Genomic DNA, 57,671 nt, shown 5'->3' with positions numbered 1-57,671 from the left:
GCAACAACCTGCTCCCCGGACGGGAGACCTTTGGCGCGGCGGACCAGACGTTCCCACGCCTGACCAACCCCGTCTTCGGCGCCGCAGAGTCCGCTCCGGCCCTCGGGCAGCCAGCGGCCACCTCATACGCGCAGAAGACGGGGGACGTCTTCGATACCCGGCCACGCGAAATCAGCAACCTGATCGTGGATCAGACGTCCACCAACCCCGCTGCGGTCAACGCGGCGGGGTTCCCCGTGCGCACACAGGGAAACGTCGGCAAGTTCCCCTGCACCACCGATCCCGACCCGCTCGCCACTCCCGCGGTCGAGGGCGTGCCCGCCGGCTGCGTGCCGACCGGGGATACGCTGTTCATCCCGAACGTCACGACCGACGTCGGCCTGTCGCCACCTTACAACTCGATGTTCACGCTCTTCGGGCAGTTCTTCGACCATGGCGTCGACCAAACCGTCAAGGGCGGGGCAACCGTCTACGTTCCACTCAAGGCTGACGACCCGCTGCGAACGGTCGGTCCCGACGCCAAGCCCAACACCGGTGACGAGGTTCCGGCCAACCAGGCCTTCATGGTCCTGACCCGGGCGCAGAACCAGCCTGGCCCCGACGGCATCCTGGGAAATGCCGACGATATCCAGGACGCAGTCAACACCGACTCGCCATACGTCGACCAGTCACAGACCTACACCTCGCACGCGTCCCACCAGGTCTTCCTGCGCGAGTACGTCAACAACACCGCCGTACGGCCGGTCGCCACGGGGAAGCTACTTGGAGGACCCGCTGGACCAACCGCCGGAGGCATGGCGACCTGGGCGCGGGTCAAGTCGCAGGCCGCGACGCTCCTGGGCCTCTCCCTCACCGACAGGGACATCACCGACGTGCCGCAGCTGGCCGTCGACCCGTACGGAAAGTTCATCCCCGGCCCCGCGCGGGGCCTTCCGCAGTACGTGACTCCGACAGGTCTGGTGGAGGGAAACAAGACCACCCCGGTTCCCGTACCCGCGAACGCCGTCCACTTCAACACGCCGTTCATGACTGACATCGCACACAACGCAGACCCCAGCCCGCAGGACACCGACCACAACCCGGCAACTCCCGCCGTTGTGCCGGTCCCGGACACCGATACGACGGCCTCGGCCGACTTCGCGGCCCAGCCGGCCGGCACCTACGACAATGAGATGCTCGACGCGCACTTCGCCGCAGGCGACGGACGAGTCAACGAGAACATCGGCCTCACCACCATCCACCAGGTCTTCCACTCCGAGCACGACAGGCTTGTGGACGACATCAAGAACACGCTGACCACCGACACCACTGTCAAGGGCGTCGCGGCACTGGCCGAATGGAAGACGGCGGCCGGAGCGGCGGGATGGAACGGCGAACGCCTGTTCCAGGCCGCCCGCTTTGTCACCGAGATGGAGTACCAGCACCTGGTGTTCGAGGAGTTCGGCCGCAAGATCCAGCCGGCGATCCAACCCTTCCGCGTCTACCACTCCGACCTGAACGCAGCGGTGAAGGCCGAGTTTGCCCACGCCGTCTACCGGTTCGGGCACTCGATGCTGACGGAGACGATCTCCCGCACCAACCCGGACGGTTCCGACAACTCCATTTCGCTGCTCGACGGATTCCTCAACCCGCCCTCGTACACGGACGGTGGAACCGCCGGCCAGCTTACCTCTGAACAGGCAGCAGGAAGCCTCGTGATGGGCATGAGCGACCAGGCTGGCAACGAGCTGGACGAGTTCGTGACCGGCACGCTGCGCAACAACCTGCTCGGCCTGCCCTTGGACCTCGCAACGATCAACCTGACCAGGGCCCGCGAGGCCGGCGTGCCGCCGCTGAACGAGCTGCGCCGCCAGATCCACGACAGCACGGGCGATGGCCAACTGGCTCCCTACACGAGCTGGGCGGACTTCGGCCAGAACCTCAAGCACCCGGAGTCGCTGATCAACTTCGTGGCCGCCTACGGAACCTACCCGACGATCACCGAGGCCACCACATCTGCCGCCAAGCGTGCGGCAGCCAAGGCGCTCGTGGACCCGGGAGGCGGGGTTTCCCCGACGCCCGAGGCGTTGGACTTCATCAACAGCGCAGGCGCCTACGCCAACACCGAGACCGGCCTGAACAAGGTCGACCTCTGGGTCGGCGGCCTGGCTGAGAAAACCAACCTCTTCGGTGGCCTACTCGGTAGCACGTTCAACTACGTCTTCGAGAACCAGATGACGGATCTGCAGAACGGCGACCGCTTCTACTACCTGGCCCGCACGCCCGGCATGAACCTGCGCGCAGCACTCGAGAGCAACAGCTTCGCCGAGATGATCATGCGCAACACCGATGGGACGCACACGCTGAAGGCGGACGTGTTCGCCACTTCGGATTGCAAGTTCCAGCTGTCAAACCTGGCGGGCACCCCGGAGGGCTACCTGGCCTCCGGTGGACCCGTGGTCGCCGACGACCCGGCATCGGAGTGCAACGAAAACTTGCTGCTGCTCCGCAAGCCTGACGGCACCATCCAGTACAAGGAAAAGAACACCGTTGATCCCTCGGGCATCAACGGCCAGGCGGTCTACAACGGCACCGCCGCTGTAGACCGGATCACCGGCGGCAACGACAACGACACGTTCTGGGGTGGCGACGGCAACGACGTCATCGAGGGCCAGGGCGGCGACGACGTGGCGCTCGGCGGTGACGGCGACGACCGCATGACCGATCTCGCCGGCGACGACGTGACCAAGGGCGGCCCGGGCGACGACTACATCAACGCGGGCATCGGCCTCGACATCGTGATGTCCGGCGACGGGCAGGACTTCACCAACGGTGGAGCAAACGACAACGAGACGTTCGCCGGAGAGGGCAACGACTTCGTCCAGGCCGGCGAGGGCACTGACGCCGTATTCGGAGGCGGCGGCGACGACTGGATCCAGGGCGGCGCCGGCGCAGACCTCCTGATCGGAGACCACGGGGCACCGTTCTTCGATGATCCTGCACAAACCAAGCCCGGCAACGACGTCTTCATCGGCCAGGTCGGCGAAAACGACTACGACGCCGAGGGCGGGGACGACATCATGTCTTCCAACTCCGCCGTGGACCGCTACGCCTCGGCGGGCGGGTTCGACTGGGCAAACCACCAGTACGACACCGTCGGCGCGGACGACGACATGAACATCAACCGCAACCTGATAGGACTGAACCTTCCGGCCGTCGTGAACCGCGACCGCTGGCAGGAGACGGAGGCGAACTCGGGTTCGGCCTTCAACGACATCATCCGCGGCGACGACGTTGTCCCCAGCGCCCAGGGCGGTGGCGGCTTCACCGGCTGCGACGCACTGGACCAGGCAGGCATCGACAGGATCGCGGGACTGGGCGACATCCTTCCGGCACCCACCACGCCACTCTCCACGGTCGAGGCTGCCTCGGCGCCCGGCGCCTGCCCTCTCGAGGGGCCGGTATGGGGAGATGGCAACATCCTGCTTGGCGGGCTCGGCAACGACGTACTTGAGGGCCGCGGAGCGGACGACGTCCTGGACGGCGACCGCTACCTGAAGGTCCGCATCAGCGTCCGCGACGGCGCCGGCACGGAGGTCGGAACCACCGACCTCATGGAGCGCACCTACCAGGCGGGCAACACCAAGACGCTCGCCGCGGACGTCGCGGCCGGCATCGTGGATCCCGGCAACCTGGTCATTGTCAGGGAACTGGTGACACCCACCGCCGCGGACGCCGCGGGGACCACCGACACCGCCGTCTTCTCCGATGTGAGTGCCAACTACACTGTCACCACAACGGGCGGCAACGGTATGCCCGGCTCGCCGGGATCCGTCACCACCGTGAACCACAACGGCGGCGCCGACGGCATCGACACGCTCCGCAACATCGAGAGCATCGTCTTCGCCGACACCGTGGCACCTAGCGCCCCGGCCATCGGGGCGGCAGTTGGCGGCAACGCCAGCGCCACGGTCAACTGGATCGCACCGGCCACGGGGATTGCAACGTCCTACGCCGTCAAGGTGGTCAACGCTGCAGGCGTCCAGGTCGGCGCACTGCGGCCGGCCGCCGCAGGGGCGACCAGCCTGGTCGTCACGGGGCTGACCAACGGAACCACCTACAGGTTCCAGGTCTCCGCCACCAACGCGGTGGGAACCAGCCCGTTCTCGGCCTTGTCCAACGCGGTGACTCCGGCCGTGCCCCTGGTACTCCAGGGAGCGGCCCGCATCGGCACCGTCACGGCGGCGAACGCCTCGGCGACCGTCAACTGGCTGGCCCCGTTGCCGGTGACCAACGCCGCTCCGGTGACCAGCTACCGGGTGCGTGCCTTCGCGGGCACCACGCTGGTGCGGACCCAGGTGGCGCCAGCCACGGCGACGTCGCTACTGGTGACGGGTCTGACCAACGGGACGGCGTACACGTTCGACGTCGCGGCGGTCAACTCCGTGGGAACGGGACCGGTCTCGGCGCGTAGCGCCGCAACCACCCCGCGGACGGAGTTCGTTGCCCCCACGGTAACGGCACGCACCCCGGCCTCCGCCGCCGTCTCGGTCAGCACTGCGACCAACGTCCTGGCGACCTTCAGCGAGCCGGTCACCGGGGTCTCGGGAACCACGTTTGTCCTTCGGTCGGGAACGACGGTGGTGGCGGCGACTGTCACCTACGACGCCACCACTCGGGTTGCCACCCTGAACCCGACCGCTACCCTGGCGGCGGACAGGACCTATGCGGTCTCGCTCACCGCGGGAATCCGCGACACTGCCGGCAACCCGCTGGTGGCGAACACCTGGTCCTTCACCACGGGCCCGGCTCCAACGGTAACCGCGTTCACTCCGGCCTCCGGGGCACGCTCGGTCAGCCAAACGGGCAACGTACTGGCGACCTTCAGCGAGCCGGTCACCGGGGTCTCGGGAACCACGTTTGTCCTTCGGTCGGGAACGACGGTGGTGGCGGCGACGGTCACGTACGACGCCACCACTCGGGTTGCCACCCTGAACCCGACCGCCACCCTGGCGGCGGACAGGACCTATGCGGTCTCGCTGACCGCGGGCATCCGCGACACTGCCGGCAACCCGCTGGTGGCTAGCACCCGGACCTTCACCACGGGCCCGGCTCCAACGGTAACCGCATTCACTCCGGCCTCCGGCGCACGCTCGGTCAGCCAAACGGGCAACGTCCTGGCGACCTTTAGCGAGCCGGTCACCGGGGTCTCGGGAACCACGTTTGTCCTTCGGTCGGGAACGACGGTGGTGCCGGCGACGGTCACGTACGACGCCACCACTCGGGTTGCCACCCTGAACCCGACCGCCACCCTGGCGGCGGACAGGACCTATGCGGTCTCGCTGACCGCGGGCATCCGCGACACCGCCGGCAACCCGCTGGTGGCTAGCACCCGGACCTTCACCACGGGCCCGGCGCCGACGTTCACCATCACCTCGGGAACCACCGGGGTGCGCAGGACGGCTAACGCGACGGCGACGTTCAGCGAGCCGGTCACGGGTGTCTCCGGGACCACCGTGCGACTGAGCAACGTCGCCAGCGGTGCAACGATCAGCGCGGTGGTCAGCTACAACGCCACCACACGCGTCATGACCGTCAATCCGTCGGTGACGCTCGGGTCGCTGGCCCAATACCGGGTCACCGTGGGCAGTGTTGCGGGCATCCGCGACGCTGCCGGCAACCCGCTGGTCGCACGTTCGTGGATATTCAGAACGGGCTCGGTGCTCTAGCGCCGCACAGTTGCTAAATCCAAGGTCCGGTGCAGCCAGCACCGGCCACCGTCGTTCTGCTGGCGCCCCGGCGCTGGTCGTGGCACTGGGACTTGCCGCGCTGCAGAAAACAAGGCGCAGTACGACATCGTCGCCAACCTGGTCCAGGCCGCCAGGGACTCCGGCGCATCTGTGCTGCTCGGCGGGAACCCGAAGAGCGGCAGCCAGGCCGCTTCCACCCGACGCCCTAGGTCGCGGACATCGACAACGGCATCCCGTTGGTCGCCGAGGAGCGGTTCTGTCCGGCCCTGGCGATCATCAAGTACTCCAGCATCGACGAGGCCATGGTGCTTGACCGCCGTCCGGTCACCGATACCGGCACATTCGGGCACGGATCTTGGCTCTCGCCATCGACCAGGGAAGCGCCGCCTGCATCGGGCATGGACACCGTTCGGGCATGGCTGAAGTTTCAGGAGCGGGACACGGGCCATCACGACTTGCCCACAAGAAGACCGTGCCGCCGCACTGGAGCCTCTTGGACTACCGCACGGTGGTGTAGCGCGGACTGCGGGTCCCCTGGCGCTGCAGCGGGACAAAGAGCTTGTAGCGGTCGGAACGATAGAGGGAGATCGAATAGTCGACGAGCACCTCACCAACAAAGGCGTATCGGGTGATGCGCAGCAACGGGAAACCCACCTCGACCTTCAGGAGCCCGGCGTGCTCGCTTGTCGCCGCCGTGCTTTCGATCTGGTCCTCGCCCCACTCCAGTACCAGGCCGTAGCGTTCATTCAACGACTGGTAGAGGGAAATGGGCGGGGGGTCGTTGAGGAACCCGGGTACCAGCGCGCTGGGCATGAAGTTCTCATCGAGGCTCATCGGCTTGCCATCGGCCAGCAGGAGACGGCTGAAGCGGATCACGGGCTCGCCCTCGTCGATCTCCATGTGGCGCGACAGGCTGCTCGAAGCCGGCGACTCCTCGAAGCGCAGCACATGCGCATCGGGGACCATGCCGCGCCGGACCATTTCCTCGCTGTAGGAGTTCAGGCGGATCTGCAGGTCCAGCTTGGGGTGCGCCACGAACGTCCCGACGCCGACCACCCTCTTGAGCACCTGGTCCTCGACCAGCGAGTCGATGGCCTGCCGCAAGGTCTTGCGGGCCACTCCGAATTCCTCGGCCAGCTCGCGCTCTGGCGGCAGCCGGTATCCGGGCTGGCAGACCGTGGCTGCGTGGGTACGCAGGATCTCGCGAATCTGCCGGTACTTGCTCACGGGCGAATCGCCATCGATCAGGCCATGCACCTTGGGCTGCGGCGCGTAGGGTTTCACATTTGCTCCAGTGTCGGTGGACCTGCATCCGGCCCCTCAGGTTTCCATTCTCCCGCATTCCGGGGCCTGGCGCTTAAAAAGCCGAAGCGGTGCTCCTCTCCCCGCGAGGGGAAAGAAGCACCGCTTCCGCCGATGCACTTCGGGTCTCACATGCCCGGGTTAGTGGGCGTGGTCACCGCGGCTGTACTCGTAGACCCAGCCAACCAGGCCGACGATCGTGAGGCCAACACCGATGTACAGGACCCAGAAGCCCAGTGCCAAACCGGCAAAGCCGATCGCGGCACCCGTACCCAGTGCCAGCGGCCACCAGCTCCACGGGGAGAAGAGGCCAACGGTGCCGGCGTTCTCGTGGATCTCGCCGTCAAGACGGTCCTCGGGACGGGGGCCGACGCGACGGGACGTGTGCAGCAGGTACCAGCCGATCATGATGCACATGCCCGAGAGCATGAACAACGCGAGGTAGCCTACGTGTTCTTCCCAGTTGGTCATGATGCCGTACACGATCGCCACCGGGGTGAAGAAGAAGATGCCGCCCAGGAAGAGCCAAGTTTCAATTTTCATCTCTACAGGTCCTTCTGGTCTGCCGGGCCGAAGATCTTGGCCACCGCCGTCTCCGGGGTCGAGCGGGCGCTCAGTTCCGGGTGGTGGAGGTCAAGAGCCGGACGCTCGGAGCGGATACGCGGAATCGAGTGGAAGTTGTGGCGCGGCGGCGGGCAGGAAGTTGCCCATTCCAGCGATGCACCAAAGCCCCACGGATCATCCACGGTAACCTTCTTGGCGTTGCGGTGCGTGGTCCAGACGTTCCAGAAGAACGGGATCATCGACATGCCCAGGATGAAGGCGAACACGGTGGAGAACTGGTTCATGGTGGTGAACCCGTCTTCCGGCATGTAGTCGGCGTAACGTCGCGGCATGCCGATGACGCCCAGCCAGTGCTGGATCAGGAACGTGCCGTGGAAGCCCACGAACAGCATCCAGAAGTGGATCTTGCCAAGGCGCTCGTTGAGCATCTTGCCGGTCCATTTCGGCCACCAGAAGTAGAAGCCTGCGAACATCGCGAAGACCACGGTTCCGAAGACCACGTAGTGGAAGTGTGCTACCACGAAGTAGGTGTCCGAGACGTGGAAGTCCAGCGGCGGGGCCGCGAGGATGATGCCGGTCAGGCCACCGAAGAGGAACGTCACCATGAAGCCGATGCTCCAGAGCATCGGGGTCTCGAAGGTGATCGAGCCCCGCCACATGGTGCCGATCCAGTTGAAGAACTTCACGCCGGTCGGAACCGCGATCAGCATGGTCATGAAGCCGAAGAACGGAAGCATGACGGAGCCGGTGACGTACATGTGGTGGGCCCACACGGAGACGGACAGCGCAGCGATCGAGATCGTTGCGAAGACCAGGCCCTTGTAGCCGAAGATCGGCTTGCGGGAGAAGACCGGGAAGATCTCGGAGACGATGCCGAAGAACGGCAGCGCAATGATGTAGACCTCCGGGTGTCCGAAGAACCAGAAGAGGTGCTGCCAGAGGACGGCACCGCCCGCTTCCGGGTCAAAGACGTGCGCCCCGAACCGGCGGTCCGCGCCGAGCGCGAACAGTGCTGCTGCCAGCGGCGGGAATGCCATCAAGACCAGGATCGAGGTGATCAGCGCGTTCCAGGTGAAGATGGACATGCGCCACATGGTCATGCCCGGTGCACGCAGGCAGATGATGGTGGTGATGAAGTTGACGGCGCCAAGGATGGTGCCGAAGCCCGAGAGCGCGAGGCCGAAGACCCAGAGGTCGCCACCCACGCCGGGGCTGAAGGTGGTGTTCGACAGCGGCGCGTATGCGAACCAGCCGAAGGACGCCGCACCCTGCGGGGTCAGGTAACCTGCCAGCGCAATGGTGGAACCGAAGGAGAAGAACCAGAAGGCCAGCGCGTTCAGGCGCGGGAAGGCCACGTCGGGTGCGCCGATCTGCAGTGGCATCATGACGTTGGTGAACCCTGCAAAGAGCGGGGTTGCAAACATCAGCAACATGATGGTGCCGTGCATGGTGAACAGCTGGTTGTACTGTTCCTTGGTCTGCAGGATCTGCATGCCCGGTTCAAACAGCTCGGCACGGATGACCAGGGCCATCACGCCGCCGATGCAGAAGAAGACGAACGAGGTGATCAGGTACATGTACCCGATCGTCTTGTGGTCGGTGGAGGTGATCCAGTTGACGAAGATCCGTCCCTTGGAAATCGGCACGACGCGTGGTGCGAGGGTCTTGGCCTCATCGGTTGCGTATTCGTAAGTAGTCACGACGGATTACTCCCCTTCCGATGCGTGGGCCGAAACCTGGTTGACCTCGCCCGGCTTGCGGTCCTGTTCCTCACCGATGTGGCCGTCCTTCAAGGTGGCCAGGTGGTTCAGGAATTCGGCTTCGGACACTACCTGCACGTTGAAGAGCATCTCCGAGTGGTATTCACCGCAGAGCTCCGCGCACTTGCCGTCGAATCGTCCTTCGACCTGCGGCGTGAGGTAGATGTAGTTGGTCTTGCCAGGAATCATGTCGAGTTTCTGCAGGAATGCAGGAACCCAGAACGAGTGGATGACGTCGCGGCTGTTCAACTCGAGCGTGACGGATTTTCCAACAGGCAGGTACAGGGTGGGCAGAGTTTCCTCGACGCCCTCTTCACCGGTCAGGTGTGCCTGAACGGTGGCATCGTACTTTTCCTGGCCCTGGTAGGTGTAGTTGTAGTCCCATGCCCACTGCTTGGCACGGACATCGACCACGAGCTCGGAATCCACCTCGGTGTTGATTGCCTTCTCGGTGCTGTCGGAGAACGTGAAGAACGTCAGGACAAGCACGAGCGGCACGGCCGTGTAGAAAATTTCGATTGGCAAGTTATAGCTGAGCTGGCGCGGGAAGCCAGTGTCATTCTTGCGGCGGCGGTAGGCGATGATGCACCAAAGCATCAGGCCCCACGTCAAGATACCGATCAAAAGTACGGTAATCCACGAGTTGACCCAGAGATCCTGGATCATACCGGTGTGGTTGGTGGTGTCACGTTCGACGTTTGGGAGCCAACCTCGCTGGACTTCCGCTGAACATCCCGTCAACAACAACGCGCCGGCGCCAGCAATCGCCATGACTTTGGCTCTGCCTTTGCGGCGGCTGCTGGTTCGGTCTTGCGAACTCACAGACGGCCCTTCCTCTTTGTTGGTGCTGAATGAGTCTTCGACACCCAGCGGCCGGACTCAAGTGAATCAACGCTGATGAGGTCGAAGAAAACCATAGTTTTACTACTTATCGTAGAGCTTACCCTCTCGGGCATGCGAATGCCGACCAAAACACCGCCCAGGGACGAAGATGTCTCAACGTATGGGCGGTGCATTTGGTTCCGGCTTAGTGGAAGGAATCTCCACAGGCGCAAGAGCCCCCGGCGGACGGGTTGTCGATGGTGAAACCCTGCTTGGAGATGGTGTCTTCGAAGTCAATCGAAGCTCCGTCCAGGTAGGGAACGCTCATCTTGTCGACAATGACCTCGACGCCGTCGTAGTCCTTTACGGCGTCGCCCTCCAGCAGGCGCTCGTCGAAGTAGAGCTGGTAAATCAGGCCCGAACATCCCCCTGGCTGAACGGCGACGCGCAACCGAAGATCGGTGCGGCCTTCCTGTTCAAGCAGTGAACGGACCTTTTCTGCTGCGACCTCCGACAGCTTGACCTCGTGGCTCGGAAGCTCGGTCGGGTCTGCGGTGGTCTCATTGGCTGCAGTTGTCATGCGTGATCCTCCATATACTGCTCACTTGGGCTACGCCTCAAGCGCGGCCCCTCACCTTCAATGGTACGACGAGACCGCACGTGCTGGCGCAGCGACGCCGCCCGGACCTTATAGCCCGTGGTTGTTCAAGCGTGCCAAGAGCAGCGCCTCGGCCAAAATTGCGTGACGGAAATCGCCCAGGTGCAGCGACTCATTGGCCGAGTGCGCGCGGGAATCCGGGTCTTCGACGCCGGTCACGAGGATCTGCGCGGCGGGGAAGATCTCGAGCAGGTCGGAGATGAATGGAATGGATCCGCCGATGCCGGTTTCAACTGCCGGAACTCCCCACGCCTCCCCCAGCGCCCACAGGCTAGCTTGCGCGGCCGGGGCCGAGGTGTCGGTGGAAAAGGACTGCCCGGCCTCGTCGGCCTCGAAGGTCACCTGGGCCCCGCCCAGGTCCTGGCCCATGATGTGCGCGCGCAGCGCGGCAACCGCCGACTCCGGGTCCTGTCCGGGGGCGATGCGCAGGCTCAGCTTGAATCGCGTGGAAGGCAACAAGGTGTTTGAAGAAACCGCAACCGAGGGGATGTCCATCCCGATGATCGAAAGGGCCGGTTTGTTCCAGAGCCTGTCGGCGATGTTGCCGCTGCCCGCCAACTGGACCGAGTCCAGCACCGAGGAATCCGCCCGGAACGACCCCTCTGGGTAGTCGACGACCGCACGCTCGTGGGAGACCAGGCCCTCGATGGCCACGTTGCCCTCGGCGTCATGGAACGTGGAAATCAAGCGAGCTGCCAGGGTGGGGGCATCGAGCAGCGGCCCGCCAAACATGCCCGAGTGCACCGCATGGGCCAGGGCGCGGACCTCCACCACTCCCCCGACCATGCCGCGCAGGGAAGTGGTCAGCGCCGGGACCCCCACCTTCCAATTGCTGGAGTCGGCGACCACGATGACGTCCGCCTCCAGACGATCGCGGTGGGTCTCCAGGAACCGGCGGAAACTGGGCGAGCCGGCCTCTTCCTCGCCTTCGAGGAAGAAGGCGACACCCAGGCCGAAGTCCGCAATGCTGTCCAGCACCGCTCGCAGGGCGGCAATGTGCACCATGATGCCGGCCTTGTCATCGGCCGCTCCGCGACCATACAGCCGGCCATCGATCTCGGTGGCTTCAAAGGGCTTGGTGTCCCACAGGTCCTCGTCGCCCGGAGGCTGCACATCGTGGTGGGCATAGAGAAGGATGGTCGGCTTGCCGTCGCGGGCCGGGCGATTGGCCACGATAGCGGGGCCCCCGGGCACTCCTGCGGGGGTGGGAACGCGGAGGATCTCGACATTTTCCATGCCGGCTTCGCGCACCAGCTGCGCCACGGCCTCGGCGCTTCGGTCCAGTTGGTCGGGGTCGAACGATTCCCAGGCAATGCCGGGAATGGCCACCAGCCTGCCGAGTTCGGAGACGATGCGGTTGAAATCGGTATCTACGTGCGCGCTCAGGGACTCGCGATCCACGCCGAATGATGCCGGGGCGGCGGTGTTCTTGGTAGTCATGGGAAAAAGCCTACAACCGCGCCGTGCGCCGAATGGCGATGGCGTGCCGGGTGCAAGCTAGACTGGAAAGGTGTTTGGACGCAAGAAAGATCAGGCAGCTTCCGTAGAAGCGCCCACAGAAGAGACCACAAAGCCCGCCGGCAAAAATGCCCCGACCCCAAAGCGCAGTGCGCAGCAGGCGCAAAACCAGCGCCCGTTGGTACCCACCGACCGCAAGCTTGCGCGCGCGGCCGAGCGCAACCAGCGCCTGGAGGCCCAGAACCGCATGCGGCTGGCCAACGAGACCGGCGACGAGCGCTTCATGGCAGCCCGTGACCAGGGCCCGCAAAAGCGCTTTACCCGCGACTACGTGGACCGCCGCTTCATGGTCGGCGAATACCTGATGTTCGCGGTCTTCGCATTCCTGATCGTTTCGCTGACCCTCTCGAGGTTCCCGGCGGTTCAGGTTTACATCACCTTTGCGCTGTGGATCCTGGTGGCACTCGTTGCCGTCGACGCCTTCATCATGTCGCGCGGACTGAAGAAGGGGCTGATTGCCCGCTTCGGCTCGGTCGAACGCGGCGTGACCTACTACGGCATCATGCGCGGACTTCAGTTCCGCAAGTTGCGCCTGCCCAAGCCGCAGGTCCGCCGCGGCGAGGATCCGCGCTAACAATACGCACACGCGTTCAAGATTCCACACCAAGGCGTGTGGCGCCCCCGGGGACTGGATTCCCGGCAGGGCGCCACACGCCTTTTCGCTGTCCGGGATCCGATGGGAGAGCGCCCATTGCTCCCCCGCCCTCGTCCCAAACGGAGCGGGGCCCCCTCGCCGATCGGTGAAGGGGCCCCGCTCCGCGCATGCGCCTACTTCCTGGCCAGGGACCTGCCCTGGGCCTGTGCCTTTGCCAGTGCCTTGTTGATGCCACGGACCCATAGCGGCCCCTCGTAGAGGAACGCGGTGTAGCCCTGGACCAGGTCCGCGCCGGCCTCGAGGCGCTCGATGACATCGTCCCCGGTGCTGACCCCGCCCACGGAGATGATCGCCATTTCGGCCGGGACCTTTTCGCGCAGCACCCGCAGGACCGCCAGCGAGCGGGCCTTCAACGGTGCACCGCTGAGTCCCCCGGCCCCGATCTCGGCAACCTTGAACGCGTCGGAGACCAGCGGTTCGCGGGCAATGGTGGTGTTGGTGGCAATGATGCCGTCAAGCCCCAGCTCGGTGGCCAATGTGGCGACGTCGGCAATGTCGTCGTCATTGAGGTCGGGGGCGATCTTGACCAGCAGCGGGACGTGGCGTCCGGCGACCCGGTCGGCCTCGGCGCCCACCGCGCTCAGCAGCGGCCGCAGCGTCTCGACGCCCTGCAACAGGCGCAGCCCCGGGGTGTTGGGCGATGACACGTTGACCACCAGGTAGTCGGCGTGGGCGGCCAGTTCACGGGTGGATACAAGGTAGTCGGCGACGGCGTCATCGAGTTCCACGGTCTTGGTCTTGCCGATGTTCACGCCGATGACCGGGCGGCCGGCGCCAAAGCGGGTGCCCAGGCGCAGCCTTGCGGCACGGATGCGGGGGGCCACCGCGCGCGCACCGTCATTGTTGAACCCCATGCGGTTGATGACCGCCTTGTCCTGGACCAGACGGAACAACCGCGGCTGTTCGTTGCCCGGCTGGGCGACACCGGTGATGGTGCCGACTTCCACGTGGCCAAAGCCGAGGTCCGCCAGGGCCGGAATGCCTGCCCCCTCCTTGTCGAAGCCCGCCGCCAGGCCGAAGGGCGAGGGGAAGTCGATCCCCATCACGGTGCGGCGCAGCGCAGGGTCCGGGGCGCACAGCTTCCTCGCGATGACGGACACCCCGAGCTTCTCGGCCAGCCGCAGGGCATCGAAGGAAAAGTGGTGTGCCTTTTCGGGATCCATCTTCGTGAAAACCAGACGGAAAATCGTGGGGTATATGCGCATGACTCCTAGTCTTCCCGCATCCACGGCTCCAAACAACTTCAAGTTGGTTATGCTCAACACATGTCGCACGCCTCCTCCCTCGGCTCCGGACCCGCACCACCGCTTCCGGACGATCCCAGCGCAACGTGGCCGGAGTACAGCGCAACAACCCTGCCGGGCACCTGGGAGCCGGACATCCTGGGCGAGGGCTTCAGCTACACGACCCTGCCCCTGGGCGAGGACGACGAAGGCGAGCTGTGCGCCACCCTGGTGCGCCACCTGCGTCCGACCCCTGCACCCGCGCATGCACGTCCCGACCTTGGCTCCCGGTTGCGCAGCGCACTGGGCGCACTGTGGCCCGGACCGTTGGCACCGGAAGCATCCACCGACGGCACGTCGCCGACGGCGGGGCGGCACGTCGGCTTCGTGTTGGCCGTCCACGGCTGGAGCGACTACTTCTACAACGCCGAGCTGGCCCGGTATTGGAGCGATCGCGGCTACGCTTTCTACGCGCTGGACCTGCGCCGCTACGGTCGCAGCCTGCGCGCACACCACCTGAACCCCGGATTCACCGCGTCCCTGAACGAGTACGACGCGGACCTGGGCGCGGCGCTGGAGATGATCCGTTCCGTGGAAGGCGCGGACGCGACGGGCATCTGCCTGGCGCATTCGACCGGCGGGCTGGTGACAAGCCTCTGGGTCAACCGGCACCCGGAGGCCTTCGACGCGTTGATCCTGAACAGTCCGTGGCTGGAGATGCAGGGCAGCTACCTGGTGCGCTACGCCGCCCAGGGCGTGGTCGAGCCCATTGCCCGACTACGGCCGCGGGCCAAGCTGCACCTGCCGGAATTGGACAACTACTGGCGCTCGCTATCCCGACAGGGCAATGGCTCCTGGGATCTGCATCCGCGCTGGCGCCCGCCGATTGCCTTCCCGACGACCGCCGGCTGGATCACCGCGGTGATGGCCGGGCACCGGGAGGTGGCCAGGGGACTGGACATCAAGGTCCCGGTGTTGGTGCTGACCTCGAAGTCAACGCACCTGGGCACCAGCTTCGACGAGGCCATGTTGCACAACGACAGTGTCATCGAGGTCAATGTGGTGCGCGAGCGGTCCCTGAAACTGGGCAGCGAGGTCACCAACGCGATCCTCCCCGGGGCCATGCACGACGTGTTCTCTTCCCTGCCCGAGCCGAGGGCTGCAGCCTATGCGGCAATGGACCGCTGGGGCGCCGGTTACCTGCCGGACCCCGCGGTGCGCGCCGACGACGGCGGGCAACGCTGAACGCGTTCGGTCAGGCGTTGGCGGCCGCGTCCCCGGCGATGGCCGGCTTGTCCACCGCTCCCCCGTACCGGCGGTCGCGGCTGGCGTATTCGCGCACCGCATCCCACAGGGTCGTGCGGTCGACGTCGGGCCAGAGCTCGTCGATGAACACCATTTCCGCATAAGCGGATTGCCAGAGCAGGAAGTTGGACGTGCGCTGCTCGCCGCTGGTGCGCAGGAACAGGTCCACATCCGGCATCTCGGGCTCGTCCAGGTGCCTGGCCACCGTCTTCTCCGAGATTTGCGAGGGCTTCAGGGTCCCGGCGGCGACCTGTTCGGCGATCGCCTTCACGGCATCGGCGATCTCCGCCCGCCCGCCGTAGTTCACGCACATGGTCATCTGGCAGGTCTGGTTGGCGGCGGTGAGTTTCTCGGCGGCCTTGAGCTCGTTGACCACGGTTCGCCAGAGCCGCGGCTCGCGTCCGGCCCAGCGGATGCGCACGCCCCATTCGTTGAGGGTGTCGCGCTGGCGGCGCAGAACGTCGCGGGAGAAGCCCATCAGGAAGCGAACCTCCTCGGGGCTGCGCTTCCAGTTCTCCGTGGAGAAGGCATACACCGAGACGTACTTAATGCCCATTTGCACAGCCCCGGCGATGACGTCCAGCAGCGCGGCCTCACCGGCGCGGTGGCCCTCGGTGCGCGGCAGCCCGCGCGCGTTGGCCCAGCGGCCGTTGCCATCCATCACGATGGCCACATGCTGCGGGATGAGCTCGGGCTGGATGTAGGGCATGGGCGCGTCCTGCGGCCGCGGCGCCGGGACGCGGGGCCCGGGCTTGCCGGTGATCTTGGGGGCTTTGCTCATTGTCGCTCCACGAGTTTGAGGGATTTTACTGCTCGTTCAAGGTGCCATTGCAGGTAATTGGCCACCACTGCCGCGCCCTGGGCGCGGGTGGCCCCGTCCGCCGCGTCGATCACTGCCCAGTTGCCCTCGAGCAGGGCTGCAAGCAGGGATACCGTCGCCGGTGACGGGGACATCGATCCTGCGGGCCGGCAGTCATGGCAGACCACCCCGCCCAGCGGGATGTTGATGGCCTGGTGGGGGCCCACCGCTCCACAGCGGACGCAGTGGGTGAAGCTGGGCGCCCAGCCGGCGGTGGCCAGCGCGCGCAGCAAGTAGGAGTCCAACACGGTACCGGATTCGTGCCCGCCGCGGGCCAGGGTAGCCAGGGCGCCGTGCAGCAGGCGGTATTGCGGGGCAATGGATTCGGCATCGGCGTCGGTGAGTCGTTCCGCCGTCTCCAGCATTGCGGCCCCGGCGGTGTAGGCGGAGTAGTCGGCCACCAGCGCCTGGCCGTAGGGGTGGCGCAGCTGGGCCTGGATGATGGTGTGCAGCGAGCGTCCGGCAACGATCTGGGCGTCGACCTCCATGAACGGCTCGAGCGTGGCCCCCAGTTTGGAACTGGTGCGCCGCACACCCTTGGCCACCGCGCGCACCACCCCGAGCTCGGGGCTCAGCAGGGTGATGATTCGGTCGGCCTCGCCGAGCTTGTGGGTGCGCAAGACGATGCCGCGGGTGCGGTAGCTCTTTGCTGCAAACGTTGAACGTGACACGTAATCCATGATCCCAGAGAAATGCGGCGGCGGGTGCATCCTCCGGGGTTTCCGAAGGTGCACCCGCCGCCGCTTGGTGTGCCTAGGCCTGGTCGCGCACCGCGCGGTTGACCGCGGAGATGACTGCCTTCAGCGAGGACATGGTGGTGTTGGTGTCCATGCCGACGCCCCAGAGCACGCGCTCGCCCACGGCGGCCTCGACGTAGGCGGCGGCGGCGGCGTTGCCGCCCTCGGACAGGGCGTGCTCGGTGAAGTCCAGCACGCGCACGTCCACGCCTTCGTTGCCCAGGATGTTGACCAGTGCGTTGATCGGGCCGTTGCCGGCGGCCGAGCGGCGGTGCGGGACCCCGTCGATGAGCAGCGTGGCGGTCAGCGCGAAGCTGCCGTCCTCGGCGGTGTCGGCGTTGGCTGATCCCAGCTTGAAGCGGCCCCACTCCTGCGCGTCGGACCCTTCGGTGATCGGCAGGTACTCGTCCTGGAAGACCGACCAGATCTCGGCTGCAGAGATTTCCCCGCCCTCGCCGTCGGTCTTGCGCTGGATGACCCCGGAGAACTCGATCTGCGCGCGGCGCGGCAGATCCAGCGAGTGCTCGCTCTTGAGCAGGTAGGCGACCCCGCCCTTGCCGGACTGCGAGTTCACGCGGATCACTGCTTCGTAGGAGCGTCCGATGTCCTTCGGGTCGATCGGCAGGTACGGCACGCCCCAGGTGATCTCGTCGATGGTCTTGCCGGCCGCCTTCGCGTCGGCCTCCATGGACTCGAAGCCCTTCTTGATGGCGTCCTGGTGGGAGCCGGAGAAGGCGGTGAAGACCAGGTCGCCACCGTAGGGGGAACGCTCGGCAACGGGCAGCTGGTTGCAGTATTCGACGGTGCGGCGGATCTCGTCCATGTCGGAGAAGTCGATCATCGGGTCGATGCCCTGGCCAAACATGTTCATGCCCAAGGTGACGAGGTCGACGTTGCCGGTGCGTTCGCCGTTGCCGAAGAGGCAGCCCTCGATGCGGTCCGCGCCGGCCAGGTAGCCGAGCTCCGCGGCCGCGACGCCGGTGCCGCGGTCGTTGTGCGGGTGCAGGGACAGCACGATGGAGTCGCGGTTGGCCAGGTTGCGGTGCATCCACTCGATCGAGTCGGCGTACACGTTGGGGGTGGCCATTTCCACGGTCGCCGGCAGGTTCAGGATCATCTTGTTTTCGGGGCTGGCCTCAAGGACCTCGGCCACGGCGTCGGAGATGCGCTTGGCGAACTCCAGCTCGGTGCCGGTGAAGGATTCCGGGGAGTATTCGTAGGTGATCTTGGTGCCGGTGAGCTGTTCCTCGTACTTCTTGCACAGGCGCGCGCCGGTCAGGGCGATGTCGACGATGCCGTCCTGGTCCTGGTTGAACACCACGCGGCGCTGGAGCACCGAGGTGGAGTTGTACAGGTGCACGATGGCCTGCTTGGCGCCCTCGAGCGCCTCGTAGGTGCGCTCGATCAGGTGTTCGCGGGACTGGGTGAGGACCTGGATGGTCACGTCGTCCGGGATGCCGCGCTCGATGAGCTGGCGGACGAAGTCGAAGTCGGTCTGCGAGGCCGAGGGGAACCCCACCTCGATTTCCTTGAAGCCCATCTTCACCAGGAGGTCAAACATCTTGTGCTTGCGTTCGGGGCTCATCGGGTCGATCAGGGCCTGGTTGCCGTCGCGCAGGTCCACGGCGCACCAGCGCGGGGCGGTGGTGATGTACTTGTCCGGCCAGGTGCGGTCAGGCAGGGAGACGTGGATCTGGTCCTGGAACGGCACATACTTGTGGACGGGCATTCCGGAGGGCTTTTGCAGGTTCAGCATTTCAAGGGGCCTTTTCTTTGATGGTGAGAAAGTGAGCCGGGACAGTGGGTGACTCCGCAGCGAGGGGTCGGCCGAAGGACGCGTTAGAGTCCTGTTTGGTTCTCGCCGCGGCGGCTTAGTAGAAGTAGTCCGAAATGCATTAATCCAACATATCACCGCACGAACACCGAATGTGAGTTGACGGATAAATGTGTCAAATGCCGGACACCGTGTGGCCTGGCACTGCCGCTTCGCTGCCCTGTTGGCCATCGCGACCAATGGCCCGGTGGACGGCGAACCGCCGGAGGAAGAACGGCTTGGCCAGTGTGTTCCCGGTGCGCCCGCCGGTGCCGCGCTGTCCAGCCAGGCGGGGGGTTCCTGCGTGCCCACGAGCTGCGATTGCCTCCCGTGACGGCATCCCTCGGCAGTGCGGTCGACATTCCTGACGCGGCACGGCGCGCAGGGCGTGTTTTCGGTTCGGTGCGTCCAGGCCCTGACCCCCCCTGTCTTTCGCCTCGCCCCTGCACTAATGTCGTTCCTGCCTACTCCCCTGCAGACCACAGGAGGTAGCGGAATGGATATGACGCCAGTGCGTAGTGGCGGGCCCGGAATGCCGACCCTGCCCGATGCCCCTTCAGAGTCCCCTGCGTTGATTTCGCCGCCGCTCGTACCGCTGGCCAGCGCCGGATTGGCCTCCGGACACCGGCTCGCCGCACACCATGGCACCGGCGATCCGGAAGAGCTGGCGCCCCAGGGCGAGGGCGTGAACCTCGCCTGCAAACGGATTGGGTTTTGGAGCCACCAAAGAGCGGCCATCCATCCGTTGGAGACAAGGAGAAATCGATATGAGTTCGATCGTGGTAGAGGCATTCATTACCCTCGACGGCCTAGTCCAGGCACCCGGCGGCCCCGAAGAGGACCCGGAAGAGGGCTTCGAGCACGGAGGCTGGCAATTCCGGGACAGCCCCGTGGGGCTCGGGGAGATCCTCGAGGAGTGGGAGAGCCGGACCGAGGCGCTGCTGCTGGGCCGCAAGACGTACGAAATCTTCGCAGGCGCATGGGGCGTGTGGGACGAAAACGCCGAGGGCTTTCAGGGCGAGCTGACCAAGAGGTACAACCGCATCCCCAAGTACGTTGCCTCGCGCACGCTCAGCGAGGTCGGCTGGAAGAACTCCCAACTACTGGGCCCGGACGTCCCGGCTGCGGTGAAGAAGCTGCGGGCCGAGCCCGGCGGAGAAATCCGTGTGTGGGGCAGCGGCGTGCTGATCAAGACGCTGGCAGAGCACGACCTGGTCGATGAGTACCGGCTCGTTGTCTACCCCCTGGTGCTGGGCTCCGGCAAGAAGCTGTTTTCCGACGGGTTCCCGCTTTCCACGTTTGACTTGGTCGAGACACGCGCGCTTTCGGCCGGAGTCCTGGTCAACATCTACCGACCCTCAAACGCCGGCTGAGCCACTGGGACAGCGGCTGGGGGCAAACCACGCCGGCTCCCTCGCGCGAACAACCACGGGGCGGGGAAAACAACGAACCAAGGTGCAGGAATTGGCGGCATTCCTGCCCGCCCGGGTTACTTCGGCCCGGCCGAGCAAGTCGATGGGGGGGCAAGAGATGAAGGCCGTGGTTGTCGGTGCGGGTATTGCGGGTCTGGTCACGGCCCGCCAACTCGGTTTGGCCGGCTGGGAAGTCGCAGTGCTGGAGAAATCGGATGCCCCGCGCGCCGATGGATACATGATGGATTTCTTCGGCCCCGGAGTGGAGGCGTCGGAGAAGATCGGCCTCTACCCCCGGCTCGCGCAGGTTGCCTACCGCATCGAAGCGGCACAGTACGTCGATGTGGCCGGGCGCCCCACCGCCAGCCTCGACTACCAGCGGTTCTCCAGGCTTGCCGGCGGGAAGGTCCTGAGCCTGCTGCGCCCGGACATGGAGCGGGCCGCACTTGCCGCGCTCAACGACGTACCCGACGGCCGGGCGGGAATCCGGTACTCGGCTCCCGTTTCGCGCGTCTCCAACGATGGCGACGGCGTGCGGGTCCACATTGGCGGCGCAGGCGACGAGCGTGGGCACGGCTCGCTCTGCGCGGATGTGTTGATAGGCGCCGACGGCATCCATTCGGCTGTGCGTGCTGCGGTGTTTGGGCCCGAGGATCGGTACCTGCGTCCCCTGGGCATGCGCGCCGCGGCTTTCATCGTGACCGAACCGAACCTCAATGCACGTTTCCGCGACCGCTTCACGCTCACCGACAGCATCGACAGGACGGCCGGATTCTACGGGCTTCGCTCGGACGAGGTTGCCGCGTTTATGGTCTATCGGGACGTCCAGGGCTTCCCTGGCTCCGGGGACACCCGGGAGCGGCTGCGCCGCGAGTTCGCCGGTCTCGGCGGCGCGGTGGACCGGCTGCTGGAATTGTGTCCCGAGCATCCGTACGACGATGTCGTCGCGCAGGTCGTCATGCCTGGTTGGCACCACGGACGAACCGTGCTGGTTGGGGACGCGTGCGGTGCGGTGTCGTTGCTTGCGGGCCAAGGCGGCTCGCTGGCCATTGCCGGGGCCGCCATGCTGGGTGATGTGCTGGGCCCCGTGGACTCGGCGGCGGGGATCGGCCCCGCCCTGGCGGAATTCGAGCGACGGTGGAAACCCTTTGTGGACGTGGCGCAGGCCTCCGGGAGGCGGGCCGCCTCGTCGTTCGTTCCCGCCAGCAGGACCGGCCGGCTACTGCGCCGGTGGATCATCCGGGCCACCCACCTGCCGGGGGTTGACAGGCTGGTGGCGCGGATGATCGTGGGCCGGATCGCCAGGTAGGCGGCGCCGGCCAACGCAACGGCCCCGTGGGCAGACCCCGAGGGGGCTGCGCACGGGGCCGAATATGCAGGTGGACTGCAGGGCTAGAAGCCGAGCTTGCCCAGCTGCTTGGGGTCGCGCTGCCATTCCTTGGCGATCTTCACGTGCAGGTCAAGGTAGACCCGGGTGCCAAGCAGCGCCTCGATGGCCTTGCGCGAACGCGTTCCCACGTCGCGCAGCCGTGCCCCGCCCTTGCCGATGACGATGGCCTTCTGGCTGGAGCGCTCGACGTACAGGTTCACCCGCACATCCAGCAACGGGCTGTCCTCCGGGCGTCCCTCGCGTGGAACCATTTCCTCCACGACCACGGCCAGGGAGTGCGGCAGCTCGTCGCGCACGCCCTCCAGGGCGGCCTCGCGGATCAGCTCGGAAACCATCTTCGCTTCCGGCTCGTCCGTCAGCTCCCCGTCCGGGTACAACGGCGGGGACAGCGGCATCTGCGCCACCAACACGTCGGCCACCTCGGAGACCTGGAAGTCCTCGGTGGCGGACACCGGGACCACCGCTGCCCAGCCGCTCTCGCCCAAGGTGTCGACGCCCAGCTGGGTGACTGCCATCAGCTGGGCCATCAGCGCGGCGCGGTCAACGGTGTCGGCCTTGGTCACGATCGCGACGATGGGCTTTTTCTGCAGCTGTGCCAACTGGGTGGCGATGAACCTGTCGCCGGGGCCGATCTTCTCGTTGGCCGGCAGGCAGAAGCCGATCGCGTCGACCTCGGAGAGGGTGTCGGCAACCAGGTCGTTCAGGCGCTGGCCCAGCAGCGTACGCGGGCGGTGCAGGCCCGGGGTGTCGACCAGGATCAGCTGCGAATCCTCGCGGTGCACGATGCCGCGGATGGTGTGGCGGGTGGTCTGCGGCTTCGAGGAGGTGATGGCCACCTTCTGCCCCACCAGCGCGTTGGTCAGCGTCGACTTGCCCGCATTGGGGCGGCCCACGAAGGAAGTGAATCCGGCGCGGAAGTCCTCGGGCCAGCCTCCGGTGGGCAGCATCTGTGGCTTCTTGATGTTCCGGCTCATGATTGCTCCTTGTGATGCCCTGCATCTTTGGCGGCGGATTGTTCGCCGGTCTTGGGTGGTGATGTTTCCTTGCGCACCAGGATCTTGCCGATCCGGTTGCGTCGGCCGCTCAGCGAGAGGACCTTCATTTCGATGCCTTCGAAGGTGGCGTGGGATCCGAGCACCGGCACCGATTCGAGCACCTTGCCCAGCAGCCCGCCCACCGAGTCGACTTCGTCCTCGTCGATGTCGATGTCGAAAAGCTCCCCGAGTTCGTCGATGGAGGTGTGGGCGCGCACCACGAAGCTGCCATCGCCTACCTCCTCGATGTCGACCTTTTGCCGGTCGTACTCGTCGTCGATCTCGCCAACGATTTCCTCGATGAGGTCCTCGAGGGTGACCAGGCCGGCCGTTCCGCCGTATTCGTCGATGACGATGGCCATGTGGGTGGATTCCTGCTGCAGCTCGGGCAGCAGTTCGGCCACGGACTTGGACTCCGGCACGTAGCGTGCCCTGCGCGCCAGGTCCTCGACCCTGTCCGTGCTCTCCGGGCTCAGGTGCAGCTTGTAGGCCACGTCCTTGAGGTAGACGATGCCAAGGATGTCATCGGTGTCCTCCCCGATGACCGGGACGCGCGAGCAACCCGAGGCCAGGAACAGGTCCATCGCGGCCTTCAGGCCTTCACCCTTGTCGATGGTCTTCATCTCGGTGCGCGGCACCATGACCGAACGGACGTAGGTGTCGTCCAGGTCGAAGACGGAGTTGATGATTTCCGCCGTCTCGTCCTCCAGCGCGTCACCTTCCGTGGCCCTGTCGACAAGATCGCGCAGGCGTTCCTTGGACAGGAAGCCATCCTCCTCGGCGACCGAGCGCGGGCTCATGGCCTGGCCGATGCCCACCAGCCAGGTCGGGATGGGCCCGAGCACCACGCGCAGGAAGCGGATCAGCGGCGCGGTGTAGCGCACGACGGTGTCGGCGTGGCTGCGTCCCAGACGTCGCGGGGACACCCCGACCAGCACGAAGCTGACCGCCGCCATGGTGACGGTGGCCAACAGCCCGGCCAGCCAGATATTGCCAAGGCGGTCCAGGTAGAGGATGGCGACTGCCACCGCGGAGGCGGTCTCGAACCAGATCCGCCAGAAGCGCACCGCGTGCGTGTGGCTTTGGGAATCGGCGAGGATGTTCGCCAGGTGCGGCGAGGCGTAGTCGTTGCGCAGGGCTTCGGCCTGCTGCCGTGAAAGGTAGAGATAGGCCGATTCGGCGGCCGTGAGCAGCGCGGCGCTGAGGATGAAGACCAGCGCACTGAGCGCGAGAATGACCGCGGTCACTAGTCCATCGTCTCCCGGGGAGCCGGGCGGCCCAGGAAGTCCTCGAGCAGTTGGCGCTGGAGGGAGAACATGATCTCCTTTTCCTCCTGCTCGGCGTGGTCGAAGCCCAGAAGGTGCAGCATGCCGTGGGTGGTCAGCAGCAGGATCTCGTCCTCCACGGAGTGCCCCTGGGCCTGGGCCTGGGTGGTGGCGACCTGCGGGCAAATCACGATGTCACCGAGCATGCCTGCCTCCGTGGGCGAGCCGGGGACGCCGGGGCGCAGCTCGTCCATGGGGAAGCTCATCACGTCGGTGGGGCCTTCGAGGTCCATCCACTCCACATGCAGCGCGCTCATCGGCTCTTCGTCGAGCAGGATGATGGAGACATCCGTTTCCGGGTGCACATAGAGTTCCGCCAGGATATGGCGTCCCAGCGCACTGACGCGCTCCAGGTCCGCCGCAACCGCGGATTCGTTGTTGACCTCTACGCTCATGGGGATTGCTCCTGGTTTTCGGGCGCGGGGCCCTGCTGTTTCTTTTCGGCCGCGTGTTCGGGGTTCTTCGAGGTGCCGGCGCGACGGCGGGCACGCGCCTGGGACCGGTTGAAATTGGGGTCCTGGCGCACCGTCCAGCGCTCGTAGGCGCCGACGATGGCACCCACCAGCCGGTGGCGGACCACGTCGCTGGCGTCAAGTTCGCAGAAGGCGATGTCGTCTACGCCCTCGAGGATCTCGGTGACCACGCGCAGCCCCGACTTGGTGCCGCCGGGAAGGTCGACCTGGGTGATATCCCCGGTCACGACGATCTTGGACCCGAAGCCGAGCCGCGTGAGAAACATCTTCATCTGCTCGGGCGTGGTGTTCTGCGCCTCGTCCAGGATGATGAAGGCGTCGTTGAGCGTGCGCCCGCGCATGTAGGCCAGGGGCGCGACCTCGATGGTGCCGGCGGCCAGGAGCCTGGGCATCGAGTCGGGCTCGATCATGTCGTGCAGCGCATCGTAGAGCGGGCGCAGGTAGGGGTCGATCTTGTCGGTGAGCGTTCCGGGCAGGAAGCCGAGCTTCTCCCCCGCCTCGACGGCCGGGCGGGTCAGGATGATGCGGCTGACTTCCTTGGCCTGCAGCGCGGCGACCGCCTTGGCCATGGCCAGGTAGGTCTTGCCGGTGCCGGCGGGGCCGATGCCGAAGATGACGGTGTTCTCGTCAATCGCATCGACGTAGCTCTTCTGGTTCACGGTCTTGGGCCGGATGGCCTTGCCGCGGCCCGAGAGGATCTTCAGGCCCAGCACCGATTGGGCGTCGTCGGCGCCGGTGCTTTCCAGCATGCGCACCAATTGCTCAATGGTCTGGGCGGAAATGCGTGTGCCGTTTCCGGCCAGCGTGCGGGCCTCGGAAATCACGCGCAGGGCCTTGTGGGCCTGGACCGCATCGCCGCTGACCTTCAGCTCGTTGCCGCGGACGTGCAAATCCGCCTGCGGATAGGCTCCCGTGATCACGCGCAGCAGCTCATCGTGCGCACCGAGTGTGGCGACCATTTGGTCCGAACTGTCGAACTGGACCAGGGCGTCGGTTCCCCGGGGCTGGCCCACTTGGTTCAATTGTTGGTCCATATGACTGTTGAAGCCTCCGCATTCCGTGCCGGCGAATGGCGCCTGCGGTCGTTCCGCGGCCAGGGTTCCCTGCACTTATCCAATCCTATCGTGGATGGAAGCGTCGGGACTTGGAAGTGCCGGCCAAGACTACCCGTGTGGCGGCAGGGGGGGTGCGGCCAAGAAACCAAATACCGAATGGTTTGCAAATTGGGGGGGCAACGATTCGGGCACAACTTGCATCGATACATATCAATCAGGCAACAGTCCACGCGAATCGCGGATTTCCCGCCCTACCGGTCGTCAACCTATGCCAAGCTGGGGAAGGACCCACGGCAATCCCCCCCGCCATGCCGGTCCAGCCATTCGCCCCAGATTCCTGCAGAGAGCCCAGTATTCCGATGTCCCGTTCCCGCCGGTCCCCCCGTTCCCGCCTTGCGGTACTGGGGATGACTGTGGCGCTTGGCGCCCTGGCCGCGTGCGGGCTGGGTGTACCGGGCGAGCGGTATTCCATGCCGAAAGCGGCAACCAGCGTGCAGTCGCCTGCGCCGTTGCCGAGCGTGGAGATGGAATCACTGAACACCACCGCACACATCCCGGTGTATTGGTTGGCTGAAAACGACGGAACCGTTTCCCTGTACCGGGAGTTCGTTCGCGTCAAGGAGGCGGCCGATCCCATCGCCGACTCGGTGCGCTACATGCTCTCGCAAGAGCCGGCGGACCCCCGCTATTTCAGCGCCTGGCGCCCCAGCTCGTCCGTCGGCGCCTCAATCGGCCCCGACAACGTCATCACCTTGGACCTCTCGGCCAAGGCCTTCGGCTCGGACGTCGATGAGGGACTGGCCGAACGTTCCATTGCCCAATTGGTGTTCACGGCCACCGCGGCCGCGTCGAACGCCGGAATCCTCACCGAGGGACTGGAACCCACCGTGCGGATCCTCGTCGACGGCGAAACCGGCTACGAGGCCTTTGACCACATCACCCTGGACCACGACTTCGGGCGCGACACCGCGCTGGCCGCGCCGCTGTGGATCATCGACCCACAATTCGGTACCACACAGAAGGCCGGCCAGGTCACCTTCCATGGCGTGAGCGCGATGTTCTCCGGCGGGGAGTTCTGGGAAATCACCCGCCGCGCCGAATCCGGCGACGAGGACACCGTCGTGGCCTCCGGTGCACTGCACACCGGCGGCGATGCGCTGGGACACAACGAATTTTCCTTCAGCTATGTGCTGGCCCCCGGCGAATACACGTTCACGGCCTGGGGCGTCGACGCGCAGACCGGCGGCCGCTCCGGCACCGAGTCCAAGGACTTCACCGTCAAGCACTAGGCCTTGCACGCCTAGTGCTTGACGGGCGCCCCACCAGCACAAAAAGATCCCACCGTTCCCCGCCGGAAAAACTCCAGCGGGGAACGGTGGGATCTTTTGTGTCCTAGAGCTGCCCCAGCAGGTGCCGGGTGAGCACCAGTGCGGCCGGCCCGGCCGTGGAGGCGCGCAGCACATGGCTTCCCAGCAGGGCCACCATGGCACCGGCCGCGGTGAAGCGGTCGAGCTCGGCATCGGAGATCCCGCCCTCGGGTCCCACCACCAGCTGGATCTCCTGACGCGTCCCGGATTCGTCCGGCACCGGCATGGGGGCGGCTTCCAGCCACCCGGCAACCACGGCCGCGAGGGACTCGGTGCCGCGTTCGTGCAGGACGACCACCAGGGCAGGAACCGGGCCGGAGACCCGTTCGGCGATGTCCCGGGCAAGCTCTGCACTGTTGAGCATCGGGCGCACCTCGGGCAGGAAGGTGCGGCGGGACTGCTTGAGCGCGGCGAGCACCGTGCCCTCCCATTTGGCGAGGGCCTTGGCAGCCTTCGCGTCGTTCCAGCGCACGATGGCCCGGTCCGACTGCCAGGGACGCACCGCGTCGATGCCCAGTTCGACTGCGGACTCCACCGCCTGCAAATCCCTGTCCCCCTTGGCCAGCGCCTGCACCAGGGTGACGGCCACCGGCTGCAGCGCCTCGGCTTCGAGGGCGCGCACCGTTGCGACAAGTGCCGCCTTCTGCGTCGCGGTGACCTCGGCGACCGCCCGCACTCCCGAGCCGTCGACCAGGTCGATCATTTCGCCCACGCGGACGCGCTTGACCGTCACCGCATGGTGGCCCTCGGGGCCGTCCAGCTGAAGCTCGGCGTCTACCCGCGCATCCTTGAGATCACCGGGCGACAGGAAGAAGCACTGGTTGCTCATGCGCCCAGGTTGCCCAGCTTCCCGCGCAGCCGCGAGAACATTCCGCCACTGTTTTCCATGCGGCCCTCGGCGAATTCCTCGCCGCGGAGCTTGGCCAGCTGCTGAAGCAGCTCACGCTGTTCGGAGTCGATCTTGGTGGGGGTCTCCACCTGCAGGTGGACGATGATGTCCCCGCGCTTGCCGCCGCGCAGGCGCGGAACGCCCAAGCCCGGAAGCCGAACGGTGTCCCCTGACTGCGCGCCGGATTCGACCTCGATGACCTGGGAGCCGTCGAAGGTCTCCAGGTCCAGGTCCGCGCCGAGGGCGGCGGCCGTCATCGGCACGTTCATGCGCGCGTGCAGGTCAACGCCGTCGCGTTCGAAGATCTTGTGCCGGCGGACCTCGATCTCGACGTAAAGATCGCCGTTCGGTCCGCCGCCCGGGCCGGCCTCGCCCTGGCTGGCCAGGTGGATGCGGGTGCCGCTGGCAACGCCGGCGGGAACCTTGAGCTGCTTGGAAATGCGTTCGCGGATGCGGCCCTGGCCGTTGCAGTCGATGCAGGGGTCGGGGATGGTGGTGCCGAAGCCGCGGCAGGCGGCACAGGTCTCAACCGTCATCATCTGGCCCAGGAACGAGCGCACCGGACGCTGGACCTGTCCGGCACCGTGGCAGATGGTGCAGGTGACCGGGGAGGTGCCCGGACGGCAGCAGCTGCCCTCGCAGGTCGGGCAGGTGACTGCCGTTTCCATCTCCAGCGGGTAGACGGTCCCGGCCACCGCGTCGGCCAGGTCGATGGTGGCGGTGATCAACGCGTCGCGGCCGCGCTGGGTGCGCGAAGCAGGACCCTGGGCCCCGCCGCCGCCGAAGAACTGCTCGAAGATGTCACCGAAGCCACCCCCGCCGAATCCTCCGCCGCCGCCGAAGCCGGTCTGGCCGTTGCCGTTCTCGTTGCCAGTGGCATCGTAGTTGGCGCGCTTGTCCGCATCGGAGAGCACCTCGTAGGCGCGGGTGACCAGCTTGAACTTCTCGCTCGCGTCCTCGCCGGGGTTCACGTCCGGGTGGAGCTTTCGGGCCAACTTGCGGTAGGCCTTCTTGATTTCCTCGCCGGTGGCGTCCTTGCTGACGCCCAGGACTTCGTAATGGGTGCTCACAGTGCTCGCTGTGTCCTTTCGTACTTCAAGAAATATGTTTCGACCCGCATTAGCCGGCCAGGATTCGGGAAAGATATCGGGCGACGGCGCGAACCGCGGCCATCGAGGTGGGATAGTTCATCCGCGTCGGACCCAGCACGCCGATCATGGCCTGCTCGCCGGGACCGTATCCGGTGGCGACCACCGAGGCCTCGGTCAGGGCGCCGTATTGGTTTTCCGTGCCGATGCCCACCGCAATGCCGTGGGCGTCCTGTTCGAGCTCGGAGAAGAGGCGCAAAAGCACCACCTGTTCCTCGAGCGCCTCCAGCACCGGGGTGATGCTTAGCGGGAAATCCAGGTTGGCGCGGGCCAGGTTCGCGGTGCCGGCGGTGAGGATCCTGTCCACCGAGGAATTGCGCGCCAGGGCGCCAAGGGCCTCGGCCAACGCACGGACCGCCGGTGCCAGGCGCGGCTCGACGAGTTCCGGGACGCCCTGGGCGAGCCGGACGACGTCGGATATCGGCTTGGCGTCCAGGACGGAGAGAAGCACCGCGCGCAGTTGCTGCAGGTCCGACTCCCCCAAGGAGGGCGGGAGCAGGATCACGCGCTGTTCGACCTTGCCACTGGAGGCGATGAGCACCACCAGGGTCTGCCCGCCGCCCAGTCCCACCAATTCGATGTGGCGAACGGTGGCATTCGAATAGTGCGGCACCTGGATCAGGGCAACCTGCCGGGTGATGCTGGCCAGCAGCCTCACGGTGTTTTCCAGCACGTCGTTGACGTCGTGGGACCCCTCGAGCAGCGCCGCGATGGCGCGTCGTTCCGCGCCGGAGAGCGGCTTGATGTCCCCGATTTGGTCAACGAAGTGCCGGTAGCCCTTTTCCGTGGGGATCCGCCCGGAGGAGGTATGCGGGGCCACGATGAGCCCCTCTTCCTCCAGCGATGCCATGTCGTTGCGGATCGTGGCGGCGGAGACGCCCAAATCGTGGCGATCGAGCAGGGCACGCGAACCAACGGGCTCCCGTGACTGCACGTAGTCCTCAACGATGGCTCGAAGGACTTCGAGCCTACGTGGTTCGGTCATTCTCACCTCTCCCAGCAAGCCGGATCACCATGGTCTAGGGGGCAGTGTCCACACCCCCGGGCGCGCACCGAGGCCCGACGGCAGGCATTGGCACTCGACACGTTCAACTGCTAAGTCTAATACCTTTCGCATCCCTTGTTAGCATGGTTTGGTCCGTGACCGCGATGCCGCGTTCGACACATCAGCCAGCGGGAGGGCGGAACGCTGCCCGGCCCCTGGCAAACGAATCCGCTGCGTGCATCGGTCCGGGACCTGTTGACCACTAGCTGAAAGTGACACGATGAGCTACCACGGCTGGGGCGCCCAGGACATCAGCGCCCCCAGGAAACGCACACTGCGCAAGGTCCCGCTGGCCCGCGGCCTGCTGCTGGAGGACGTGGAAAGCGGATGGGTCGGCGAGGTGGTTCGCACCGAAAAATCCGGCGGCATGCGCGTGCTGGTTCTCGAGGACCGCCACGGACGCACCAAGTCCTTCCGCGCCGGCTTCGGCTTCCTGCTCGAGGGCGAGCCGGTGGAAATCATCGAACCCGCCGCTGCTCCCCCGGCTCCCCAGGGAACCGCACGCAGCGCCTCCGGCTCGCGCATGGTCGCCGACCTGAAGGCACGCACGGCGCGTGCCAGCCGCGTCTGGGTCGAGGGCAAGCACGATGCCCAGCTGGTCGAGAAGGTGTGGGGCCACGACCTGCGCGTGGAGGGCATCGTCGTCGAACCGCTGCACGGCGTCGACGACCTGGCCGGTGCCATCCGTGCCTTCGCCCCCTCCCCGCAGCGCAAGCTCGGCATCCTGGTCGACCACCTCGTGGCAGGAACCAAGGAGGCAAGGATCGCCGCCGAGGCGATGCGCGTGCCCGGCGCTGCCGGCAACGTACTGATCGTCGGGCACCCCTACGTCGATGTGTGGCAGGCCATCCGCCCCTCCGTGCTGAAGATCAGGGCGTGGCCGGTCGTGCCGCGCGGCACCGACTGGAAGACCGGCATCCTCAAGGGGCTGGGGTGGCCGCACCAGGAGCAAATCGATGTCGCCCAGGGCTGGGAGAGGATCCTGGGCCAGGTGCGCTCCTACGCCGATCTGGAACCGTCGCTGCTGGGCCGGGTCGAGGAAGTCATCGACTTCCTGACCGCCGGGGACCACTGACCCGCCGATCCGCACGTGAGGTTGATCACCGCGCCGACGCGAACGGGCACGTGGGACCATCGGGGATAACGCGGAATCCCGGCCAAATCCGCCGGCTGGTCCCAATTGCGCAACGAACGGCATTTCGTGTTCGCCGGTGTCACCCGATTGGGGATAAACTGGCCAACGGTTCACCCAACCCAACGAAGAGGACATCAGCAGTGGTAAACGAGGCACGAAATGCTCCCGGCGGCGACAGCCAGTCGGATCGATTCGAAGGTTCCTCGGCCGCGCCCCTGCCTCTGACCCCCTCCGAGGATCGCCAATGGGCCATGATCGCCCACTTCGGCGCGATCCTGGGCTGCATTCCCTCCTTGGTCATCTACGCGGTCTTCCGGGCGCGCGGCCCGTTCACTGCCCAGGAATCCAGGGAAGCGCTGAACTTCACCTTCCCGCTGACCGTCCTGGCCATCGTGCTGCACCTGTTCTCGATGATCCCCGGGATTGGCTGGATCTTCGCGATCCTGGTGGTGGCCATCTGGCTCTTCCTGACCATCAGCGGAGTGCGTGCGGGAATCAACGTCAACAAGTCCCGCCCCTACCGCTACGGATTGAACCTGCGTCTCTTCCGGTAGCAGCGAAACGTACAAAAAAGGAAGGTGTGGTCGAAAGCCCCTCGGGGTTTCCGACCACACCTTCCTTTGTGCCCTGCCAAATCGCCTGGGACTAGAAATCCAGCAAACGCCGCAGCACGGCATCGGCCAGCAGCCGGCCCTGCAGGGTGAGTACGACCTTCCTGGCGAAGGCCGCCTCGGGCACCACCAGTCCATCGGCGATCAGCCCGGCAATGGCCTTGCGGCCCGCGGGCTCAAGGTCCGCGGTGTCCATTCCATCCACGATGCGGGTCAGCAGCATCGCCTTCTCCAGGTAGCGCGCCTCGGCGTCAGGGGTTTCCCGTCCTGCCGCCGGAGAGGTGCCGGCGTCGATGCGCTGCTGGTAGGCGGCCGGGTGCTTCACGTTCCACCAGCGCAGCCCGCCCACGTGTGAGTGCGCTCCGGGGCCCGCTCCCCACCAGTCGCCGCCCTGCCAGTAGGCAAGGTTGTGCAGGCACCGTGCGGATTCGTCCTTGGACCAGTTGCTGACCTCATACCATTTGTATCCGGCGGCGGCGAAGAGCTCGTCGGCGATCAGGTACTTGTCGGCGTGGTCGTCGTCATCGATGTTGGCGACTTCACCGCGGCGGATCTGCCCGGCCAGCCGGGTGCCTTCCTCGATGATCAGCGCATAGGCCGAAATGTGGTCGGGATCGTAGGACAAGGCCGTGGCCACGCTGGTGCGCCAGTCCTCGATCGACTCCCCCGGGGTGCCGTAGATCAAGTCGACGCTGACCTGCAGGCCGGCGTCCTTGGCCCACTGCACGGCCTGGCCAACCCGCGCGGGGTTGTGGGTGCGGTCAAGGGTCTTCAGGACGTGCGGGACCGCCGACTGCATGCCGATGGACACGCGGGTGAACCCGCCGTCGGCCAACAGCCGCAGGGATTCGGGCGTCACCGAATCCGGGTTGGCCTCGGTGGTGACCTCGGCGTCGGGCGCCAGGTCCCACTGGGTGCGGATCTCGGCCAGCACCCGGACCAGGTCCCCGGCGGGCAGTAGCGTGGGGGTTCCGCCGCCGAAAAAGACGGTGGAGACCTCGCGCCGCGGCACGCCCGATTCCTCCAGGGCCTTCGCGCCAAAGGCGATTTCCGCGGAAACCGCCTCGGCGTAGGTGTCCTGGCTGGAACCGGAGCCCAGCTCATGCGCCGTGTAGGTGTTGAAGTCGCAGTAACCGCAGCGCACCGCGCAGAACGGAATATGGACGTAGACCGAAAAACTCCGGTCCACGGCGCCCTCGGCGCAGGTTGCCGGCAGCAACCCGTCCGACGGCGCCGGGTCCCCGAGGGGCAAGGCAGAAGGCATTGCTACTTCTTCTTGGGCTCGTCGGATGACAGGGCGACGATGAAGGCTTCCTGGGGAACCTCCACGCGGCCGACCATCTTCATCCGCTTCTTGCCGGCCTTCTGCTTTTCCAGCAGCTTGCGCTTGCGGCTGATGTCACCGCCGTAGCACTTGGCCAAAACGTCCTTGCGGATGGCGCGGATTGACTCACGGGCAATGATGCGTGAACCGATGGCTGCCTGGATCGGCACCTCGAATTGCTGGCGCGGAATCAGTTCGCGCAGCTTTTGGGTCATCATCAGCCCGTAGGCGTAGGCCTTGTCGCGGTGCGTGACGGCGCTGAATGCGTCGACCTGTTCGCCCTGGAGCAGGATGTCGACCTTGACCAGGTCCGAGACCTGCTCGCCGTCGGCCTTCCAGTCCAGCGAGGCGTAACCGCGGGTCTTTGACTTCAGCACGTCGAAGAAATCGAAGACGATTTCCGCCAGCGGAAGCCAGTACCGGATCTCCACGCGTTCCTCGGAGAGGTAGTCCATGCCGCGCATGACACCACGGCGTGACTGGCACAGTTCCATGATGGCGCCGACGAATTCGTTGGGCGCCAGGATCGTGCCGGCCACCATCGGCTCGTGGACCTCGAGGATCTTCCCGTCGGGGAACTCGCTCGGGTTGGTCACGGTGCGCAGCTTCTTGTCATCGGTCATGACCTCGTACACCACGTTGGGTGCGGTGGAGATCAAGTCAAGGTTGAATTCGGCCTCGAGGCGCTCACGGGTGATTTCCAAGTGCAACAGGCCCAGGAAACCGACACGGAAACCGAAGCCCAGGGCCACGGAGGTCTCCGGGACGTAGGTCAACGCGGCGTCATTGAGCTGCAGCTTGTCCAGCGCATCGCGCAGGGCCGGGTAGTCAGAACCGTCGATCGGGTACAGGCCGGAGAACACCATGGGCTTGGGGTCCTGGTAGCCGCCCAGGGACTTGGCGGCCGGCTTGGCGAAGTTGGTGACGGTGTCGCCGACCTTTGACTGGCGCACATCCTTCACGCCGGTGATCAGGTAGCCCACCTCGCCGACGCCCAGGCCCTTGCTCGGCTTTGGCTCCGGGGAGGAAACACCGATTTCCAGCAGATCGTAGACGGTGCCGGTGGACATCATCTGGACCTTTTCGCGCGGCGAGAGGTTGCCGTCCACGACCCGGACATAGGTGACAACGCCACGGTAGGTGTCGTACACGGAGTCGAAGATCATGGCCCGGGCCGGGGCGTTCGGATCGCCTACCGGTGCCGGCAGGTCGCGGACGACCTTGTCCAGCAACGCCTCGACGCCCATGCCGGTCTTGCCCGATACCTGGAGGATATCCTCCGGGTCGCAGCCGATGAGCTTGGAGATCTCGGCGGCGTACTTTTCGGGCTGCGCTGCCGGAAGGTCGATCTTGTTGAGCACGGGAATGATCGTCATGTCATTCTCCATGGCCAGGTAAAGGTTCGCCAGCGTCTGGGCCTCGATGCCCTGGGCAGCGTCAACCAGCAGGATGGCGCCCTCGCAGGCGGCCAGCGAACGCGAGACCTCGTAGGTGAAGTCGACGTGCCCGGGGGTGTCGATCATGTTCAGCGCGTAGGACTGTCCATCGACCTCCCACGGCATGCGAACGGCCTGGGACTTGATGGTGATGCCGCGCTCGCGCTCGATATCCATCCGGTCCAGGTACTGGGCCTTCATATCGCGTGAGGAGACGACTCCGGTGAGCTGCAACATCCGGTCGGCCAGGGTCGACTTGCCGTGGTCGATGTGGGCGATGATGCAGAAGTTTCTGATGATCGCCGGATCAGTCGCGGCAGGCACCGGTGCGGTGCGGGCCATGGGTGACACGTAAGGGACCTCGCTAATGGGGGACGAAAATGTTCAGGGGGGTGCAAAATACTTCGCACAGGCCATTCTCCCATGCTTGGGGCACGGTGTCGCATTGCGACTCAGGAGCATGACTGAACTGGTAGTTTGACCACATGAAGTTCAACACCGCCTCCATCCTCAGGCTCTTGGGCCGCGCACTCGAATCAGCCCTCAGGGGCGCGGCAAGGCAGCAGCGCAGCACCGGCCGCCCGGCCGGCAATCGCCCCGGCTCCACCGCGACCCGCAGGCGGGCCTCTGCCCCGTCTCCGGCCTCGGACGAGACCGCCAGCTGGGAGTTCGGCGGCTACCCCGGGGACTTCCGGGGTGCGGTAAACGCAGCGTATTCCCCGCGCGCCGACGGACGCCCGGACCCGGGTGAAATCGTGTGGGCCTGGGTTCCCTACGAGGAGGACCACGCGCAGGGCAAGGACCGCCCGGTGTTGTTGGTCGGGCGCGACGGTCAGTATCTGCTGGCGTTGATGCTCACCTCCAAGGACCGCAACAACGGGCAGGCCCAGGACCGTGACTATGTGGACATCGGCACCGGCGCCTGGGATCGGCAGGGCCGTCCCAGCGAAGTGAAATTGGATCGGGTCATTCGCCTGCACGAGGCGGGAATCCGTCGCGAGGGCGCGATCCTGGGCCAGCAGGCCTTTACCCGTGTCGCCGAACGACTCGCCGCGGCCTGATTCAACCTCACCGCGAACCGGCGGCAAGATCCGTTGCCGGACCTATCCCCTTAGGTGCCCCACTGTGCCTCGCGGCGCGACGCCAACGGCGTGATGCCGTAATGGGACTTGAAGGCGCGCGTGAAATAGCTTTGCGACGCGAAGCCGACCTGCAGGGCCACCGACCCGACCGGCACCGATTGCCTGGCAGGGTCGGTCAGGATGCCCCGGGCCAGCTCCAGGCGCCGCTCCCTGATGTAGCTGCCGGGTGGCTCCCCCGCTTCGGAAAAGATGCGCGAGAGGTGCCTCTCGCTGATGCCGATGGCAGCAGCTATCTTGGCCGTCCCGAGTTCCGGGTCGCACAAATGGTCTTCGATATGGGCATGCGCCGCAGCCAGGTACCCGGCACCGGCCTCCCTGCTTCCTCCTGATACCAGGATCTGGAGCAGGTCCAGGGCGGAGCCTTCGGGACACGGCCGATTCCCTGGCTGCCCGGAGAGTGTGGAGCTAACCAGTCCGGCCAGCGCGCGCATCTGCTGGTTTGACGCCGCCCCCTGGCTGAAATCGATGATCCGGGGCTTGAGCAGCGGCTGTCCCGCGGAAAGCTCCAGGTATTCTTCACGCGGGATGGTCAGGACCATTTCCTTCAGTCCCTTGCTGAAACCGCGCATGAACGGGCGGTCCGCGTCGCAGATGATGGCCTGGCCGGGCCTCACGATCTCGTGGCCATCGCGATGGTAGAAGAGCGCCTCCCCGCGAAGCGTGAAGAAGACGGCTATCGCATCCGTGGGATTCCGCCGGATGAAACGTTCGCTGCGTTCCACGACTTGGGCACTGCCGGTGACGCCGCCAAACCTGAGCGAGCCGTAGCCCAGGCTGACTTCCCTGGCCTCAAGCGGCTCCTCATCAATGGTCCTGATGTCCAGGGGAATAAGCGCCTTGGCGTTGTGGTGCTCCCACAACTCAATCCGATTCGTTGCCGGAATGCCGTTGGTGCTGAAGCGCAGTTGCTTGGCCGGCCTGGATCCGGGCGCAACTGCGCGGTCTTGTCCCTGCTCGGCAACGGATGCCCGTTCGGCATCATCTTGATTGTGGCCCATGGAGCCCCAATTGTATCCGGAATCACAACGGACCAAAAGACGCTACCCCGCCACCGGCCTCCAAGGGTGTCCGAGGGGTTTTGCACTCAGCGGACATCTTTTACAACTGTGCGGCCAGCAAAGCGAAGGGCCACCCACCGTGGGCATGTGAGCTGCAACACTCGTGGCATACCCAGCTCCACCCGCCCCGGGCAGTGAGCACCAGTCCAAGTAAGAGAGGCACGCAATGCCTGTTTTCAATGATGGAATCACCGATACCGTTTCTCCGGAGACCGCGAACGTGGTCCAGACCGACGTACTGATCGTCGGATCCGGTCCTGCCGGCAGCTCGGCCGCACTGTTCCTGTCCAACCAGGGCATCCCGAACATCATGATCACCAAATACCGCTGGACAGCCAACACCCCGCGGGCGCACATCACCAACCAGCGCACGATGGAGGTGCTGCGCGATGCTGGCATCGAGGACCAGGTCCTGGCCGAGGCGACACCCCACGAGCTGATGGGCGACACCGTCTACTGCGAGTCCATGGCCGGCGAGGAAATCGGGCGCCGGCCCACCTGGGGGCTGCGCCCGGACCGCCGGGCCGACTACGAACTGGCCTCCCCGTCCATGCCCTGCGACATCCCGCAGACACTTCTGGAACCGATCATGCTGAAGAACGCCACCATGCGCGGCACCCAGACGCAGTTCTCCACCGAGTACCTGGGACACACCCAGGACAGCGAGGGCGTAAGCGTGCAGGTACTGAACCGGCTCACCGGGCACGAGTACACGATCCGCGCCAAGTACCTCATTGGTGCCGACGGCGCCCGCTCGAAGGTAGCCGCCGACATCGATCTGCCCATGGAAGGCGCCATGGACATCGGCGGCTCCATGAACATCACCTTCAAGGCGGACCTCGCACACCTCGCGGCCCACCGCCCCTCCATCCTTTACTGGGTCTTCAACCCCGGCTCCAACATCGGCGGCCTCGGCGCCGGACTGATCCGGATGGTCCGCCCCTGGAACGAATGGCTGATCTGCTGGGGTTTCGACATCAACGGGGAACCCCCGGTGCTCGACAACGACGAAGCGATCAGGGTCATCCGCAACCTGGTGGGCATCGACGACCTCGAGGTGGAGATCCTGGGCTACTCCCTGTGGGGAAACAACGAGCAATATGCCACGCACCTGCAGAAGGGACGCGTCTTCTGTGCGGGTGACGCCATTCACAAGCACCCGCCAAGCCACGGATTGGGTTCCAACACCTCCATCCAGGACGCGTACAACCTGTCCTGGAAACTAGCGGCAGTACTCAAGGGCCAGGCCGGGGAGGACTTGCTGGAGACCTACTCGGTGGAACGTGCGCCAGTCGCCAAGCAGATCGTCACGCGGGCCAACGACTCGGGACGCGAGTACAAGCCGATCTTCGATGCCCTGGGAGTCACGGATGCGGCAACGGACGAGGAGTTCATCGAGAAGCTCAAGTTGCGCAAGGAGAACTCCCCCGAAGGCGCGGCACGCCGCAAGGCGCTCCGGGAGGCCCTGGACAACAAGGACTACGAATTCAACGCCCAAGGCACCGAGATCGGCCAGTTCTACGAATCGAGCGCGGTGGTTTCCGACGGCGGCACACGCCCGGAGCCAACGGAAGACCCGATGCTCCACCACCAGAAGTCCACCTATCCGGGACTGCGCCTGCCGCATGCCTGGATCGGAGACAGGGACCGGAAGTTCTCCACCCACGACATCGCCAAGGGCACCCAGTTCACGCTATTCACCGGCATCACCGGGCAGGCATGGGCGGATGCGGCGGTCAAGCTCGGCTCCCGGCTGGGCATCGATCTGGTAGCCGTGGTCATCGGCGAGGGCCTCGAGGTGCAGGACCTCTACGGAGACTGGCTGCACCAACGAGAAGTCGAGGAAGACGGCGTTATCTTGGTCCGCCCTGACAAGCACATCGGCTGGAGGTCGCATCGCATGGTTGAAGACCCGCAGGCCGCGCTCTTCGAGGTGCTGTCCTCGATCCTGGGGCGTCCGGCCACCGACACCGGCATATCGATGGAGGACCTGATGGAACTTGCCCATTAGATAGATACAGGTAACTTCTGTGGCACGAACGGCCCCTGACTTCACGGTCAGGGGCCGTTCGTCGTCCATGCGGGGCAACTCCATACATGGCCAAACCTGCGAACCCCGCTTCGCCACGGCAGAAGTAGCTCACAGTCACGGCGGGCGGTAACGACTCGTGATGGCCATCCGAACCTGCTAGTATTATTTCTTGTGTGTCCGCGCAGGTCGACGGGCACTTCTCCCGGGTCGCCATAGGTATCCCCACGCCGCTCAGTCAATGGCCCGGAAGATATCCCTCACCGACCATACAAGCGATGAGCAAGAGAGTTTAATACAGTGGCTAATATCAAGTCCCAGAAGAAGCGCATTCTCACCAACGAGAAGTCGCGCCAGCGCAATGCTGCCGTCAAGTCCGAGCTTCGCACCGCAATCCGCGCAGTGAACACTGCCGTTGCAGCCGAAGACAAGGATGCAGCATCAGCAGCACTCGTTGCAGCTGGTCGCAAGATCGACAAGGCCGCCACGAAGGGTGTGCTGCACAAGAACAACGCAGCCAACCACAAGTCGGCCATCTCCAAGAAGGTTAACGCCCTCTAAGGATTGCTTCACTGAATCGTCAGGCTCCTTTTCCTCCATATCTAGGGGAAAGGGAGCCTTTCGTGTTTAACCACTCATATGGTTCTTCGAAGCCGGGGATCACAGGGGGCCATGGGATACTCCTGCAGTATTCCCGGCCGGGCGATTTTTGTATCACAATGATTGTCGGTACCAGCCGATGCTCCGAATCGACCATGATGCCGCCACTGACGTTCTCAGGGAACCTGCACCGGCATGTACCTCGTTGGACCAGGACACGTGGACCAGAACTGGCCGCCTTCGGCAGGTTCCGAACGGATGGCCATAATACTGACGATCGGTGCGGCTGACGGGCGCGCAGCCATGATTCGAATGGCGGTGACGTTGCCCGGCCTTACGTTGCCATGCAGGTCCGAATCTTGCGGCATGTAGGGGTAGGACTGCGGAACTTTCCATTTGCCGTCGTCAGATCTCTGGACGGGTTGTGGAGTGCACTCGTCCCCGAAGCAGGCAGCAACCGAGTCCGGCTCGCTGGTAAATTCAAGCTCAACGTCGCCCAGATCCGCGTACCCCACTGCCGGGCACGCGAGACCGGGTCGCACTACAACCAAAACAAGAGCGATGAGAACCCCAAACACGCCAACGGCAAGCACGAATTTCCACCGCCGTTTCGTGTGTCGATCCTAGCGTCCCAACCCGCGTATGGCTTGCCCCTTGGATTGGGGTTTGGAAATGGCCGTGGGCATTCCGGTGGTGAGGCCACGTGCAAACTGTCTTGATCGTTTTCGGCCGGCGCCGCGTGGCGTTACCTGCCGTAACTAGCGGCGCGCCGCCAACGAAATCTGGGTAACGGCCCGCTCAACGGCGTATTCCGGGTCACGCGAGGCGCCCTTGACCTGCGAATCCGCCTCTGCCACAAGCCGGATGCAACGGGCAAGGTCATCGACGTTCCAATGCCGAGCTTGCTCCTGGGCCTGCTGGACCTGCCAGGGCGGCATGCCCAGTTCGCTGGCCAGTTGACCGGAGGATTTGCGTGCCCCGGCAACCTTCGCGACTTGGCGCAGCTTCATGGCCAGCGTGGCGACAATCGGCACCGGATCGGTGCCCGTGGCCAGGGCGTGGCGCAGCGTGCTCAGCGCGATGTCCGCCCGACCGGCCAGCGCGGCATCGGCGACCTTGAATCCCGTGGCCTCCACGCGACCGCCGTAGTATTTGTCCACCATTTCCTGGTCGATGGCGCCGGTGGTGTCTTGCAGGAGCTGGGAGCAGGCTGCGGCCAATTCGGACAGGTCGCTGCCCAGGGCGGCAACCAGGGCGCGTGCGCCTTCGGCGCTTAGCTTGCGCTTGGCCGTCCGAAACTCCTGGGTGACGAAGTCGATCTTTTCCGCGTCCTTTTTCAACGGCTGGCAATCAACGACCACCGCGCCGGCGGCCTTGAGTGCGTCAAGCAGTTTCTTGCCGCGCACTCCCCCTCCGTGGTGCATGATCAAGGTGACCTCAGGTGCCGGGGCTTTCGCGTAGGCGAGGGTGTCGTTGAGGAAATCCTCGTTCATGGTGGCCAGCCCGCGGACCTCGATGAGCTTGGTTTCACTGAAGAGCGACGGGCTGGAAGCCAGCAGCATTTCCCCGCGCTCGTAGCTGTTGGCCTCAAAGCGGGTCAGTTCGATCTCGGCACCCGCACGCAAGGTGTTGCGCACGGTTTCGAAGGCCCTGGTGGCAAGCAGCTCCTCGGAGCCCTGCAGCAGGATCAACGGGGCGGGCGCCACTGACCGCCATGAAATGCCCGCATTCTTGGATGTGCCTCGTGGCGCTGCCATGACCGACCCTTACATAGTGTTTAACGAATCCCATCGATCTTATCTCCAACGCCAAATGCTTCATCATTCCCCACCCTTTGACGGTTCCCGTGTCGACGTCCGTTCCGCTGTCGGACCCAATGACGAGACCCGAAGCGACTTCCCGTCCCAGCCAACGATGATGGTGCCCCGCAGGTCGGTGCGGAAGACTGCCACGTGGTTCTCCTCGAGTGCCTGCAAGGCCTCATCCGAGGGGTGCCCATAGGTGTTGTCTGCACCCACGCTGATCAAGGCCAGAGCCGGACGGACGGTTGGCGCCGTGCGCACGCCACCGTTCTCGGCACCATGGTGCGACACCTTCAAGATGTCGGCGTGTCCGATCAGCCCCTTGTCGATCAGCTGGTCCATAGCCTCGTCCTCCATGTCCCCGGTTGCCAGGATGGAAATGCGCCGCTGCAAACCGTCCGCCTCTATCTCGAAGCGGACGACCAGGGACGCGTCGTTTTCTCCCGTGAACACACCGTCCGGGATCGGGCCCAGGACCTTCCAGGCCACGGGGCCTGCAGCTCCGGTCGCCCCCGATCCAAGCTGGCTGGCGGTCACCAGGCTGCCCCGGGAGTCGGTCAGGTGCGGAGGATCCGCGGGGTCGTCAGCAGCCGAGTAGTAGATCTTGTCAACCGGTCGCCGGGTGCCGACCCCTGCAATCCCGCCGTCGTGGTCGGCATGGCGATGGGTGATGAACAGGGCAGCGACCCGCGTGACGCGCATCCGCTTCAGGCATGCAGCGATGTCTTCGGCTGTTTTGCCCGTGTCAACCACCACCGCCCCGGCATCCCCGGCGTTGATCAGCAACCCGTCGCCCTGGCCAACGTCGCAGGACACCACCATCCAATCGACGGCCGGTGCCGGTACCAGTGCGGTGACCGGCAGCAGCAGCCCGAGCAACAACCCCGTCACCACGCCCTGCGCCGCCAGCCCCATGCGTGATTGCCAAGATCCTGCGGCGGGATGCACGTGACCCAGGGCAAGCAGGGTTCCCAAGACAATTCCCCAGGCCAGCAGGACGCCCGCCACCCCGACCGGCCATGGACGCAGCGCCCCCGGGAGAGCGGCAATCCAGGTTCCTACGAGGCCCACCACCATGGTGGGCATGCCTGCCACCCACACCAGCGCCATTCCCGCCAGCGGGAACACCATCAGGACGACCACGGCGAGCGTCCCTGCCACCGTGATGAGGGAAATGAATGGTGAAACCAGGAGGTTTGCCGGCACCGAGTACAGCGAGAAGGTCGGGCTAAGCGCCACCAGCACCGGCAGGCAGGCGATCTGCGAGGCCAAGGCAATGGCCGTTCCATCGGACACGATGGACGGCACCCACCGGTTCAACCGTGCCGCCATCGGCCTGCCGATAATCACGATGCCGGCAGTGGCCAGGACCGAAAGCTGGAATGCCGGCTCGCCGGCCAACCACGGATCGATGGCCAACAGGACCACCACGGCCAGAGTCAGGGCCGCCAATGCATTCCTGCCGCGGGACGCGTGCAGGCCCACGGCCGCAATGGTGCCCATCACCGCTGCGCGCAACACGCTGGGTTCGTAGCCCACCAGGAACACGAAACCGAGCAATGCCGCCAAGCCCAAGCCCAGCGTGGGCAACCGACCCAATCCCAGCAAACGGCCGACGGATATGACAAAGCCAAGCACCATCGCACAGTTTGCCCCGCTGACAGCACTGAGGTGGGACAGTCCGGCAACCTTCATCGCTTCCGACAGTTCCTCGTCCACCCCGCTGCGGTCACCAAACACCATGCCCGGAAGCAGCGCCCGGGCCGATTGTGGAAGTGCCTCGCTGGCACCGACGAAGCGTTCCCGCATTCCCTGGAATACGTCCGGCGCCGGCGGGTTGCCCAGGGGCAAGAGATCGGCGGAGGCATTGAGCCAGAAGCGTTGCCTGTCCCCTGGTTCGCTGTTCGAAACCGTGGCGAGCACTTCAACGGTGCTGCCGCCGCGCAGCGGAATGTCCGGTGCCCGGGATTCGGGGTAGCTGAGCCGCACGGGCACCCCGGAACTCCGCCAGGAACCGTCACCGGTGACAGCCACGGCACGCGCGTCGACGGTGAATTGCCGGTGCGGACGGGCATCTTCGGAGAACTTGTCAGTCTGCGTTCCTGCCCGCGGGACCTTGGTAAAGGACAGCTGGATGCGGACCGGGGTCCCGGCGCGGGCTGCCTGTTCAAGCGAGTCAGGGTTCGCGCCCGCCCCGGACAAGAACAATTGCGTGAACACCAGGGCTGCCGCGGCACAGCCAAGGGCGGGTGCGGCAAAGCTGGGGGTCGCGGCCGGGCCCAGCCGCCCATGCCGGGGGCGCAGCAACGCCAGAAGACCTGCACCGGCCACCAACCACAAACCCACTGCCCAGAGCACCTGGTGCAGCTGTCCCAGCTGCACCCCGCCCAACGCCGCCACCCATGCCCCGGCCAACGCCCAGCATCCCCGCAAGTCAAGGGGGCCGGAGTCCTCGTCTTTTTCCCCCTTCGGCCGCCGGGACAATGCACCGACCAGGGGATCCGCAAGCCTGCCCGTGACGGGAGCCAGGTTCCACTGGCTTCTTGCGGCACGATCGCACCACTCGTCAGAGCCCATGCCCTCAAGTCCACACGATCCGTGGTGACGTGCCCTCTGGACGGAGTCCGGCTGTGGAGAACGACTTGATTATGTGCTGTTTGTTGGCACGGGGCTTCTCGCTGACAAGATCGACGAGATAGTCCAGAGATGGTGGTGGGTGCCCGCCCTAAATAACCAGCGACATGCAGCGACTCCAGAAAGACGTTGGAGGGACAACGTATATTGGGCGGAGCTTACTTCTGCGATTTGCGCCGATCGGACAAGGAATGAAGGGAGCACCATTCACCCAAGAGCCTCTGGGCAAACGGGCTTCCCCTTCAGATTGGATCATGCGATGAGCGACCAACCAGCATCCGCTCCACACCCACGGTCCCGGGACCAGCACCCGTACCCGGTGAACCAGCAGAACCCGTACCCGCAGCCTGAAAACTATCCACCAGCGGGGCCACCGGCCGGATACCACCCGCCGTACACGCACCCCGAAACGAACATCTTCGCGATCCTGGCGATCGTCCTTGCATTCTTCACCGGGATCCTGGGCATTGTCTTTGGCCACATTGCACGCCACCAAATCAAGCGCACCGGACAAGCCGGCAACGGTCTGGCCTTGGCTGGCCTCATTGTCGGCTACGTTTGGGTTGCGTTCACGATCCTGGCAATGATCTGGGCATTCTCACTGGGCATGTCAGACCCCACCCTGTGGGAAGACATCTAGATGTCGGCAGGAGATGAACCCGGGGTCAATTCAGAACAGCGTGCAGGTGGGGAGTTCCCCAAAGTGCCGCTCCTGTCCGCGAGCAGCGGGAACCCGACGGGCACCCTCGGCGTAAGCGCATTCCTCACACTCTTGGTGATCGCGGCCCTCATGCTTACCGGGTTCGTGTTCATCGCCTTGTATATCGCAATGGTGTCCTTCACGTTCTTCGTCGTCGCGTTCGCATCCTCAGCATTGTTTGCCCGCTTGCTCAAGCGCCGGACCGGGACAGCGGCCGTTCTGGGAGCCCTGCTGGGATGGGCGCTCTCTGCTCCTCTGGGTGCCGCTACCAACACCGTCATCAACTATGTGTACGAAATTCAGGAGCCCTACGAATTCGTGCCGGCGACGTGGCTATGGACGTTCATCCCCTTGGCCGTGGTCCTGGCCGTCGCGGCAGCACGCAAGATCACAGCGGTGCGAGCCAACCACTGAACCATGGGCAGACGGGGGCCAATGAACTCAAAACGGTGGTTCCTGGGCTTGCATGTGTAGCATGCCGCAAGTGGAATCGTTATCGGGACGCGTCGCTATAGTCAGGAACTCAGATTCCCGCGGCCCAAAGTGTCCCGTTGCCCGCTCCAGCAAGGGGTACGCCGCTGTGTCCCACGTGTTCTTCACCATGGGTTCAGCATCGCACAAGTTCATATGTTCCAATTAGGAACCCTTATTGGGATGGCCGGCGTGAGGCGGGTTCCCGTGGTCGTGCCTCTGTCTGTGTTGCCGTGGTTACGGCAGGCGGGAGCGCCAGCGCGTGAGTTCGGCTTGGTAGTCGGTTGTCCTTCCGGCTTCCTCCCAGAGTTCGGCCAGCTCGTTTCCGTCTGCCTGGTGCAGCCGGTCCAGCACCTGCGCCGCCTTCGTTGCGAGGTGCGGGGGCAGCAGTTCGGGGCTGCGTGGCCAAGGGGCCAGGGACTCGCCCTCCTCGCTTCCCAGCATTGTAGGGTTATCCCACGAAACCACGAGCGCGGCTGCCGCCATCCCCACGGCACCATCCATGGCATCAAGCTCCGGTGTCGCTTCAAGCGCAGTGTCCAAAGCGTCCTCAAGGGTCGGGACAACCTCCGCCAAAGTGGGGGCGTCGTCAAACTCAAACAAGAAATCAGCGGCGTCGTCGTTGCCGAAGACCGATACGTCCCATGCACCCATGCGCAATGCTCCTTAGTCGATGTCGGCCGCCCGGAAGCGACCCCATTCGGATTCTGTCACGCCCGCACCGCAAAGCCCATCGGTTTGGGCGGGCTGGAAGCCCTTGCCAGGGGGAAATTCCCGGGTGCTTGGGTGCAGTTCCTAGCGCCTGAGAGGACGGATCGTCGGGAATCGGCGGTGAAGGGCTTCGAGATCGCGTGCATCCCTGGGAACCCCTGCATGGGTTTGGTCGATCATCGAGTCCGCCCAGCACGGATGCCAACAGACATGAAGGACAGTTACGGATCCCCAGTCATACCTTGCGGGAAGGCGTGTGACTTCCCGCCCGTGGTATGTCCACATAAGTCAGGGGACCGAGTTCCCCCAGGCTGCTGAGGTCAAGTGTTCCCGGTTCGCCGTATTCGAATTCTCCCCGGTGGTGTGGATGCTGGTATTTCCGCAGCTCGTTGGCCTTCATGCCGTCCCTCTGTTCATGCTCGCAAGGCTACTGGGCAATTTGATGTGGCGCACCAGTTGTGGGGGTGCAACGGACGCAACGACCTGCATGGTTCATTCACGGGGGTCTCCCGCAGGGATGTCTTGAGCCGTTCCGCCAGGGGGCGGGGCTGATCCCGAATCGGGGTATGGAATAGTCGACGCGTCGAAATTCAGACGTTCGCAGGGGAACCAGACCGAGCGCATCTGTGTAGCCGAATCCGTCGCGTCGTCCCGTTAGGGGTCTGTCTGGATTGACATTTTGAACCGTCCCGATAGGGGGTCGCTGGCCGGACGCATGATTGGTCGGCCCACAAGGAAACTCCGGCGGGACGTGTTGCGGGCTTCATGGGCGCGGGCAGTCCGCTACTTGCGGCGGCGCCAGCGGCGAATGGGGAACATCAAGAATGACAGCAGGATGATCGCCGCCGCACACACCACGATGACCCCTGGAAGTTCAGGCCAATAGAGGATGTTTCCCGGGTAGACGACCTCGGGTGAGGGGGGTGGCATCTGGAGGCGAACGCTCATGGGACCGCCCTTGCCGTTGATGGTTGTGGATGATCATCATTCTATCGTTGACGTGAGGTAGAGGTCTTTGATGGTGGCACCGAGGTTGGCCGCTTCACGGATCATGTCCCGATCCCGATGCGGCATCCTGAAATCTGCCTCATTGAGACGGCCCCAGAATTCCTGCTCATCGTTGAGGACGGCAGGCAAGCGCAGGAACCAGCGATAGCCGTGCGGTCGTCCAGGCAGCCCGGAATCCCGGAGGTACGAGTCAATGCCATCTTCGATGTCCTGGACTACTTCCCCTGTAATGGTCTCGGTCCAACAACTGGAGGTGCCGTCCGCCGTTTCACACGTCACCCTGACCAGGTCGCTTCGTTCGCCCATCGGCTCGCGCACTACGTTCTCCGGTCCGGCGAACCACGCGGCAATGGCACCCCAGCCATTCTCGTTTAGCTCTATCCAGCCCAGGGGGCGGTCGCCAATTGGATAGCTATCCCACATATCGACCCACCTTCCCTGCGCAAGCTCGCAGTCGGCCTGGCCGGACCAACTCTGTCAGGCTACAAGGTCTCGCGCCAGCACAACAGAAGAACATTGTTGTTTCAGAAGCCAGTTGCACGGTGATCTCATGACCGAAGGGGAACGCTCAATGGGGGGCGCCTTCTGTGTCCCGGGTTCAAGCGGTGCGACCCTGGACATCTCTTTGACTAACGTTCCAGTGCGTTTTCGCGTTTGCCTGTCGGTTTTGAATGGGCGCGAGGTGCTAGCCATAAAGCGATGAAGCTCAGGATGGCCACGGTTACACCCGACATCATCAATGTTGCCTCGGCTGACGCCGCAGGGCACCCCATGGCAGAGTCTTCTTCCGCACATTGAGCCCATGGTTTGAATGTGCCAAAGAGAAACATCGCCACGACAATGCAAAACGCCGCGAGAGAGGATACGACCAGCGCAGGGAAGGTACCCCTTGCTGACTTGGATTTTAAGCTCTACCACGATAGGGTCCGGGGCCAAATGACCACGGCATGCGTCCAAGCGCGCGGTCCAGCGGCGGGAGCGTCTCGGGCGGGCAGGAGGCACTGACCTTGTATGCACAGCTAAACGGGTGGCCGGAGAATATGGTGGTTTGGAGCTCAGTCCGGGATAAAAAGAGAAGGAATAGTGCCACAACGGATAGCACCGATCACCGACAAGTAGGTGCTGATACACCAGATGCGAATTCCGCAGTGTCCCGGAAGGCACCGACCACTGGCACCTTCACCAATCTGGGTTGGCCTGGTGGGACTCAAAAGCCAGGATCTGCGGAGGTAGAGTGAGGTCCGGCGGTACCCTTGAGCGGTTTCGTCGAGCAATCCGCCCTTGTGAGGAAATGAGTTCGCCACCATGGAAAACATCCCGCGCAACAAGATCGTTGTCGGCATCGACGGGTCATCTGAGTCGATCGACGCACTACGCTACGCATCGGACCTTGCCTCGGCAATGGGCCACGATCTGGTGGCCTTCGCGTCTTGGCTCCCGCGCATTGTTCTGAAGGACTATACCCCCGAGTGGGCGCCAGAGCAGGACGCCCACGACACCCTGGACTGGGCAATTGAGCAGGGCGCCCACGAGACCCTGGACAAGTCAATTGAGCAGGCCTTCGGCGCGAACATCCCAGAGAACCTGAAGCGCGAAGTCGTTATGGGACCGGCAGCCTCCAATCTGCTCAAGGCCTCAAAGGATGCCGCGATGCTCGTGCTGGGCACTCGCGGCCGCGGCGGCTTCAAGGGCTTGGTCATGGGATCAGTCTCCAGCTCGCTGGCCGCCCACGCCTCGTGCCCGGTGCTGATCCACCACGGCGAATAGAAGGTGGCGCCAGCTCGGTGCAGCCCAGCCACGCTGGAGTGGACGGCACGGGCACGTGGGCTCTTACTCAAAAACCACGTGTTCGCGGAGGTTCCCCAGCAATGCCGGGCCGATGCCGCTGACGGCGTCAAGCTCTCCGAGGCCCTTGAAGGGGCCATTGGCTTGGCGGAATTCCAGGATCCTTCCGGCCAGCGACGGCCCGATGCCCGGCAGCTCCTCCAATTGGTCCTGGTCAGCGATGTTCACGTTGAGTTTCCCCGGCGGCGCACCGGAGCTGCCAGTACCCCCAGAAGCCGGGGCCCCGGGCGCCGAAGGCTGCCCGGTCTCGCCTCTGCGTGGGATGCGAATTTGTTCGCCGTCACGGATTTGTGCTGCTAGGTTGATCGCCTCCGGGGCGGCATCCTTGGCCAGCCCGCCGGCCAGGTCCACCGCATCGAGCACCCTAGAGCCCAGCGGCAGGGAATACACGCCGGGCTTCCTCACGGCGCCGACCAGGTGGACGACCGCGGTCGCGCCGGTCACCGACGGGCCGGCGGCGTCCGGTTCCTGCGAATCTTCCTCGAACCCCGGTATCCCCAGCGGTGCCTGTGGCGCGTCTGCTACGCCGGGATCCGCGGCTGGACTTGCCTGCGGGATGGTTGCGGCATTCAGGGGAATGGACTCCGCGGCGTCCGGCGCACGCGGCGGCGGGTTGAACAACAGCGACACCGAGATCCAGGTCAGGGCCCCGAGAATCAGGACAATCGCGGCGGACCTGCCAATGAGCACGCGGAGGCGACCCGGGACCGGAGCCAGGTTGCTCCTTGCGGAATGATCCACCCACTCGTGAGAGCCCATGCCTTCCAGTGCACACGATCTTGAGGTCCGTGCGGCCCGCTCATTGCCCTGTTGTGGAGAACCGCGACGCGGCGCGACCTGGGAACCGCGACGGCGGCTATCGGGTTCCTGGTTCCTCGGGGTCGGCCGGTTCGACTGGCGTTGCCGGCTCCTGTGCACCTGGTAACGAGCTCCCTGCGGCGCGGCGTCGCGAGTCCCGTCGCTGTGCGTCACTGCGTGGCTTCGCCTTGGGCTCCGGCTTGGGCTTGGGTTCGTGCCGCGGCCTAGCTTCCTGGCGGACAGGTCCGGGCACCGGGGGTGCGATGCCACCGGAAATCGCCACGGCCATCACGCCGGCACCGGTATGGGCGCCAAGCACTGCGGGGACCGGGACCGCCAGCACTTCCAACAGCGAGGCGCCGGCCAGTTCCTGCACGATCTCCTCGGCGGCGTCCTGGTTCCCGAAGTAGTGCACCGCCAGGCGTGCCTCGGGCCCGCGGGCGGCCGCCTCGTCGCGGGCAATGGCCACCAGTCGGGCCAGCGTGCGCGAATGCGTGCGCACCTTTTCGTGGGCGACGATCTGCCCGTCGCGCACCGAAAGGATCGGCTTGACGTTCAGCAGCGTGCCCAGCACCGAGGCCAGGGTGCCGATGCGCCCGCCGCGGCGCAGCTGCTCGAGTGAGGGGACGGCGAAGTACACGTGGTTTTCGGCGGCGCGGTTGGCCACTGCCTCGAGCTCGGCCAGCGGCGCACCTGCGGCGGCAAGTTCCACGACGTCCATCACCGTGAAGCCCTCTGCCAGGGCCACGGTGAGTGAATCGACGACGGTGACGGGTACCGGCGAGGACTCGGCCGCCAGGCGAGCGGCGTCCACCGTCCCGGAGAGAGCCGAGGAAAGGTGGATGGAAATGATTTCCTTCACCCCGGCATCAGCGAGTTCCCGGTAGGCGCGCAGCATCTGTCCCGGCGCCGGGCGCGAGGTACGCACCGCCTTACCCATCGCCAGGCCCAGGGCCAGCTCTGTGGGCACATCGTCGGTGCCCTCGGAGAAGATCTGCTCGTCGACCATCACCGGCATGGGCACCACGCGCAGGAAACGCGCATGCTGCCGCACCCAGTCCTCTGGTAGCGCCGCGGCGGAGTCGCTGACCACGCCCACCGGAACCAGGCCCCGGGCGGGGCGGGCACGGTGGGCGGGATCCGCAACGCGCTGCTTCCAGAGCCGCCCCATCCAACCGCCGGTGCGGGTGGGCCGCTGCGGATTGGGGGGTGGCTGGGAGGCGTCCATATCTGTAGGCTACCTGCCGCCCCTAGGAGGCAGGAACCACGTTCACCAGTTTCGGTGCACGCACGATGACCTTGTTGATGGCAGCGCCGTCAAGGTAGCGGACGACCGCCTCGTCGGCCAGGGCCAGGGCCTCGAGTTCCTCGGCGGTGATGTCGACCGAGACCTCCAGGCGTGCCCGGACCTTGCCCTTGATCTGTACGACGGCGGTGACGGTGTCCTGGACCAGCAGCGATTCATCGACCGTCGGCCAGCCGGCGTTGGCGACCGAGGGCTCGTGGCCCAGCGCTGCCCACATGTCCTCGGCCGTGTACGGGGCGAAGAGCGAGAGGATGACGGCCACGGACTCTGCTGCCTCGCGGACCGCCGGATCCGACGCGCCCGCGCCGGAGTCGATGGTTTTGCGGGTCGCGTTGACCAGCTCCATCAGCTTGGCGACGACGACGTTGAACTTGCCGCCCTCGAGCATGCCGGCTGCCTCGTGGACTGCCTTGTGGGTGACCTGGCGCAGCGCCTTGTCGCCGCTGGCAGGGTCGGTTCCCGGGGTGCTGTCGACGTCCTGGGCCATGCGCCAGGCGCGGGCCAGGAACTTGGCCGAACCGCCCGGGGAAACGTCGGCCCAGTCCACGTCGTCCTCCGGCGGGGAGGCGAAGATCATGGTCAGGCGCACGGCGTCGACGCCGAACTTGTCCAGCTGCTCGCCCAGGTCCACGCCGTTGCCCAGCGACTTGCTCATGGCCTTTCCGCCGTTGAGCACCTGGCCCTGGTTCAGCAGCGCGCTGAAGGGTTCCTTCACGTCGATCAGGCCCAGGTCGAAGATGACCTTGGTGAAGAAGCGCGAGTAGAGCAGGTGCAGGATGGCGTGCTCGACGCCGCCGACGTACTGTCCCACCGGCATCCAGTCGCGCACGGCCTTCGGGTCGAACGGTCCCTCGGTGTAGTGCGGGGAGACGAAGCGCAGGAAGTACCAGGAGGAGTCCACGAAGGTGTCCATGGTGTCGGTGTCGCGCTTGGCGGCGGCCCCGCACTTCGGGCAGGGAACGTTGACCCAGTCCTCGGCCGCGGCCAGGGGGGACGTGCCCTTCGGGGCGAGCTGTTCGCCGCGCAGGTCATCCGGCAGGCGCACCGGCAGCTGGTCATCGGGAACCGGGACCTCGCCGCAGTGCGCACAGTGGATGATCGGGATCGGGGTTCCCCAGAAGCGCTGGCGGCTCAGCAGCCAGTCACGCAGGCGGAAGTTCACGAACTTCTCGCCGGTTCCCGCGGCCTCGACGATCTCGATGGCACGGGCGATGCCCTCGGCCTTGGGCAGGCCGTCCAGCTCCCCGGAGTTCACCAGGGTTCCCTCGCCGGCGGTGGCAACACCGGTCTCCGCCGGGTCCTCTTCGCCGGTGTCAAGCACCACGCGCACCGGCAGGTCGAAGGTGCGGGCGAAGTCCAGGTCGCGCTGGTCGTGCGCCGGGACGGCCATGATCGCGCCGGTTCCGTAGTCGGCCAGCACATAGTCAGCGGCCCAGACCGGCAGCTTCTCGCCGTTGAGCGGGTTGGTGGCGTAGCGGCCGGTGAACACACCGGTCTTTTCGCGCTCGGTGGCCTGGCGCTCGATCTCGCTCAGCGCCTTGACCTGCTCCTGGTAGGCCTCCAGGGCCTCGCGGTGTTCCTCGGTGACCAGTTCGTTCGCCAGCTCGGCGTCGGCGGCGACCACGAAGAACGTGGCGCCGTGCAGGGTGTCCGGGCGGGTCGTGAAGACCGTGGTCTTGTGGGCTTCCTTGCCGCCGGCGGCCTCGATGACGAAGTCGACGTGGGCACCCTCCGAGCGGCCGATCCAGTTCTTCTGCATGGCCAGCACGCGCTCGGGCCAGTGGCCCTTGAGCTCTTCCATGTCATCGAGCAGGCGGTCGGCGTAATCGGTGATCTTGAAGTACCACTGGTTCAGCGACTTCTTGGTGACTACGGTTCCGCAGCGTTCGCAGGCGCCGTTGACGACCTGCTCGTTGGCCAGCACGGTCTGGTCGGTGGGGCACCAGTTCACCGGGTGGTTCTTGCGGTAGGCCAGGCCCTTTTCGTAGAAGCGGGTAAACAGCCACTGGGTCCAGCGGTAGTATTCCGGATCCGAGGTGTGGATGCGGCGGTCCCAGTCGGCGGAGATCGCATAGCGCTTGAAGCTGGCGGCCTGCGTGTCGATGTTCTTGTAGGTCCACTCGGCGGGGTGGGCGTTGCGCTTGATGGCAGCGTTCTCGGCCGGCAACCCGAAGGAGTCCCAGCCGATCGGGTGCATCACGTCATAGCCCTGCTGGCGCCAGTAGCGGGAGACGACATCTCCCATGGCGAAGGCCTCGGCGTGGCCCATGTGCAGGTCGCCGGAGGGGTAGGGAAACATGTCAAGCACATAGCGGCGTTCGGCGCTGCCGTCGTCCTTGGGCGTGAAGACCCCGAGTTTGTCCCACACCGGGGCCCACTTGGCTTCCATCTCCTGGAAGCTGTAGGCCGCTGCGGTGGACTCGTTGTCAGCGGTTTCGGTGCCGGTCGGCTGGGTGCTCACTATCGGGTTTCGCCTTCTTCTGTTCATGCGCCTGTGGGTGGAACGTGGCTGTCCTGCTGGTTGCTGGCGTGCATCGGCGGCGTAGGCCCCCTGACACACAAAAGCCCCTTGCATGCAAGGGGCGGCCGCATGGGGGGTGTTTATCCCATGCGGCTAACTTAGCAAGAGCACTGCGTTCATGCCCCATATTCTACCCCACAAGGCGCCGGCCCCGCGGGCGCGCCGGATGCACGCCCGCCCCCGGGGGCCAGCCGCAGTGGCCTACAGCACGTCCTGATCGACCCAGTCGAAGGTGCGGGTGACGGCCTTCTTCCACAGGCGCAACTGCCGATCGCGCTCCGCCGGTTCCATGGCCGGTTCCCATCTCTTGTCCTCGGACCAGTTGGCGCCCAGCTCCCCGAGGTCCTTCCAGAAGCCGACGGCCAGCCCGGCGGCGTAGGCGGCCCCCAGCGCGGTGGTCTCGGTGACCTTGGGGCGGATCACCGGAACCCCGAGCAGGTCCGCCTGGAATTGCATCAGCCCGTCGTTGGCGACCATGCCGCCGTCGACCTTGAGTTCGGTGAGCGGGACCCCGGAATCGGCGTTCACGGCATCCAGCACTTCCCGGGTCTGGAAGGCGGTGGATTCCAGGGCCGCCCGGGCAATGTGGTTCTTGTTCGCGTAGCGGGTCAACCCCACGATGGCCCCGCGCGCGTCCGCACGCCAGTAGGGGGCGAAGAGCCCGGAGAATGCGGGCACGATGTACACCCCGCCGTTGTCCTCCACGCTGGCTGCCAGCTCCTCGACCTCCGCGGCGGTGGAGATCATCCCGATGTTGTCGCGCAGCCACTGCACCAGCGAACCGGCCACGGCGATCGACCCTTCCAGCGCATAGACCGGTGCGGCGTCGCCCAGCTTGTAGCCCAGGGTGGTCAGCAGGCCGTTCCTGGAGCGGACGATTTCCGTCCCGGTGTTGAAGATCAGGAAGCAGCCGGTGCCGTAGGTGTTCTTGGCCTCCCCGGCCTCGAAGGCAGCCTGCCCGAACGTGGCCGCCTGCTGGTCGCCCAGGATCCCGGCGATCGGCACCTCGCGCAGAAGCTGCGAGGTGTGCACGGTTCCGTAGACCTCGGAGGAGGACTTGATGGCGGGCATCATGGAGACCGGCACCCCGAAGTCGGCCAGGATCCCCTGGTCCCACTCCAGCTTCTCCAGGTCCATGAACAGCGTGCGCGAGGCGTTGGTGACGTCGGTGATGTGCACCCCGCCATCGGTGCCGCCGGTCAGGTTCCAGGTCACCCAGGTGTCGGTGGTGCCAAAGAGCAGGTTCCCCGCCTCGGCCTCCTGGCGGGCGCCCTCCACGTTGTCCAGGATCCATTTGACCTTGGTGCCGGAGAAGTAGGGTGCCAGCGGCAGGCCCACGCGTTCCTTGTACCGGTCGACTCCCCCGTCGGCGGCCAGCTCCTCGACGATGCCCTGGGTGCGGGTGTCCTGCCAGACGATGGCGTGGTGGATGGGCTTGCCGGTGCGCCTGTCCCACACCACGGTGGTTTCGCGCTGGTTGGTGATGCCCACGGCGGCAATGTCGTGCCGGGTGAGGTTGGCTTCGGCCAGTGCGATGCCGATGACCTTGCGGACGTTGTTCCAGATCTCCACGGCATCGTGCTCAACCCATCCCGCATGCGGGAAGATCTGCTCGTGTTCCATCTGTCCCGTGGAGACCACGGTGCCGGCATGGTCGAAGACGATGGCCCGGGAACTGGTGGTGCCCTGGTCGATCGCGATGACGTACTTGTTCATGTCGGTGCCTTTCAAAGGTGCCGTTCAGAGGGGGGTGGCGCTCGACGGCGGAAAGCGTCGTGCGGTGCGCGGTGTCAGGCGTTGCTCAGGGCCACATGCGCCCCGTGCTCCTCGGTGAGCACGCGCCGGCAGTCATCGACCTGCGCTGCGGTTTCGGCCGCGTCCCAGCCGAGCACGGGTGCCAGCGCTTCGGCCACCTGGGCCAGCAGCGACTCGGTGACCCGTCCCCGGAAGGCCAGCGAGGTGCGGCGGATGAACACGTCGGCCAGCGTCCCGACCTGCTCGTGCGTGCCCAGGTAGCGCACCTCGGCCGCGGAGAGTTCCGGACACCCGGGCAGCGTCGGGTCGTGGGGGCCAATGTGTTCCAGCACGGCGTCGGCGCGGGTGCCGTAGCGCTGCAGCAGCACCTCGAGCCGCGCCCGCGGCGCCAGTGCGGCGCGCTGGGCGAACCAGGCCTCCAGTTCCGCCGGGGTCTTGGGGTAGTCCCGTCCCCCGCCGATGGGAAGCATGCGGGTGCCGGGAGTCGGGGAGACCCCGAGTTCGGCCAGCACCTTGTTGCCCAGCGTCTTGCCCAGCGCGCGGAACGTCGTCCACTTCCCGCCGACCAGACAAAGCATCGGGGTGCCCCCGGCCAGCCGCGAGTGCTCGATCCGGTAGTCCCGTGAGACGAATCCGGGGGCGGTGTTCTCATGGCTCGGCAGCGGGCGCACCCCGGAGAACCTGTAGACGATCTGCTCCTCACCGACCTTGATGGAGGGGAAGACGTGGCCGATCAGCTCGAAGAAGTACGCGACTTCCGCATCGGTGCAGCGCGCCGGTTCCCCCATGTCCGCGTCGATGTCCGTGGTGCCCACCAGCACCCGGTCCCCCAGCGGGTAGATCAACACGATGCGCCCGTCGGAGTGCTCGAAGAAGATCTCCCGCCCGTCGCAGGCGGCCAGCAGCTCGGGATGATCCAGCACGATGTGGCTGCCCTTGGTCCCGCCCATGAAGCGGCTCGGGGTGCCGATCACCGCATTGGTCTCATCCACCCAGGCCCCGGTGGCGTTGACGATGACCTGGGCGTCGAAGTCGAACTCCTCCCCGGTGAGCTCGTCGCGCAAGTGCGCCCCGCGCTCGCCGTGCCCGATGAGGGCCACGTAGTTGCTGGCCCTCGCGTGCGGATTTGCCTCCAGCCCGTCGCGCAGCACGTCCAGGGTGAGCCGCTCGGGATTGTGCACCGAGGCGTCGAAGTAGGTGGCGGTGTACTTCACGTCGGTCCGCAGCTTCGGGAGCACCGCGAGGGAGGCCTTGGCCCCGCGGAACCGGTGCCAGGGGGTGTTGCGGCCGATGGCCCCGGCGAACAAGTCGTACATGACCAAGCCGATCTTGATCAGCAGCGCCCCGCGTTCGGCCCGCAGCCCGGGTCGGTGGGTCACGAAGCGCAACGGGGCGGCCAGGAGCCCGGAGAAGGTGGAGAAGATCGGGACGGTGGTGCGCAGGGGCTTGACGTAGTGCGGCGCGATCTCCAGCAGCGTGTTGCGTTCCCGCACCGCCTCGTGGACCAGGCGGAATTCGCCGTTTTCCAGGTAGCGGATGCCGCCGTGGATCATGTGCGAGGAGGCGCCCGAGGCACCTTGGCAGTAGTCGCCGCGTTCCACCAGCGCCACGTCGACCCCCTGCAGCGCCAGGTAGCGGAAGGTCGCCACGCCGTTGATGCCACCGCCCACGATGAGCACCTTGGCTCCGGGCCGGGCGCGCAGTGCCGCCAGTTGGGATCGGTGGGACGCTGCGGCTTCCACGGTGGGGCCATCCTTCGGTGTTGCAGTGGGCGTAAAGCGTGCTTCACATGGTCTTGTCGACATTACCGGGGCACCGGCGCGACCGCATAGCCCCGCGGGTGAAGCGTAGGCGAATCGTTGCCGAACCGGAGCCGCATGTGTGCCCGTTTCCGCGCGCATTCACCCGTTCAGACCAGCGCAGCGGATAGGCTGGAGGCATGCTCCCGATCCCGCCGCATGCCTCGCGCCGCGCCCTGAAAAGCATCCACCACATCCACGGCTCGGAGGTTTCCAGCTGGATGTACCCGGCCCTGGGCCCCTGCCGCGGCGTCATCCTGGCGGTTCACGGCTTCCGCGGCGACCACCACGGCCTGGCCCGCATCATCGATCAGCTGCCTCACTACGCGATCATCGTGCCTGACCTGCCCGGCTTCGGCGCCTCGACGCCCTTCACCGGGGATCCAAACGCAGGTTCCCCCGCGGCGGCCCCGCGCCACGACGTGGCAGGCTACGGCGAGGTCATCGGCGCGCTGCGCGGGCAGTTGGGACTGGGCCCGGAGACCATCCTGCTTGGGCACTCCTTCGGCACCATCGTCGCCGCAACGTACCTGGCGCGGCACCCGGGTTCCTTTGCACAATTGGTGCTCATCAACCCGATCTGCGAGCCCGCGCTGGAGGGCAGCCAGGCGGCGATGTCCCGGGCTGCGGGGGCGTACTACGCCGCCGGGGAAAGGCTGCCTGCCGCAGCGGGCGAGGCGCTGCTGCGCTCGCGCCTGGTCACCGACGTGATGTCGCTGGCCATGCTCAAGTCCAGGGACCCGGCGATGCGCTCCTATGTCGTTGACCAGCACCGGCGCTATTTCTCCGGTTTCACCTCACGCAGCACCCTGCGCGAGGCCTATGGCGCCTCGATCACCGCGACGGTGCGCGACGTCGCGGCCCGCATCAACGAGCCCACGCTGCTGGTGGTCGGCGAGCACG

At 65.6% G+C, this 57,671-nt stretch carries 45 protein-coding genes and 1 pseudogene (1 of these 46 running past the window's edge); 16 read left to right on the top strand and 30 right to left on the bottom strand.

Features of this window, described 5'->3' with window-relative positions:
• Together ACIPUB_RS12860 and ACIPUB_RS12855 are read left to right on the top strand one after the other, a co-directional pair.
• Positions 1-5,708: the 3' portion of a peroxidase family protein gene (locus ACIPUB_RS12860; protein WP_407607735.1), read on the top strand. The gene continues 286 nt to the left of window position 1, outside the view; only the last 5,708 of its 5,994 coding nucleotides appear in the window; the start codon falls outside the window, past its left edge; the stop codon is at positions 5,706-5,708.
• Positions 5,709-5,813: 105 nt separating this feature from the next.
• Positions 5,814-6,035 (top strand): annotated as a pseudogene (locus ACIPUB_RS12855) (aldehyde dehydrogenase family protein); the annotation flags it as partial.
• A 192-nt stretch (positions 6,036-6,227) separates the two neighbouring features.
• On the opposite strand, the gene ACIPUB_RS12850 reads toward ACIPUB_RS12855, so the two are convergent.
• From ACIPUB_RS12850 to ACIPUB_RS12825, 6 genes are all read right to left on the bottom strand, one after another.
• Positions 6,228-7,013: a GntR family transcriptional regulator gene (locus tag ACIPUB_RS12850; protein WP_407607734.1), complete on the bottom strand. Its 786-nt coding sequence runs from the start codon at positions 7,011-7,013 to the stop codon at positions 6,228-6,230.
• A 159-nt stretch (positions 7,014-7,172) separates the two neighbouring features.
• Entirely contained in the window at positions 7,173-7,574 is a 402-nt protein-coding gene (locus ACIPUB_RS12845; RefSeq protein WP_310287448.1) for a cytochrome c oxidase subunit 4, read from the bottom strand.
• Positions 7,575-7,576: 2 nt separating this feature from the next.
• On the bottom strand, positions 7,577-9,295 hold the full coding sequence (ctaD, locus tag ACIPUB_RS12840) for a cytochrome c oxidase subunit I (protein WP_407607733.1): 1,719 nt from the start codon (positions 9,293-9,295) through the stop codon (positions 7,577-7,579).
• 6 nt (positions 9,296-9,301) lie between these two features.
• Positions 9,302-10,126, bottom strand: coding sequence for a cytochrome c oxidase subunit II (gene coxB, locus ACIPUB_RS12835; RefSeq protein WP_302266093.1), 825 nt, complete (start codon positions 10,124-10,126; stop codon positions 9,302-9,304).
• A gap of 256 nt (positions 10,127-10,382) precedes the next feature.
• Positions 10,383-10,757: an iron-sulfur cluster assembly accessory protein gene (locus ACIPUB_RS12830; protein WP_264271738.1), complete on the bottom strand. Its 375-nt coding sequence runs from the start codon at positions 10,755-10,757 to the stop codon at positions 10,383-10,385.
• A gap of 108 nt (positions 10,758-10,865) precedes the next feature.
• Positions 10,866-12,275, bottom strand: a complete 1,410-nt coding sequence (locus tag ACIPUB_RS12825) for a dipeptidase (RefSeq protein WP_407607732.1) — start codon at positions 12,273-12,275, stop codon at positions 10,866-10,868.
• A gap of 70 nt (positions 12,276-12,345) precedes the next feature.
• On the opposite strand from ACIPUB_RS12825, the gene ACIPUB_RS12820 reads away from it, so the two are divergent.
• A complete protein-coding gene (locus ACIPUB_RS12820; protein ID WP_264271736.1) occupies positions 12,346-12,927 on the top strand; it encodes a DUF3043 domain-containing protein in 582 nt (193 codons plus the stop codon).
• Positions 12,928-13,121: 194 nt separating this feature from the next.
• On the opposite strand, the gene ACIPUB_RS12815 is transcribed toward ACIPUB_RS12820, so the two are convergent.
• Positions 13,122-14,213, bottom strand: coding sequence for a quinone-dependent dihydroorotate dehydrogenase (locus tag ACIPUB_RS12815; RefSeq protein WP_407607731.1), 1,092 nt, complete (start codon positions 14,211-14,213; stop codon positions 13,122-13,124).
• A gap of 60 nt (positions 14,214-14,273) precedes the next feature.
• On the opposite strand from ACIPUB_RS12815, the gene ACIPUB_RS12810 reads away from it, so the two are divergent.
• Entirely contained in the window at positions 14,274-15,476 is a 1,203-nt protein-coding gene (locus ACIPUB_RS12810) for an alpha/beta hydrolase (RefSeq protein WP_407607730.1), read from the top strand.
• Between the two features lie 10 nt (positions 15,477-15,486).
• Here ACIPUB_RS12810 and ACIPUB_RS12805 read toward each other — a convergent pair whose 3' ends face one another.
• From ACIPUB_RS12805 to leuA, 3 genes are all read right to left on the bottom strand, one after another.
• On the bottom strand, positions 15,487-16,317 hold the full coding sequence (locus ACIPUB_RS12805) for an isoprenyl transferase (RefSeq protein ID WP_407607729.1): 831 nt from the start codon (positions 16,315-16,317) through the stop codon (positions 15,487-15,489).
• Positions 16,314-17,066: a DNA repair protein RecO gene (gene recO, locus ACIPUB_RS12800; protein ID WP_407607728.1), complete on the bottom strand. Its 753-nt coding sequence runs from the start codon at positions 17,064-17,066 to the stop codon at positions 16,314-16,316. The genes ACIPUB_RS12805 and recO overlap by 4 nt, the downstream gene beginning before the upstream one ends.
• A gap of 82 nt (positions 17,067-17,148) precedes the next feature.
• The gene (gene leuA, locus ACIPUB_RS12795; protein ID WP_407607727.1) at positions 17,149-18,888 is read right to left on the bottom strand and encodes a 2-isopropylmalate synthase; all 1,740 of its coding nucleotides are present in this window, start codon (positions 18,886-18,888) and stop codon (positions 17,149-17,151) included.
• A gap of 824 nt (positions 18,889-19,712) precedes the next feature.
• Here leuA and ACIPUB_RS12790 point away from each other — a divergent pair.
• Positions 19,713-20,318: a dihydrofolate reductase family protein gene (locus tag ACIPUB_RS12790; protein WP_407607726.1), complete on the top strand. Its 606-nt coding sequence runs from the start codon at positions 19,713-19,715 to the stop codon at positions 20,316-20,318.
• A 157-nt stretch (positions 20,319-20,475) separates the two neighbouring features.
• Complete coding sequence (locus ACIPUB_RS12785; protein WP_407607725.1) at positions 20,476-21,666, top strand: FAD-dependent oxidoreductase; 1,191 nt, start codon at positions 20,476-20,478, stop codon at positions 21,664-21,666.
• An 83-nt stretch (positions 21,667-21,749) separates the two neighbouring features.
• Here ACIPUB_RS12785 and era read toward each other — a convergent pair whose 3' ends face one another.
• From era to ACIPUB_RS12765, 4 genes are read right to left on the bottom strand one after another with little or no spacing between them, the layout of a single operon-like run.
• Positions 21,750-22,721, bottom strand: coding sequence for a GTPase Era (era, locus tag ACIPUB_RS12780; protein ID WP_407607724.1), 972 nt, complete (start codon positions 22,719-22,721; stop codon positions 21,750-21,752).
• Positions 22,718-24,028, bottom strand: a complete 1,311-nt coding sequence (locus ACIPUB_RS12775) for a hemolysin family protein (protein WP_407607723.1) — start codon at positions 24,026-24,028, stop codon at positions 22,718-22,720. The genes era and ACIPUB_RS12775 overlap by 4 nt, the downstream gene beginning before the upstream one ends.
• Positions 24,028-24,501, bottom strand: a complete 474-nt coding sequence (gene ybeY / locus ACIPUB_RS12770) for an rRNA maturation RNase YbeY (protein ID WP_407607722.1) — start codon at positions 24,499-24,501, stop codon at positions 24,028-24,030. Before ybeY ends, ACIPUB_RS12775 begins: the two co-directional genes overlap by 1 nt.
• Positions 24,498-25,613 (bottom strand): PhoH family protein, encoded by a 1,116-nt coding sequence (locus ACIPUB_RS12765; RefSeq protein ID WP_407607721.1) that lies wholly within the window; start codon positions 25,611-25,613, stop codon positions 24,498-24,500. The genes ybeY and ACIPUB_RS12765 overlap by 4 nt, the downstream gene beginning before the upstream one ends.
• Before the next feature lie 428 nt (positions 25,614-26,041).
• Here ACIPUB_RS12765 and ACIPUB_RS12760 point away from each other — a divergent pair, with 428 nt between their 5' ends.
• Entirely contained in the window at positions 26,042-26,923 is an 882-nt protein-coding gene (locus ACIPUB_RS12760; RefSeq protein WP_407607720.1) for a GerMN domain-containing protein, read from the top strand.
• Positions 26,924-27,026: 103 nt separating this feature from the next.
• On the opposite strand, the gene ACIPUB_RS12755 is transcribed toward ACIPUB_RS12760, so the two are convergent.
• Genes ACIPUB_RS12755 through hrcA form a run of 3 tightly spaced genes read right to left on the bottom strand, consistent with a single transcriptional unit; the run spans position 27,027 to position 30,023 of the window.
• Positions 27,027-27,830 (bottom strand): 16S rRNA (uracil(1498)-N(3))-methyltransferase, encoded by an 804-nt coding sequence (locus ACIPUB_RS12755; protein WP_407607719.1) that lies wholly within the window; start codon positions 27,828-27,830, stop codon positions 27,027-27,029.
• Positions 27,827-28,960: a molecular chaperone DnaJ gene (gene dnaJ / locus ACIPUB_RS12750; RefSeq protein ID WP_407607718.1), complete on the bottom strand. Its 1,134-nt coding sequence runs from the start codon at positions 28,958-28,960 to the stop codon at positions 27,827-27,829. The genes ACIPUB_RS12755 and dnaJ overlap by 4 nt, the downstream gene beginning before the upstream one ends.
• 49 nt (positions 28,961-29,009) lie before the next feature.
• Positions 29,010-30,023: a heat-inducible transcriptional repressor HrcA gene (hrcA, locus tag ACIPUB_RS12745; protein ID WP_264268930.1), complete on the bottom strand. Its 1,014-nt coding sequence runs from the start codon at positions 30,021-30,023 to the stop codon at positions 29,010-29,012.
• A gap of 280 nt (positions 30,024-30,303) precedes the next feature.
• On the opposite strand from hrcA, the gene ACIPUB_RS12740 reads away from it, so the two are divergent.
• Together ACIPUB_RS12740 and ACIPUB_RS12735 are read left to right on the top strand one after the other, a co-directional pair.
• Positions 30,304-31,158 carry a DUF3097 family protein gene (locus tag ACIPUB_RS12740; protein ID WP_407607717.1) on the top strand — a complete coding sequence of 285 codons (855 nt, stop codon included), beginning with the start codon at positions 30,304-30,306 and terminating at the stop codon, positions 31,156-31,158.
• Between the two features lie 200 nt (positions 31,159-31,358).
• Positions 31,359-31,772, top strand: coding sequence for a DUF4870 domain-containing protein (locus ACIPUB_RS12735; protein WP_264268932.1), 414 nt, complete (start codon positions 31,359-31,361; stop codon positions 31,770-31,772).
• 91 nt (positions 31,773-31,863) lie between these two features.
• Here ACIPUB_RS12735 and hemW read toward each other — a convergent pair whose 3' ends face one another.
• Together hemW and lepA are read right to left on the bottom strand one after the other, a co-directional pair.
• Positions 31,864-33,093 carry a radical SAM family heme chaperone HemW gene (gene hemW, locus ACIPUB_RS12730; RefSeq protein WP_407607716.1) on the bottom strand — a complete coding sequence of 410 codons (1,230 nt, stop codon included), beginning with the start codon at positions 33,091-33,093 and terminating at the stop codon, positions 31,864-31,866.
• 2 nt (positions 33,094-33,095) lie between these two features.
• Positions 33,096-34,940 (bottom strand): translation elongation factor 4, encoded by a 1,845-nt coding sequence (gene lepA / locus ACIPUB_RS12725; RefSeq protein WP_407607715.1) that lies wholly within the window; start codon positions 34,938-34,940, stop codon positions 33,096-33,098.
• Positions 34,941-35,074: 134 nt separating this feature from the next.
• On the opposite strand from lepA, the gene ACIPUB_RS12720 reads away from it, so the two are divergent.
• Entirely contained in the window at positions 35,075-35,650 is a 576-nt protein-coding gene (locus tag ACIPUB_RS12720; RefSeq protein WP_407607714.1) for a type II toxin-antitoxin system PemK/MazF family toxin, read from the top strand.
• A gap of 50 nt (positions 35,651-35,700) precedes the next feature.
• On the opposite strand, the gene ACIPUB_RS12715 is transcribed toward ACIPUB_RS12720, so the two are convergent.
• The gene (locus ACIPUB_RS12715) at positions 35,701-36,729 is read right to left on the bottom strand and encodes an AraC family transcriptional regulator (RefSeq protein ID WP_407607713.1); all 1,029 of its coding nucleotides are present in this window, start codon (positions 36,727-36,729) and stop codon (positions 35,701-35,703) included.
• A gap of 226 nt (positions 36,730-36,955) precedes the next feature.
• Here ACIPUB_RS12715 and ACIPUB_RS12710 point away from each other — a divergent pair, with 226 nt between their 5' ends.
• On the top strand, positions 36,956-38,800 hold the full coding sequence (locus tag ACIPUB_RS12710; protein ID WP_407607712.1) for an FAD-dependent oxidoreductase: 1,845 nt from the start codon (positions 36,956-36,958) through the stop codon (positions 38,798-38,800).
• A gap of 318 nt (positions 38,801-39,118) precedes the next feature.
• The gene (rpsT, locus tag ACIPUB_RS12705; RefSeq protein WP_264268938.1) at positions 39,119-39,379 is read left to right on the top strand and encodes a 30S ribosomal protein S20; all 261 of its coding nucleotides are present in this window, start codon (positions 39,119-39,121) and stop codon (positions 39,377-39,379) included.
• Positions 39,380-40,176: 797 nt separating this feature from the next.
• Here rpsT and holA read toward each other — a convergent pair.
• Entirely contained in the window at positions 40,177-41,175 is a 999-nt protein-coding gene (gene holA / locus ACIPUB_RS12700) for a DNA polymerase III subunit delta (protein ID WP_407607711.1), read from the bottom strand.
• Positions 41,176-41,238: 63 nt separating this feature from the next.
• Entirely contained in the window at positions 41,239-43,797 is a 2,559-nt protein-coding gene (locus ACIPUB_RS12695; RefSeq protein WP_407607710.1) for a ComEC/Rec2 family competence protein, read from the bottom strand.
• Positions 43,798-44,113: 316 nt separating this feature from the next.
• Here ACIPUB_RS12695 and ACIPUB_RS12690 point away from each other — a divergent pair, with 316 nt between their 5' ends.
• Both ACIPUB_RS12690 and ACIPUB_RS12685 read left to right on the top strand, forming a co-directional pair.
• Positions 44,114-44,494 (top strand): DUF4190 domain-containing protein, encoded by a 381-nt coding sequence (locus tag ACIPUB_RS12690; RefSeq protein ID WP_407607709.1) that lies wholly within the window; start codon positions 44,114-44,116, stop codon positions 44,492-44,494.
• Positions 44,495-44,968 carry a hypothetical protein gene (locus ACIPUB_RS12685; protein ID WP_407607708.1) on the top strand — a complete coding sequence of 158 codons (474 nt, stop codon included), beginning with the start codon at positions 44,495-44,497 and terminating at the stop codon, positions 44,966-44,968.
• A gap of 294 nt (positions 44,969-45,262) precedes the next feature.
• Here ACIPUB_RS12685 and ACIPUB_RS12680 read toward each other — a convergent pair whose 3' ends face one another.
• The 3 genes from ACIPUB_RS12680 to ACIPUB_RS12670 all read right to left on the bottom strand — a co-directional run bounded on the left by ACIPUB_RS12680 (position 45,263) and on the right by ACIPUB_RS12670 (position 47,167).
• A complete protein-coding gene (locus ACIPUB_RS12680; protein WP_407607707.1) occupies positions 45,263-45,679 on the bottom strand; it encodes a DUF4259 domain-containing protein in 417 nt (138 codons plus the stop codon).
• Between the two features lie 840 nt (positions 45,680-46,519).
• Positions 46,520-46,684, bottom strand: a complete 165-nt coding sequence (locus ACIPUB_RS12675) for a hypothetical protein (RefSeq protein WP_407607706.1) — start codon at positions 46,682-46,684, stop codon at positions 46,520-46,522.
• A gap of 36 nt (positions 46,685-46,720) precedes the next feature.
• Positions 46,721-47,167, bottom strand: a complete 447-nt coding sequence (locus ACIPUB_RS12670) for a DUF5956 family protein (RefSeq protein WP_407607705.1) — start codon at positions 47,165-47,167, stop codon at positions 46,721-46,723.
• An 882-nt stretch (positions 47,168-48,049) separates the two neighbouring features.
• On the opposite strand from ACIPUB_RS12670, the gene ACIPUB_RS12665 reads away from it, so the two are divergent.
• Positions 48,050-48,511: a universal stress protein gene (locus ACIPUB_RS12665; protein ID WP_407607704.1), complete on the top strand. Its 462-nt coding sequence runs from the start codon at positions 48,050-48,052 to the stop codon at positions 48,509-48,511.
• Between the two features lie 63 nt (positions 48,512-48,574).
• On the opposite strand, the gene ACIPUB_RS12660 is transcribed toward ACIPUB_RS12665, so the two are convergent.
• From ACIPUB_RS12660 to ACIPUB_RS12640, 5 genes are all read right to left on the bottom strand, one after another.
• Positions 48,575-49,330: a helix-hairpin-helix domain-containing protein gene (locus tag ACIPUB_RS12660; RefSeq protein ID WP_407607703.1), complete on the bottom strand. Its 756-nt coding sequence runs from the start codon at positions 49,328-49,330 to the stop codon at positions 48,575-48,577.
• Positions 49,331-49,445: 115 nt separating this feature from the next.
• A complete protein-coding gene (locus ACIPUB_RS12655; protein ID WP_407607702.1) occupies positions 49,446-50,615 on the bottom strand; it encodes a DegV family protein in 1,170 nt (389 codons plus the stop codon).
• A 22-nt stretch (positions 50,616-50,637) separates the two neighbouring features.
• Positions 50,638-53,154, bottom strand: a complete 2,517-nt coding sequence (gene leuS / locus ACIPUB_RS12650; RefSeq protein WP_407607701.1) for a leucine--tRNA ligase — start codon at positions 53,152-53,154, stop codon at positions 50,638-50,640.
• Between the two features lie 261 nt (positions 53,155-53,415).
• Positions 53,416-54,930: a glycerol kinase GlpK gene (gene glpK / locus ACIPUB_RS12645; RefSeq protein WP_310287512.1), complete on the bottom strand. Its 1,515-nt coding sequence runs from the start codon at positions 54,928-54,930 to the stop codon at positions 53,416-53,418.
• A gap of 74 nt (positions 54,931-55,004) precedes the next feature.
• Entirely contained in the window at positions 55,005-56,711 is a 1,707-nt protein-coding gene (locus ACIPUB_RS12640) for an FAD-dependent oxidoreductase (RefSeq protein ID WP_407607700.1), read from the bottom strand.
• A gap of 197 nt (positions 56,712-56,908) precedes the next feature.
• Here ACIPUB_RS12640 and ACIPUB_RS12635 point away from each other — a divergent pair.
• Positions 56,909-57,671: alpha/beta fold hydrolase (locus tag ACIPUB_RS12635; protein WP_407607699.1), on the top strand; the 763-nt coding region annotated here is incomplete at its 3' end.

The organism is Paeniglutamicibacter sp. ORCA_105 (genome assembly GCF_045798545.1).
Taxonomy (GTDB): Bacteria; Actinomycetota; Actinomycetes; order Actinomycetales; family Micrococcaceae; genus Paeniglutamicibacter; species Paeniglutamicibacter sulfureus.
This window is presented reverse-complemented; position numbering and strand designations above follow the sequence as displayed.

Coding starts and splice junctions, on each gene's coding strand:
- ACIPUB_RS12845 (WP_310287448.1), bottom strand. CDS start 7,574: ATGAAAATTGAAACTTGGCTCTTCCTGGGCGGCATCTTCTTCTTCACC.
- coxB (WP_302266093.1), bottom strand. CDS start 10,126: ATGGCGATTGCTGGCGCCGGCGCGTTGTTGTTGACGGGATGTTCAGCG.
- ACIPUB_RS12830 (WP_264271738.1), bottom strand. CDS start 10,757: ATGACAACTGCAGCCAATGAGACCACCGCAGACCCGACCGAGCTTCCG.
- ACIPUB_RS12825 (WP_407607732.1), bottom strand. CDS start 12,275: ATGACTACCAAGAACACCGCCGCCCCGGCATCATTCGGCGTGGATCGC.
- ACIPUB_RS12815 (WP_407607731.1), bottom strand. CDS start 14,213: ATGCGCATATACCCCACGATTTTCCGTCTGGTTTTCACGAAGATGGAT.
- ACIPUB_RS12810 (WP_407607730.1), top strand. CDS start 14,274: ATGTCGCACGCCTCCTCCCTCGGCTCCGGACCCGCACCACCGCTTCCG.
- ACIPUB_RS12805 (WP_407607729.1), bottom strand. CDS start 16,317: ATGAGCAAAGCCCCCAAGATCACCGGCAAGCCCGGGCCCCGCGTCCCG.
- leuA (WP_407607727.1), bottom strand. CDS start 18,888: ATGCTGAACCTGCAAAAGCCCTCCGGAATGCCCGTCCACAAGTATGTG.
- ACIPUB_RS12790 (WP_407607726.1), top strand. CDS start 19,713: ATGAGTTCGATCGTGGTAGAGGCATTCATTACCCTCGACGGCCTAGTC.
- ACIPUB_RS12785 (WP_407607725.1), top strand. CDS start 20,476: ATGAAGGCCGTGGTTGTCGGTGCGGGTATTGCGGGTCTGGTCACGGCC.
- era (WP_407607724.1), bottom strand. CDS start 22,721: ATGAGCCGGAACATCAAGAAGCCACAGATGCTGCCCACCGGAGGCTGG.
- ybeY (WP_407607722.1), bottom strand. CDS start 24,501: ATGAGCGTAGAGGTCAACAACGAATCCGCGGTTGCGGCGGACCTGGAG.
- ACIPUB_RS12765 (WP_407607721.1), bottom strand. CDS start 25,613: ATGGACCAACAATTGAACCAAGTGGGCCAGCCCCGGGGAACCGACGCC.
- ACIPUB_RS12760 (WP_407607720.1), top strand. CDS start 26,042: ATGACTGTGGCGCTTGGCGCCCTGGCCGCGTGCGGGCTGGGTGTACCG.
- ACIPUB_RS12755 (WP_407607719.1), bottom strand. CDS start 27,830: ATGAGCAACCAGTGCTTCTTCCTGTCGCCCGGTGATCTCAAGGATGCG.
- hrcA (WP_264268930.1), bottom strand. CDS start 30,023: ATGACCGAACCACGTAGGCTCGAAGTCCTTCGAGCCATCGTTGAGGAC.
- ACIPUB_RS12740 (WP_407607717.1), top strand. CDS start 30,304: ATGAGCTACCACGGCTGGGGCGCCCAGGACATCAGCGCCCCCAGGAAA.
- hemW (WP_407607716.1), bottom strand. CDS start 33,093: ATGCCTTCTGCCTTGCCCCTCGGGGACCCGGCGCCGTCGGACGGGTTG.
- ACIPUB_RS12720 (WP_407607714.1), top strand. CDS start 35,075: ATGAAGTTCAACACCGCCTCCATCCTCAGGCTCTTGGGCCGCGCACTC.
- ACIPUB_RS12715 (WP_407607713.1), bottom strand. CDS start 36,729: ATGGGCCACAATCAAGATGATGCCGAACGGGCATCCGTTGCCGAGCAG.
- ACIPUB_RS12710 (WP_407607712.1), top strand. CDS start 36,956: ATGCCTGTTTTCAATGATGGAATCACCGATACCGTTTCTCCGGAGACC.
- holA (WP_407607711.1), bottom strand. CDS start 41,175: ATGGCAGCGCCACGAGGCACATCCAAGAATGCGGGCATTTCATGGCGG.
- ACIPUB_RS12695 (WP_407607710.1), bottom strand. CDS start 43,797: ATGGGCTCTGACGAGTGGTGCGATCGTGCCGCAAGAAGCCAGTGGAAC.
- ACIPUB_RS12690 (WP_407607709.1), top strand. CDS start 44,114: ATGAGCGACCAACCAGCATCCGCTCCACACCCACGGTCCCGGGACCAG.
- ACIPUB_RS12685 (WP_407607708.1), top strand. CDS start 44,495: ATGTCGGCAGGAGATGAACCCGGGGTCAATTCAGAACAGCGTGCAGGT.
- ACIPUB_RS12680 (WP_407607707.1), bottom strand. CDS start 45,679: ATGGGTGCATGGGACGTATCGGTCTTCGGCAACGACGACGCCGCTGAT.
- ACIPUB_RS12675 (WP_407607706.1), bottom strand. CDS start 46,684: ATGAGCGTTCGCCTCCAGATGCCACCCCCCTCACCCGAGGTCGTCTAC.
- ACIPUB_RS12670 (WP_407607705.1), bottom strand. CDS start 47,167: ATGTGGGATAGCTATCCAATTGGCGACCGCCCCCTGGGCTGGATAGAG.
- ACIPUB_RS12665 (WP_407607704.1), top strand. CDS start 48,050: ATGGAAAACATCCCGCGCAACAAGATCGTTGTCGGCATCGACGGGTCA.
- ACIPUB_RS12655 (WP_407607702.1), bottom strand. CDS start 50,615: ATGGACGCCTCCCAGCCACCCCCCAATCCGCAGCGGCCCACCCGCACC.
- glpK (WP_310287512.1), bottom strand. CDS start 54,930: ATGAACAAGTACGTCATCGCGATCGACCAGGGCACCACCAGTTCCCGG.